Origin of the sequence: Aquitalea pelogenes, from assembly GCF_041914625.1 — a bacterium.
Lineage (GTDB): Bacteria > Pseudomonadota > Gammaproteobacteria > Burkholderiales > Chromobacteriaceae > Aquitalea > Aquitalea pelogenes.
Genome location: NZ_JAYSDA010000011.1, coordinates 1 through 55,758, shown reverse-complemented (window position 1 = coordinate 55,758; position 55,758 = coordinate 1). Strand labels below are relative to the sequence as shown.

Here is a 55,758-nt window from a genome sequence, read left to right as displayed (position 1 = left end):
GAATGCCATTGAATATGCCGCCAGGCTGATTACCCATGTCCGTCGTCTGGCCGACACCGAGGCGTCGTTTGGTCATCACCAGCCATTGTATGATGTGCCGTTTACCACCTTGCAAACTGGCACCATTTCCGGCGGTACGGCCAACAACATCGTGCCCAAGGATTGCGAATTCACCTTTGAGTGCCGCTGGCTGCCAGGGGATGATCCGCAGCGCTTTGTCGATTCGGTGCGTGACTATGCCGACAATCTGTTGCTCGAAATGCGCCAGGTGGCCCCGGAAGCGGAAATCTCCATTGAGCCGCGCGTATATTGCCCGGCATTCGAGGCTACACCGCAAAGTGAAGTGCTGCACTATGTGGAAAAGCTGTGCGCTTGTCAGGGTGGTGACGGTGTGGCGTATACCACGGAAGCTGGTGTTTTCCATGCGGCCGGCATCCCTTGTGTCGTGCTGGGACCAGGTTCGATCGAGCAGGCACATCGCCCGGATGAATTTATTGAGGAGGGTCAACTGGCAGCCTGTTTTGACTGGCTGGCACGGCTGACTGCCGAGTTGTGTCGCGTGCCGGGTGGTGACTGACAAATAATTTTGCATGGTCTGGAAAATCACTTCAGAATCGCCGCTCCGGTGACCCCGGAACCCGTGTAATCCGTTCAGGTTATCGCTTGAGCGGGTTTGAATTTTGTCGTGATGAGAGACCAAATGAAACAGGACAGCAGATCCTCGGCGTCCGCAGGTGCCAGCAAGGCACGTGACGGATTTACCTCCAGTTTTGGCGTACTGGCCGCCACGCTCGGCTCGGCGGTCGGGCTGGGTAATATCTGGAAATTTCCCTATCTGACCGGGACCAATGGCGGTGCCGGTTTTCTGATCGTGTATGTCTGTGCCACCTTGCTGGTGGGCTTGCCGGTGATGATTTCGGAAATCATGCTGGGCCGCCGTGCCAAGTCCGATGCAGTCACTGCATTGAAAAAGCTGGCACCTGCCGGCCAGCCGTGGTGGTTGATCAGCGCTTTTGGCGTATTGTCGGCCTTCCTGATCATGGCGTTTTATTCCGAAGTGGCTGCCTGGGTGTTTGCCTATGTGTTCAAGGCGATTGGCGGTGGCATTCTGTCCAGCGATCCGAAAGTCACCTCGGCGGCTTTTGGCAGCCTGATTGCCGACCCGGTGCAGTCGCTGCTGTGGCAATGGCTGGTGCTGGCCCTGATTGGCGGTATCTTGCTGATGGGGGTGGCCAAGGGGATTGAGGCTGTCACCAAGAAGCTGATGCCCATCCTGTTCTTGCTGCTGCTGGTTATTGGCGTGCGCAGCCTGATGCTGCCTGGTGCCATGCTGGGCATCAGTTTCCTGTTTGCCCCGGATTTCTCCAAGATTACTGCCGCAGTGGTGTTGACTGCGGTTGGCCTGGCATTTTTCAAGTTGTCCATCGGCATGGGTACCATGATGACCTATGGCAGCTATTTTCGTGACGATCAGAACATTCCTGCCACCACCTTGCGCGTGATGTGTGCCGACCTGTTTGTGTCCATGCTGGCTGGTATTGCCATTTTTCCGGCAGTGTTTGCCTTTGGCTTCAAGCCGGAAGCCGGGCCGTCGCTGCTGTTCATCACCATTCCTGCCGTGTTTGCCAGCATGCCGATGGGCCAGCTGTTCATGGTGGCCTTCTTTATATTGGCTGCCATCGCCTCGACGGGTGCCATGTTGTCCATCCTGGAAGTGCCGGTATCAGTGTTGAGCGAGCGTTTTGGCATCAGCCGTCCCAAGGCAACGGTGCTGAACCTGCTGGTGCTGGCACTGTTTGGCGCAAGCTGTGCCTTGTCCAACAGCACCATGGCTGACTTCAAGCTGTTTGGCATGACCATGTTCGACCTGTTCGACTTTGTCACGTCCAATATCCTGATGCCGCTGGGTGGTATCTTCCTTTGCCTGTTTGTCGGCTGGGTATGGGGTTTTGACCGTTTGAAGACGGCCTTGTCCAATGAAGGACAGTTGCACAACGAGGCGCTGGTGCGAGTACTGCTGGTGGTGGTGCGCTTTGTTTCACCGCTGCTGATTCTGGTGGTGATGCTCAAGGGGCTGAAGCTGTTCTGAGTTCCCTGCGGCGCGGTTGCTTGAACAGAAGGGTCATCCGGATTGGATGGCCCTTTTTGTTTTCATGGAAAGCTATCAAATGGTTTTGCGTATTATTAAATCAAATTACGAATGGTGATTTAACTGGATTTTAATAATAAGACATGAAATGATGATGGCTTACTGCACACCCACAGGGGTGAGAGGTGAAGTATGAGTCATCAGCGGAACTTGGTTTTTACGCTGCAGCAGCTTGAGGTTCCGGGCCGCCTGCGTGCACTGTGTCAGGAGTTGTCGGCACTGGTGCCGGACCGTCTGGAGGGGCCGTGGTCGGAAGAAGAAGTGCGTGAGCTGATTCACGGCTGGCGCATGATGGCATTTTGTCAGGAGGATGAGCCGGTCCAGGCCCATCCCTTTCATTCCACCGACGGCATGTTCCGCACCGTGGTGTTCAGTCCGGCTCAGGCCTGAGTCTTGCCGTAGGCCGGGTGGCAGTGGCAAGCCAGCAAGTGGTCATTCACTACCCCGGTTGCCTGCAAGTAAGCATAAATCACGGTACTGCCGACAAAATTCATTCCGGCTTTTTTCAGTGACTTGCTGATCTGGTCGGATAATGCCGTGCTGGCCGGGCAATCTTGCAATGTCGGCCAGTGGTTGAGCACGCTCTGCCCCTGGGTGTGGCTCCACAGCCAGCGGTCGAAACTACCGTGCTCTTGCTGCAATTGCAGGAACACCGCCGCATTGCGAATGGCACTGCGTATCTTCAGACGATTGCGGACAATTCCGCTGTCCTGCATCAGCCTTTCGACATCCTCTTCGGTCATCTGCGCCACCCGCTGCGGGTCGAAACCATGGAAGGCCCGGCGATAGCCTTCGCGCTTGCGCAGGATGGTGATCCAGGACAAGCCTGCCTGGGCACCTTCGAGAATCAGCATTTCAAACAGCCTGGTGTCGTCGTGTTGCGGACGGCCCCATTCCTCATCGTGATAGGCAATATATAAAGGATCATCCCCGCACCAGGGGCAGCGCGGTACTGAAGAGACAGTCATGAAAGGCTCCGGGGCAGCCCGGCTGGTGCCGGGCCGGGTTTAGCCGAGGTTGTGCATCAGGATGTCGCAGGACAGGCCGGTTTTCTGCAGGCCTTTGCGGCTGGACAGGTTGAGGATGAGCGGATTGCGGATGTTTGCCTTCAGTTCGCCCAGTGCCGGGTGGGATTCGGTTTCGGACTGTTCCTGATACAGCAATACCAGAATCACGGCATCTTCCGGCTTGCTCAGTTCCAGGCGGGAAACTTCCTCGTCATTCAGTTCCACCTCGTAGCGAACGCCCAGTTGAGTCGGGTGGGTCACGCTCAGGGTGATGCCGGCATCGTCCAGCGACTGCATCCAGAATACCGACGGATTGGCGCTGTCGGCATTGTGGAACAGCTTGAACTGGGTGCAGTTTTCCAGAGCCGGAATACCCTGGTCAAAATTGATGATGGTGCTTTCATCCACTTCTACGGTGCCGAGTTGGCTGGAATTGAACAGCATGTTGTTCTCCCTGTGGCAGATGACAGCATTATGCATCAAGCCCATGGTGCCGACGATGTTCTTGTAGGGTGGATGGCGCTTGCAGGATGAGACAGACCATGAAATTCCGTGTGTGCGATGGTGCGCCAGGGTGCATCAGCGCACGAATGCAGTGCAAACCGTTAGAATGCAGCACCATGATGAAGCCTGAATCCCTGTATCCACAGATTGAAGCGGCCTTGTGCTGTAACGATGTCGCCGCCAAACTGGCCGCTACCGACCATATCCACGCTGCCTGGCAGGCGGGCCACTTGCAGCGGCTGGACGCGCCCTTGTCACGTCTGCCGCTGGCCGGTCATCCGGCAAGGCCGGAGCTGGTGCATGCCACCAAGGTGCCACGACGCAGGACCGGCTCCCCGCTGGGCCAGCCGGCCATGCTGCATGCCATTGCCCATATCGAATTCAATGCCGTCAATCTGGCGCTGGATGCCGCCTGGCGCTTTCGCGACATGCCGGACGCCTACGTCACCGACTGGCTGCGCATTGCGGCGGAGGAAGCCAAACATTTTCGCCTGCTGCAACAGCGTTTGCAGCAACTGGGCCATGACTATGGTGATTTCCCGGCGCATAACGGCTTGTGGGAAATCTGCCATCGTACCGATCACGATGTGCTGGTCCGCATGGCGCTGGTGCCGCGCGTGCTGGAAGCGCGGGGGCTGGATGCCAGCCCCGAGCTGAAGCGCAAACTGGCCAATATTGGCGACCATGCCAGCGTGGCGATTCTCGACATCATTCTTGAAGATGAAATCGGCCATGTTCAGGTGGGGAATCATTGGTTTCACTGGCTGTGCCGCGCGCGTGGCCTGGAGCCGATGACCGCGTTTTGCGCCTTGCTGGACGAGTATGACCTGACCGCCCATCGTGGCAGCTACAATATGGATGCCCGGCGTTGCGCCGGATTTAGCGAGGCCGAGCTGCAATGGTTGCAGCAGGCCAAACCAGAACAGCCAGGCATCAGCGCCAACTGACGCTGGTGCATGTAGCGGAGGCCTTGCCCCGCTGATGAAAACGATGATGAAGGAGACTGATAATGTGGAATGTCATTCGCCGTATCCGCATGCGGCGCAAACAGGCGGTGCTGTGCCTGCTGGCGGCTACCTTGGCCTTTGTGCTGAGCGCCGCAATGATGAGCAGTCTGAGCTTTGCCCAGGAGCCGGTACTGACTGTGTGCTGGGGCGTACTGATGGTGTGGTCACTGCTGGTGCAGCTTCTGCTGCTGGCGATGCTGGCCAAAAAACCATGAAGCAGAAAATGGCATTGAAAACATGGGCTTAATGGATTTGGTCCATGCTGATGCCAGGCTTGACGATGCCGCGTCCGGCGGCGCATAATCGCGCCGCAACATAGAAAAAAGGCCCCTGATACGGCGGGGCCTTTTTGTTTTTACAGTTTTCGGAGACCCCGGATCATGGACTATCAGGCGTTTTTGCGTCAGTTGGAATCCAGCACGCTGCCTGCATCCGAATTTACCCACCAGGCGCATTTGTATGCTGCCTGGGCTTACCGTCGCCAGTATCCGGCGCCGGAGGCGGCCGTGCGCTGTGCGCGTGCGCTGTCGCGCTATGCCATGGCGCAGGGCGCGGCAGAAAAATACCATCACACCCTCACCATGTCCTTGTTGTCCATCCTGTATCACCGTGCCCAGCAGATGCCGGCCATGGTGCAGGAATGGCCGGTTTTTCTGGCGCAGTGTGATGATGTATTGCACGACGCCAAGGCGGTGTTGTTCCAATATTACTCGGATGACAGGTTGAATCAGGATGTATCGCGGCGCGCGTTTGTGCCGCCGGATCGCATGCCCTTGCCGATTGCCTGCCTGTCCCAACAAGAAAGCGAAGCCCTATGTTAAAAGCCCCGGAATTGCTGCTGCCCGCCGGCACGCTGGACAAGATGCGCGCAGCCTACGACTTTGGCGCGGATGCGGTCTATGCCGGTCAGCCGCGCTATTCGCTGCGTGCGCGCAATAACGACTTCAAGCTTGAAGAACTGAAAACCGGTATTGATGAAGCGCATGCGCGCGGCAAGTTGTTCTTTGTGGCCAGTAACCTGTTGCCGCACAACAGCAAGATCAAGACCTACATGGCCGACATGGAGCCGGTGATCGCCATGAAGCCGGATGCGCTGATCATGGCTGACCCCGGCCTGATCATGATGGTGCGCGAGCGCTGGCCGGAAGTGCCTATCCACCTGTCGGTGCAGGCCAATACCGTCAACTACATGGGGGTGAAGTTCTGGCAAAAGCTGGGTGTGTCGCGCATCATCCTGTCGCGCGAGCTGAGCCTGGACGAGATTGCCGAAATCCGTCAGGAATGCCCGGATATCGAGCTGGAAGTGTTTGTGCACGGTGCCTTGTGCATTGCCTACTCCGGCCGTTGCCTGTTGTCGGGTTATTTCAATCACCGCGACCCGAACCAGGGCACCTGTACCAATGCCTGCCGCTGGGATTACAAGATGCACGACACCCAGGGCGACGACGCGGGTGATGTGCAAACCATCAAGCTGGACTTCAACAAGGCACTGGAAGAAGCCAACCAGAGCTTTGCCGCCTGTGGTGGTGCCGAACGCCATCCGCTGGCCGACAAGACCTATCTGATCGAAGAGGGCAGCCGTCCGGGCGAGCTGATGCCTATCATCGAAGACGAGCATGGCACCTACATCATGAACTCCAAGGACCTGCGTGCGGTGGAGCAGGTGGAGAAGCTGGTGAAGATCGGCGTGGATTCGCTGAAGATTGAAGGGCGTACCAAGAGCCTGTACTACGTGGCCCGCACCGCGCAGGTGTATCGCCGTGCCATCGATGACGCCGTGGCCGGCCGCCCGTTTGACTACAGCCTGCTGGCCGAACTGGAAGGACTGGCCAATCGTGGCTACACTCCGGGCTTCCTGGAACGTCACCAGACCCAGGATTACCAGAATTACCTGGACGGCCATTCCAAGGCCAAGCAAAGCCAGTATGTGGGCGATGTGCTGGAAGTGGATGCCGATGGCTGGGCGCTGGTCGAGGTGAAGAACCGCTTTGCGGTGGGGGATCGCATCGAGGTGATCCATCCGCGTGGTAACCGCATCGTGCAGCTGACCCAGATGACCCGTAACGGTGTGGCGGTCGATCTGGCTGCCGGTAACGGCATGCAGGTGCGCATTCCGGATATGGCTGGCATGGAGAAAGCGCTGCTGGCACGCCTGATCTGATCAAATGCCTGCCACTGTGCAAACAGTGCTAAAACGTAAGCGGCTTGCCCGAAGGGGCAAACCGCTTTTATTTCGTCGGTACGCACAGCAAGGCATGGCCAGATTTGATCTGTGGCAAAACTGCCTCATTCTGAGGTGAAGCAAGAAAAAACTTTTTTTGTCTACCGCTGGCTGAATCGGCGCGTTAATCCGATCAGGGGTACTGTATGCCGTTGCTGGCCCTGCTGCAGGGCGTGGCCCGCGCAGGTGGTGGCTAAACCCTTGAATCACCAAGCGGGGCGTGGTTTTTGATCATATGTTAAGTCAATTTGGCGCTGTGGCGCTGGATATGCCCGATAAATGATCAGATGTGTCGACGTGTGCGTGCTGTGCAGATGTCAAGCCCCTGCCGCCTGCCGTTTTCTTGCGCTGCAAAAAAAAATCATGTTGCGGCTGAATGTCTTTGTGGTTAAAAAGCTGTAACACCTCAACACAATTTGTGGATTTTATTAAACATAACCGAGGTGATATCTACAACGGAGGAGGCTGGTTCGAGCGTTAGCCTGAACCTGTCGAAGTGCAGTCGGCCTGGTGCCGGCAGCGTTTCACGGCTTTCCTGCGATAACAATAATGTGAAAAGACTGGCAGCTTGTTTGCCTTGTCCTTCGTCTCTTGCCTGACAGTTACCTGCCGTTCTGGATTGGAAATAGCCAGAATGGATAGGATGGGGTTATAAATGTCGTGCACGCTTATTGCTTGGTGAATAGGCGTGTCACATTCGCCCCGGGTTTGGCGTGACCGGATGGGAGGGAGAATCCCCGACCGGTCTCATGAGGTGCAGTGCATCAGGTCCCTCGCGTCTCCTGACGAAGGGAATTTATGGTCTTGCAATACATAGGAAGCCTGTAATGAAGAAGAAACTTGTCAAGAAAGTGCTGTGTTCGCTGCTTCTGCTGTTGCCAAGTGCTGGCGTTCTGGCAGAAGACAAGGTACTGAACGTTTATAACTGGTCCGACTACATTGCCAAGGGCACCATTCCCGGCTTTGAAAAACAGACCGGCGTGAAGGTGAAGTATGACGTTTACGACAGCGACGACACCTTGCAAGCCAAGATGCTGACCGGCCGTGCCGGCTACGACATCGTGGTTCCGACCTCTAACTTCATGGCCAAGCAGATCGAGGCGGGCATCTACCAGAAACTGGACAAGTCCAAGATCCCGAACCTGGCGAATCTGGACAAGGCCCTGATGGCCAAGATCCAGGATGCCGACCCGGGCAATGCCCACGGTGTTCCCTGGGCTTACGGTACCGACGGCCTGGGTTACAACTTCACCAAGGTGAAGGCCATTCTGGGCGCTGGCGCTCCGCTGGACAGCTGGGACATCCTGTTTGACCCGAAATATGTTTCCAAACTGAAAGGCTGCGGCGTTTCGGTGCTGGATCAGGCTAACGACGTTTTCGCAGTCGCACTGCACCACCTGGGCAAGGACCCGAACAGCAAGAACCCGGCTGACTACCAGGCCGCCTTCGAACTGCTGAAGAAAATCCGCCCCTACATCACCCAGTTCAATTCTTCCGGCTACATCAATGACCTGGCCAATGGCGATATCTGCCTGGCGCTGGGCTGGTCCGGTGACGTCAACATTGCCAAGCACCGTGCCGCTGAAGCCAAACGTACCTATCAGCTGGGCTATGTGATTCCGAAATCCGGCGCGCCGATCTGGTTTGACGTGATGGTGATCCCGAAAGATGCGCCGCACGTGGAAGCCGCCCTCAAGTGGATCAACTACATCCAGAATCCGGAAGTCAACGCCGCCATTACCGACCAAGTGTTCTATCCCACGGCCAATGCCGCTGCACGCAAGTTCGTGAAGCCGGAAATCGCCAACGATCCGTCTGTTTATCCGCCGGAATCGGTCATGAAGACCCTGTTCCTGCTCAAGCCGCTGCCGGCTGACATCATGCGTCTGCAGAACCGTCTGTGGACCCAGCTGAAGACCGGCCGCTAAACCGAGTCCTGAATCACCGGGGTGTTTGCACCCCGGTGCTGCAAGACAGCACGGTCTGCCAGGGTTTTCTCCGCGCAGGCTGATGCAAGCGTCAGCTGCCGTTCGGCAACGGGCAGGTGGCTGGCTAGAAAAAGTATCTGGAGTGAGGGTTGCAAGCCGGTCCGGCAGGGTCGGGTTGCTGTGAAACGTAAGTCATCACATCAGGGCGAGTCGTGACAGGGCCTTGATATGATGGCTGTAAAGATGGGCTTGGCAAGCCGGGTTCCCCGGCCAAGTGGTGCTAAATCATGAAAAGTCTCAAATTCAGTCGATGGTTACCGTCCGGCAGGACAACCGTCATTGGTGTTCCGTTTTTGTTCCTGTTTGTCTTTTTCCTGTTGCCCTTCCTGTTGGTGGTAGGCATCAGCTTCTCCCAGCAGCAGCTGGGGATTCCGCCTTACACACCGCTCACCAAGATGGAAGACGATGTCTTCACCCTGGTGCTCAACATTGGCCATTACAAGTTCATGCTGGGTGACGATCTGTACTTCGCCACCTACATCAGCTCGGTCAAGATGGCTTTTGTGTCCACGGTTTTGTGTCTGCTGATCGGTTACCCGATGGCTTACTACATTGCCCGTGCGTCTGAATCTGCCCGTGACACCCTGATGATGATGGTGATGCTGCCGTTCTGGACGTCCTACCTGATTCGCGTCTATGCGTGGATCGGCATCCTGAAGAACGACGGTTTCCTCAATCAGTTCCTGATGTGGCTGGGCGTCATCGATACCCCGCTGCGCCTGTACCACACCAACTGGGGTGTTTATATCGGCATGGTGTTTTCCTACCTGCCGTTCATGATCATGCCGTTGTATTCCCACCTGGTGAAAATGGACCTGCGCCTGCTGGAAGCCGCCTACGACCTGGGTGCCCGTCCGTGGAAGGCCTTTGTGCAGGTAACCCTGCCGCTGTCCAAGAACGGCATTATCGCCGGCAGCCTGCTGGTGTTCATTCCGGCGGTGGGTGAGTACGTGATTCCGGAACTGCTGGGTGGTTCCGACACGCTGATGATCGGCCGCGTGATGTGGGATGAATTCTTCAATAATATGGACTGGCCGATGGCGGCTACCGTGACTTGCGCGATGGTGCTGCTGCTGCTGGTGCCCATGGCCATGTTCCAGCATTACCAAGCAAAAGTGATGGAGGAAGTGAAATGAGCACCTTGAAACCCAGCAAGCCGCTGTCTTATGCGGTACTTGGCTTCGGCTACTCCTTCCTGTACCTGCCCATCCTGCTGCTCATCATCTATTCGTTCAACGAATCGAAGCTGGTGACGGTGTGGTCCGGTTTCTCCACCAAGTGGTACTGGGCACTGCTGGAGGATGATGAACTCATCACCGCAGCCCTGCTCAGTATCAAGATTGCGCTGATGACGGCAACGGCATCGGTGGTGGTGGGTACCTGGGCCGGTTTCGTAATGGCGCGGCTCAACCGCTTCCGCCTGTTTCCGCTGTTCGCCGGCATGATCAATGCCCCGCTGGTGATTCCGGAAGTGATTCAGGGTATTTCGCTGCTGCTGCTGTTTGTGGCCATGGAGCAAACCCTGGGCTGGCCGGAAGGCCGCGGTGTGTTCACCATCTGGATTGGTCACGTGATGCTGTGTGTGTCCTACGTAGCCATCATCGTGCAATCCCGTGTGCGTGAACTGAACCGTTCGCTGGAAGAAGCCGCCATGGACCTGGGCGCACGTCCGCTCAAGGTGTTCTGCGTGATTACCCTGCCGCTGATTTCCCAGGCACTGGTATCCGGCTGGTTGCTGTCCTTCACCCTGTCGCTGGACGACCTGGTGCTGACTGCCTTCCTGTCCGGACCGGGTTCCACCACCTTGCCGATGGTGGTGTTCTCGCGGGTTCGTCTGGGTCTGAACCCGGAAATGAACGCACTGGCTACCCTGTTCATCCTGGTGGTGTCGGTGGGTGTGGTAGCGGGCAATCTGTACATGCGTTCCATGCAGCGCAAGCGTGAGCGTGAAATGCAGCTGGCCTTCAAGGCTGCCTGAGTCAGCAGGGGATTAGTGTAACGACAACGGGGTAGCAGTGGGTTGGGCAGTCAGACCAGTCCGGCTGTTACCCCGTTTGTTCTGTCAGCGTAGGAGCAAAGCTGTTCATGCTGTAGTACAAGGGAGAAATGAAATGAAGAAATTGTTGATCAGCGCACTGATCGCAGGTCTTCCCGGTGTGGCCATGGCCGACGCCAAGGGAGACGAAATCGCCAAGCTCAAGGCCCAGCTAGAGGCCCTGCAGGCGCAAATGCAACAGCTGCAACAGGCGGTGAATGCCGCAACTGCCGCCAAGGCACCCGAGGCCGATGACGGCAATGCCGAGCTGAAACAGCGCGTGGCCGGCATGGAGATGAAGGTCGACAAGCTGACTACCGATGCCAGTGAAGGCCCGATTGCCGGTCTGAGCATTACCGGTTACATGGACCCGACCTATGTGGCCAGCCGTCTGGGTCGCAGCGCCGGCTTCCAGTTTGTCAATCACAGCAACCAGTATGCTTACACCAACAGCACCTTTGGTGATGTCTACCTGGACATCAAGAAAACCTTTGGTGTTGGCCCGATGGCGCCCAGTGCCGAAGTCAGCATCCTGCCTAACCGTGGTTCCGGCAACAACCTGCTGACCAGCGGTGGCAACAGCAGCGCGGGCAACAATATCATCAATACCGCCATCATCAACTTCCCGGTGTCTGACACCACCCAGTTGGTGGCCGGCCTGATGAACAGCTTTGGTGGCTATGAAGTCCAGCAATCCAACCAGATGAACACCATCACCCATGGCCTGCTGTATGACTTCAGCGACCCGGGCAGCTATGTTGGTGCCGGCTTCAACTGGTCGCATGGTTCGTGGGCCACCAAGTTCATGATTGCCAACGAGCAGTTCCACACCAATCCGAACAGTGCAAACGACGCGAACCAGCATACCCACAGCAACAGCACGCCGACGGTGACGGGCCGTGTCGACTACACCATGACCAGCAATCTGGACATTGGCGGTTCGATGAATATCGGTCGTCAAAGCCTGTATGCGCACACCGATGCCAATGGTAATGGTGACGGTACCTATGGCTATCAGGGTACTTCCAACAGCGCCTACGGGGCCTACTACTTTGGCGAGCTGGACATGACGCTGACCGGTACCGACAGCGTCTACAATGCCGAAATCGACTATGGTCGGCAGAAGCAGGCAGCCTGGAACGGTGGCGATGCCGTATGGTATGGCTTCTCGCTGCTGGCCCACCAGAAATGGAATTCCGAGTGGTTCGGCCGCATGGGAGGCACCTTGCGTTATGACTACCTGAATGACAGCAAGAACGGTGGCGGTGGCGGTGGTATTGCGCTGGGTCAGTCCAATGGCGTGGACGGCACCAACGGCTTCGGTATTTCCCAGGCTTGTTTCAATAGCAGCAGTGTCAATGGTACGGATTGCTCCGGTGCCACCCGTCAGGCTTTGACCGCAGCCCTGCTGTTCTACCCGACCGACCAGCTGACCCTGAAGATGGAAATCCGTCACGACTGGGCTAATCGCGACGTGTTCCTGCGCAGCGATGGCAACTATCGCAAGAGCAACGATATCTTCGCGGCTCAGGCGGTTTACAGCTTCTGATCCTGGTTTGTCCTGTTGTCACGAATGGCCTCCGCTGGAGGCCATTTTTTATTGCCTTGCCATCAGGGTGGATCCGTGTGGGCAGGTACTCGCCCGTGCAAAGCGATGTGTGTGCAAACATACGGACGGCCGGCGCTCACCCTTTTGGCATGATCTGCCTGCAAGGTGCGTGATTTGCACTGCTTTGGCGCACACGATGCACTTTTGCTGCGATGCAAACATTGCCCGTCAAGGCCTGGGGGCATACAATCGACACTGTTAAATTTTTCGAAAACGAAGGCATTTTTTCGTTTTCACGGCAATTATGGGGCAAGCATGACAATTTTGCAGTTGATCAATCAACGGGTACAGGCAGCGCTGGCTGCTGCCGGTGCGCCGGATGCGCCGGCAGTGATCCAGCCGGCTTCCAAACCGGAATTCGGTGACTATCAGGCTAACGGGGTAATGGGTGCAGCCAAGGCGCTCAAGACCAATCCGCGTGAGCTGGCTCAGAAAGTAGTGGCTGCGCTGGACCTGCAAGGCATTGCCGACAAGGTGGAAATTGCCGGACCGGGCTTCATCAACATTCATCTTGCCCCCGAATACCTGGCCCGTCGCAGCGAAGCTGCCCTGAAGGACGACAAGCTGGGCATCAGCCCGGTGGCAGCCCAGCGGGTGATGGTGGAATACTCCTCGCCCAATCTGGCCAAGGAAATGCACGTTGGTCATCTGCGTTCGTCGATTATTGGCGATGCACTGGCGCGGGTGATGGAATTCCTGGGTCACGATGTCGTGCGTGCCAACCACGTGGGCGACTGGGGTACCCAGTTCGGCATGCTGACCGCCTATCTGGTGGAAATCCGTCAGGCGGGTGACAACGCGCTGGAGCTTTCCGATCTGGAAACCTTCTACCGCAATGCCAAGGTGCGTTTTGACGAAAGCGAAGAGTTTGCCGACCGCGCCCGTGACTACGTGGTACGGCTGCAAGGTGGCGATGAAGAAGTGCTCAAGCTGTGGGAGCAGTTTGTCGACATCTCGCTCAAGCATTGCGAAGCGGTGTATCAAAAGCTGAATGTCGGCCTGAAGCGCGAGCATGTGCGCGGTGAGTCCGCCTATAACGATGACCTGCCGGTGATTGTGGAAGAGCTGCGTGCCGCAGGCTTGCTGAGCGAAAGCGAAGGCGCCGAGGTGGTGTTCCTGGAGGAATTCCGCACCCAGGACGACGAGCCGATGGGCGTGATCATCCGCAAGAAAGACGGTGGCTTCCTGTACACCACCACCGACCTGGGCGCAGTGCGCTACCGTCACAAGGTGCTGAATCTGGACCGCGTCATCTATGTGGTGGATGCGCGCCAGAGCCAGCACTTTGCCCAGATGTTCAGCATCTGCCGCAAGGCTGGTTTTGCCCCGGAAAGCATGAAGCTGGAACATATCGGCTTTGGCGTGATGATGGGCGACGACGGCAAGCCGTTCAAGACCCGCTCCGGCGGCACCGTCAAGCTGATCGAGCTGCTGGACGAGGCGGAAGAGCGTGCCTATGCGCTGGTGTCGGAAAAGAACCCGGAGCTGTCCGAGGCTGAAAAGCGCGAAATCGCTGCGGCGGTGGGCATTGGTGCGGTGAAGTATGCCGACCTGTCCAAAAACCGCATGAGCGATTACATCTTCAACTGGGACACCATGCTGGCCTTTGAAGGTAACACCGCGCCGTATCTGCAATACGCTTACACCCGCGTGCAGAGTGTGTTCCGCAAAGCGGAAAACGTGGACGCCAATGCGCCCATCGTGATTACCGAGCCGGCAGAAAAACATCTGGCCGCGGCACTGGCCCAGTTTGAGGACACGCTGTTGTCGGTGGCGGAAGGTTGCTACCCGCACTACCTGTCCAACTACCTGTACCAGATTGCCACGCTGTTCTCCCGCTTCTACGAGGCCTGCCCGATCCTGAAGAGCGAAGGCGAGGTACGTGCCAGCCGCCTGCAACTGGCTGCGCTGACTGCCAAGACCCTGCGCACCGGTCTGGACCTGCTGGGTATCAAGGTGCTGGAAGCGATGTAAGTCATTCTGTCTGGCCTGGTATGAAAAAACGCCCTGGATTCCAGGGCGTTTTTTCATTGTGGTTTGTCTTGCTCAGATGGCTTGGGTGGCCTGCAGCAGCCAGTCACGGGCAGCGCCTGTCACCAGTGGCAGCAGACGGCGTTGTACCTCGGCGTGGTAGTGATTCAGCCAGTCCACTTCCTGACGGGACAGCAGGCTGTGCTCGATGCAGCGGGTGTCGATCGGGCAGAGCGTCAGTGTTTCAAAGCGCAGGAAGTCGCCAAAGCCGTTTTTCTGTGCTGGCACATTCAATACCAGGTTCTCGATGCGCACCCCCCACTGGCCGGGGCGATAGATGCCCGGTTCCACCGAGGTGATCATGCCTTCCTGCATTGCCATGCTGGCATCCGGCAGGCTGCGCGAGATGGTTTGCGGGCCTTCATGCACATTGAGGAAATAACCCACGCCATGGCCGGTGCCGTGGCCGAAGTCGATATCGTGTTGCCACATCGGAGCGCGGGCCAGTGCATCCAGCATCGGCGACAGGGTGCCACGCGGGAAGTGGGCCATCGACAGATTGAGCGTACCCTTGAGCACCAGGGTGAAGTCGCGCTTTTGTTCCGGGCTGGGCGTACCGACCGCCACCACGCGGGTGATGTCGGTGGTGCCGCCATGATACTGACCGCCGGAGTCGATCAGCAGCAGGCCGTCACCGGCAATGCTGGCATGGGCCTGTTCCGTGGCGCGGTAGTGCGGCAGGGCGCCGTTGGCATTGAAGCCGGCAATGGTGGCAAAGCTGGGCGAGACAAAGCCGGGGCGGCGGGCGCGGGCGGCGGTAATCTGCGCGTCGATGGTCAGTTCGGTGATGGCTTCGCGGTTGACTGCCTGTTCGAACCAGGCGAAGAACTCGCACAGCGCAGCGCCATCCTGCTCCATGGTGTGGCGGATGTGTTCTGCCTCGGCGGCGGTCTTGCAGGCTTTCAGCAAGGTGCTGGGGTTGATGGCCTGCACGTGCGGCATGCTTTGTGGCATGGCCTGATGGAAACCCAGCGTGATGCGGCGCGGGTCCAGCAGCATGGTGCTGCTGTGGGGCAGGGAAGTCAGTACCGACTTGGCACTGTGGTAATCGGCCAGTTGCACGCCGTCGGCTGCCAGTTCGGCTTGCAGCTTGGCATCCACTTTCTTGTCATCAACAAACAGGGTGGTGCTGTCCGGGCCCAGCAGCAAGTGGCTGATGAACACCGGGTTGTAATTGACATCCGCGCCGCGCAGGTTCAGCAGCCAGGCAATATCGTCCAGCGTGGAAATGAAGTGGTAATCCGCGCCGTGCTGCTGCATGGCCTGTCGTACTGCGGTCAGTTTGTCCTGGCGGCTGGTGCTGGCAAACGGTGGCAGGTGCGGGTAGATGGCGGCTTGCGGCAATGAGGGGCGGTCGCTCCAGATCTGGGCGGGTAAATCCAGCTCGGTGCGCAGGGCAATGCCGCGTGCGCTAAGGCTGCTGTGCAGCGCATTGGCTGCGGCCAGGCTCAGTACGTCGCCTGCCACCGCTACGGTTTGTCCGGCTTGCAGGTTTTCTGCCAGCCAGTCCAGATGCTGGCTGCTGGCGGCGGTCTGGATTTTCATCAGGGCGATGCCGCTGCCGTCCAGCTCCTTGGCGGCCTGTTCCCAGTAACGGCTGTCTGCCCACAGTCCGGCCTGATCCTGCGTGACAATCAGCGTGCCCATCGAGCCGTGAAAACCGGACAGCCACTGCCGGGCCTGCCAGTAGGCGGGCAGGTATTCGGACAGATGCGGGTCGGAAGAGGGAATCAGGCAGGCAGCAATATGCTGTTGTTGCATGGCCTGGCGCAAGGCGGCCAGGCGCTGGGGAATGGTGAGCAGGGTAGTCATGCGTTATCCAGTGCTGTGTGTACAGCTATTCTGGTGCGCGCATGGCAGGCTGACAAGCGAGTTTATGCCGGGGTCGCCATGCATTTTGTGCATGCCTGAAACGGCAAGGCGCAAAAAAGGCGATCCGTGGACCGCCTTCTTGTATTACTGAACGACTGGGTGCTTAGTCGGCACGCTGGGTGCTGCGCTGACCCTGACCCTGACCGGCAGAGCGCGGGCCACGACGGTCGTAGCTGCTGCCACCATTGCCACCGGTGCCACGGCCGTAGCCGCCTTCGCGACGTTCGCGGCCATAGCCGTTGCCGCTACCACCACGACGTTGACCCTGGGCACCGTAGCCACCCGGCTTGCCATTGCGACGCGGGCCTTTCGGCGGACGACGGGTCGGTTCCATGCCTTCGATCACGCCTTCGGTGATCTGACGCTTCAGGTATTGCTCGATGCGGCGTACCTTGTGAAATTCTTTCGATTCCGCCAGGGTGATGGCTGTGCCGTCACGACCGGCACGACCGGTACGGCCGATACGGTGTACATAGTCTTCAGCCTGTTTCGGCAGGTCGAAGTTCACCACGTGGGTGATGGTGGGTACGTCGATACCGCGCGCAGCAACGTCGGTGGCCACCAGAATCTTGATGCGACCGCGACGCAGGTCGTTCAGGGTACGGTTACGCCAGCTTTGCGGCATGTCGCCATGCAGGCAGGCAGCGGAGTAGCCCTGGTCGGACAGCTTGTCAGCCAGTTCTTCGCTGTAAGCCTTGGTGGCGGAGAAGATCACGCACTGGTCAAAGCCGGACTCTTTCAGGATGTGATCCAGCAGGCGATGCTTGTGGTTCAGGTCGTCCGCGTACAGCAGGTGTTCTTCGATGGTGCCGCCGGAAGTTTCGGTACGGGCAATTTCGATACGCTGCGGTTCGCGGGTGATTTTTTCAGCCATGCGGCCAACGGTGCCATCCAGCGTAGCGGAGAACAGAACGGTCTGACGGCTTTCCGGAGTGGCCTTGACGATGGTTTCGATGTCTTCGATGAAGCCCATGTCCAGCATGCGGTCGGCTTCGTCCAGCACCAGCATTTCCAGGCGGGAGAAGTCAACACGGCCGGAGCGCATGTGGTCCATCAGACGGCCCGGCGTGGCCACGATCAGGTCGATCGGGCGGGACAGGGCGCGGGTCTGGTAGCCGAAGGAGGCGCCGCCAACCAGGCAGGCGGTACGCATCCAGCGCAGGTCCTTGCCGTATTCCAGGGCGTTCTTTTCCACCTGTTGCGCCAGTTCGCGGGTCGGGCACAGCACCAGAACGCGCGGGCCCTGGCCCTTGCCGGTGGAGCGCTCGGACAGCTTGGTCAGTGCCGGCAGCAGGAAGGCTGCGGTCTTGCCGCTACCGGTTTGAGCGGAAACCAGCAGGTCGCGGCCAGCAATGGCAGCAGGAATGGCTTCGGCTTGTACGCCGGTGGGGGTGTCGTAACCGGCAGCTTCGAGTGCACGCAGGATGGTCGGGGCAACGCCCAGGTCGGAGAAATGCATAATGTCCTTTCAAACCGGAGTAGAGCCGGTGTCGCTTGGCCAGGAGATGTGGCGGTTAGCAGCCTCGTGTGAGGCTGTCGGTCATCGGCACCAACCTGTGCAAGCGGCGAACAGCAGTCCAGTCAAAAGAGACACTACGTGGACGAAGCCTGGAATATCGGTCAGGGACGATGAAGCATCACGCCGGCAGTTGCTGCATTGCTGCTGCTGAATCTGCCGGTGGAATTTGGAAATCAGAAGGGTTCGCACTCTACGGTAAAAAATAGCCGTTTGCAAGCCTTTTCTGCAAAATGGCCTGCTAAGTGATTGATTCCCTGTCAGGAGATGTGGCAAAAAATCAAAAATTGCAGCCGGCTGCAAGTTTCAGTGCCGCAGTGCAGCATCGTCCTGCTGGCCTGGCAGTGAGGCCAGCCACCCCATGTCACCGTTATTGTCACGGTATTCTGCACCACTCCAGAAGGCATAAGGCAGTGCCTTGATTTGACTGAACAAGCTGGCAAAGTCCAGCGCACCGCAGCCCGGCGCGCCACGGCCGGGGTAGTCGGCAAACTGCAAGTGGCCGATGCGTTGCCAGTGTTTTGCCAGCAAGGGGGACAGTGCTTCGCCCATGCTGGCCATGTGATAAAGGTCGATTTGCCAGAAAAGATCGGGGTGAGCGGGCAATTGCTGCAATTCGGCGAGGGTGCTCACCAGAAAACCGGGCATGTCGTGGCGGTTGATGGCCTCCACGGTGCAGCGGATGTGATGCTGGCCAAGCAGATCAGCGGCCATCAGCAGATTGGCATTGAGTGTGGCCAGTGCCTGTGCGCGGTTGCAGCCTTCTGCCAGCCGTCCGGGCAGGATGTTCACCGCCTCCACGCCCAGTTGCGTGGCGTAGTGCAGGCATTGCTGCAGGCCGCTGGCAAATTCCGTCTCCTTGCCGGGCTGGCCGGCCAGCCCGGCGCCGCCTTGCATCAGGTCTCCGGCCGGAGCGTTGATCAGTACCAGCTTCAGCTGATGCTGATTCAGCCAGCCTTGCAGTTGTTCCACCGTATGTTCATAGGGGAACTGGATTTCCACTGCGGCAAAACCGGCGGCGCGGGCGGCGGCAAAGCGCTCCGGCCACGGCAGGTGGCTGAACAGCATGCTGAGGTTGGCGCAGAGCTTCAACATGGTCTGGTTTCCTGATGATGGTCCTGGTACAGATTGATGACGCTGCTGAGGTCGGCTGTGGCATGGCCTTGTGCGGCATGCAGGCGCATCAGCTGGCTGGCCAGCGCAGCCAGCGGGGTGGCGGACTGGCTTTGTTTTGATAGCTGACCGGCGTTGTCCAGATCCTTCAGCAGAGTGGCCACCTTCCACTGTACCGGCTCGGCCTGACGTGCCGCCATGCGCGGGGCTAGAATCTGCAAGGGTAGCGAATCGGCAAAGCCGCCAGCCAGTGCTGGTGCCAGCAGGCTGGCATCAACGCCATTGTTTTCGGCCAGCGCCACCGCTTCGGCAATCAGCATGGCATTGGCGGCCACAACCAGTTGGTTACAGATTTTGGTCACCTGCCCGCTGCCGACATCGCCCATGCGGGTAATGCGCTGCGACAAGGCTTGCAAGGGCTGGCTGGCGCGCTGGATGTCCGCCTCGCTGCCGCCGGCCATGATCACCAGTGTGCCTTGTTCCGCCCCTCTTACCCCGCCGGATACTGGCGCATCCACCCAGCTGGCACCCTGTTGGCCAAGCTGTTCTGCGCAGCGGCGGGTGGTGTCGGGGTCGATGCTGGACAGGTCAATGATGAGCTGACCGGCGCGCAAGAGCGGGAGCAATTGCACCACCACGCTTTGCACCGCAGCGGCATCGGCAATGCACAGCATGATGATGTCACTGGCACCCGCCAGTTCCACCAGCGATGTTGAGGCGGACATGCCCTCGGCGCGGGCCTGTTCCAGCTTGTCCGGCGAGCGGTTCCAGACGGTGAGCGGGAAGCCGGCAGCCTGCAGCCTGCGGCACATGGGCAGGCCCATCAGGCCCAGTCCGATAAAACCGATTCTTTCCATGGTGTCAGCCTTGCGTGGCGGAGGAGTGGGCAAAATTCTAGCGGCATGGGAGCCGTGGCGTCGAGCATTGGGATGTCGGCATGAAAAAACGGCCCGTCTGCATGTGCAGAAGCGGGCCGCTGTGGCATTGCCCGACAAAGCGGGCATCAGGCCGGAATCAGGCCTGCCATTCAATCAGCGCATAGTTCTTCTTGCCGCGCTTGAGCAGGCTGAAGCGACCGAACAGTCGGTCATCGGCAGTGAAACGATGCTCGATGCTGTCTGCCTTGTTGCCGTTGATGCTGACCGCGCCGCTCTGGATGAAGGTACGTGCCTCGCTCTTGGACTTGGCCAGGCCGCCATTGGCCACCGCGTCGATCAGGCTGTCCTCAGCCGCATTCAGCACGAAGTGCGGCAGGCCGTCCTGTGCCAGTTGGGCGAAGTCGTCTTCGGTCAGGCTGGACAAGTCGTTGCTGAACAGGCTGTGGGTAATGCGCTGGGCGGCGGCCAGGGCTGCCTTGCCGTGTACCAGTTCGGTCACTTGTTCGGCCAGGATGCGCTGGGCTTCCGGCTTGCCATCACGGGCCTTGTCGGCTTCTTCGATGGCGGCGATTTCTGCTACCGACAGGAAGCTGAAGTAGCGCAGGAACTTGTACACGTCGGCATCAGCGGTGCCCAGCCAGAACTGGTAGAAGGCGTAGGGTGAAGTCTTGCGCGCATCCAGCCAGATGGTGCCGGATTCGGTCTTGCCGAACTTGGTGCCATCGGACTTGGTGACCAGCGGCATGGTCAGGCCGAACACCTGCTGCTGGTTCAGGCGACGGGTGAGGTCGGTACCGGCAGTGATATTGCCCCACTGGTCGGAACCGCCGATTTGCAGCTTGCAGCCCAGACGACGGTTCAGCTCGGAAAAGTCATAACCCTGCAGCAGGCTGTAGGAGAACTCGGTGTAGGAAATGCCCTGGTCGTCGCGGTTGATACGCTGTTGCACCGCTTCTTTCTTGATCATGGCGTTGACCGAGAAGTGCTTGCCGATGTCGCGCAGGAATTCCAGTGCGCCCATGCCGCCAAACCAGTCGTAGTTATTGGCCATGACAGCGGCGTTGTCGCCTTCGAAGGACAGGAAGGGTGAAACCTGGGCGCGGATTTTGTCCACCCAGCCTTCAATCACATCCGGGGTGTTCAGCTTGCGTTCGGTGGCCTTGAAGCTGGGGTCGCCGATCATGCCGGTGGCACCGCCCACCAGGGCGATCGGGCGATGGCCCGCCAGCTGGAAGCGTTTGAGCATCAGAATGGGAACCAGGCTGCCGATGTGCAGGCTGTCAGCAGTCGGGTCGAATCCGCAATACAGGGTTACCTGTTCCTTGGCCAGTAGTTCGGACAAGGCGGCGGCGTCTGTGGTTTGCGCGATCAGGCCGCGGGCCTCCAGATCCTCGATCAGTGAAGCTTGGGTCATTACTTTCTCCAACTCAATGCGTGAAAACACAGCCGCAGCGGGCTGTCAGTACGTTGGCCGTCTGTGGTCAGCCGTGCTTGGGCAAGCTGCGCTATCACGGACGGCGAAAGGGGTAATACTACCCGAAAACGGCCTGATCAGAATCCAATTCCGGCATTTTTCCGGCATTGTCCATACGGCGGGCCTTGGCAACAGTTCTTCAACACTTGGCAGTAGGCAGTAAGTGGGCAGCTGGTTAAACTGCCTTCTTTGCACTGTTTGCTGCACGAGGTTGCGCATGGAAAAGAGCATCAAGGTATGGGATTGGCCAACCCGCCTGTTTCACTGGAGCCTGGTTGTGCTGTTTGGCGGCATGTGGTTCACCGGTGAGCAGGGTGGCGACTGGTTGCAGTATCACATCTGGAGTGGCGAGGCGATTGCCGTGCTGCTGCTGTTCCGGCTGATCTGGGGCGTGATCGGTAGCGAAACCGCCCGTTTCAGCCAGTTTGTCAAAGGCCCGGCGGCCATTCGCGCCTATCTGCAAGGCAAGTGGACAGCGCGTCCCGGACATAATCCGCTGGGTGCGCTGATGGTGCTGGCCTTGCTGGCGGTGCTGCTGGTACAGGTGGGGAGCGGCCTGTTTGCCACCGACGTGGACAGCTACACTTTTGATGGCCCGCTGGCCCGGCTGATTTCGGGCGAGCTGTCCGAATCCGTCACCCGCTTTCACAAGCTGTTGTTCAACCTCATCCTGCTGCTGGTAGGCCTGCACATTGCTGCCATTGTGGCTTACCGTGTGATCAAGAAGCAGAACCTGGTGCGCGCCATGCTGACTGGCTATCAGGCGGCCGATGGCCAGACACCGGCACCGTATTTCCGTGCCTGGCAGCTGGCCTTGCTGAGCCTGCTGTTGTCGGGTGGCGGGGTGTATCTGCTACTGACCCGCTTGTGAGCATGATCTTGTATTAACGAAAAAGCCCTGAGTTGTCAGGGCCTTTTGTTTTGCTGTCGTGTGGCTGGCTACAGATTCATTTTTCCGGGCCACGGAAACTGTCGTGACAGGCTTTGCAGCTTTGTGCCACCACGCCGTAGCTCTTCTTGATGCTGGCGAGGTCGCCATTGTGGGCGGTGCTGTCCAGGTCGTTGACGGCTTTAAGGAAGGTGTCGCGCGCAGCCTGGAACTTGGCCGGCTGGCTCCAGATTTCCGGCTTGGCGCGGCTCTTGCCATCAATGCTGTTAGCCGGGAAATAATTGAACGGTTCGGCAGAAATCTGCTTCAGGCTGTCGGCCATGGCAATGAATTTTGCCTTGTTGTAAGGGTCGCGGTCGCGTACCACCATGCCCATCGGCTCGAAGGCGCGCAGGATTTTCTTGAAGCTCTGGGTGCGGATTTCCGCCGGGGAGTCGGCCATGGCGGCAGGAATGGCCAGGGCAGCCAGCAGCAGGGCAGTAACTGTGTGTTTCATGGGTTCTGTGTCGGGGTGGTTGGCTGGATATGCCGTTGCGGCGGCCTGTCCGGCAAGGCCAGACCACCGCAACGGCGGGTGAAAATTCTATCAGTCTTTACGGAAGGCGTCGTGACAGGCTTTGCAGGTCTTCTGCACCGCGGCGAACTGGTTCTTGATGCTGGCAGTGTCTCCCGCTGCCGCAACCTGCTTCAGCTTAGCGGTCTCTGCCTTGAAGGCATCTGTCGCCTTGGTCCATTCGGCGGGCTTGCTCCAGATTTCGGCCTTGGCTTCGGTCTTTTTGGCGGTTTGACCACTGGCGGTACCAGCCGGGAAGTGCTGCCACGGTTGCTGGGCCACTTCATCCAGATGGGCAGCCAGCTTGCTGAATTCGTCCTTGTTGATGGCATCGCTCTTCACCATCTTGCCCATGGCACCGGCGTCTTTCTTGAACTGCTTGAAAATGTCCTGACGGGCGGATACCGGATCGGTGGCGGCGAAGGCAGAGCTGGCCAGAACGGCGCAAAGGCTGAGCATGAGGGTTTTTTTCATGTGAACTCCTTTGAAGGTTGCAAGCTGCTACAGGGGATAACGCAGGCTAACACGGACGGATGACAGACAATACCCACTGAGTGTTAATGGTTGTATTGTCGTGATGTTATACAGTAACATTCGCCATTGTTAACAGGAGCCGTCAATGAACCGCACGGATTACATCCAAGCCGCCGAAGCGCATTGCGAGCGCCGTGGCTGCAAGCTGACCGCGTTGCGCCGTCAGGTGCTGGAGCTGGTGCTGCGCCATCAGGGCGTGGTGAAGGCTTATCAGGTGCTGGCCGATTTGCAAAAGGAACGCGGCATTGCCGCCCCGCCTACCGTATACCGCGCGCTGGACTTTCTGGTGGAGCAGGGTCTGTTGCACCGGGTGGATGCCCTGAACGGCTTTGTTGTCTGTGACCATTTCGAGTGTCAGCACGAAAGCATGATTCTGGTATGTGAAACCTGCGGCAAGGTGCAGGAAGTCGACGTGATGGCGGCACTGGCCGGCTTGCACGATGTGGCAGACGCCGCCGACTTTACCCTGAGCCGCCAGAACCTGACGCTGACCGGACTTTGCAAGGCATGCCGCATATGAAAAAAACCATTGTCAATCTGTTTACCGGCTTTCTGGGTGTGGGCAAGACCACGGCCCTGCGTCATCTGATTGCTACCCGACCGGCCAATGAAAAGTGGGCGGTCATCGTCAATGAATTCGGTGAAGTGGGCATCGACGGTGCCGCGCTGATGAACGACGACCTGCCGGTGGCGGAAATCGCCGGTGGCTGCCTGTGCTGCGTGGCCGGTCCGCAAATGACCACCACCGTGGCTACCTTGCTGCGACGCGAGCGGCCGGACCGCCTGCTGATCGAGGCCAGCGGCCTTGCCCATGCTGCCGGGGTGATCGACGAGTTACGCGCCAAGCCCTTGGGCGATGCGCTGGAAGTGGGTGCGGTGCTGACGCTGGTTGACCCGCGCCAGTTTGTCAGCCCGGACTACCTGCGTCAGCCCCTGTACCGCGACCAGGTGGCCATTGCCGACGTGCTGGTGGCCAACAAGATCGATATGGCCGACGTGGAAACCCTACAAGCCTTCCATGCACAGGCGGGCAAGCTGTTTCCACCCAAATCGGTGATTGCAGAAGTGCGGGATGGCCTGGTGGATGTGCAATGGCTGGATGCCGCCGTCACCGTCAAGCCGCGCTACCGGCCTGCCATTCCGGCTGATAGTGGCAATGGCTGGGATTCCGCCGGCTGGACCTTCCCGCCGGAGCAGTCCTTCAGCGGCGAACAACTGACCGACTTTTTTGACCGGCTGCCCAAGCTGGTGCCCGGACTGGTGCGCGCCAAGGGCGTGTTCAAGGTGCTGGACAGCTGGGTGTGGCTGAACTGGGCGGAAGGGCAGTGGGGAGCCAGCCAGGTGTCCTGGCGGCGTGACAGCCGCTTCGAGCTGATTGCGCCAGCCCTGGATAACGCCGCGGTCGAGGCCGTGCTGCAAGCCTGCTTCGAGTAAATCAAACAATGAAACATCAACATTCTTCACCCGATGACCATGTGCATGAGCATGAGCATGAACATGCCCATGGCCATCAGCATGGTGCCGCCCCGCATCAACACCTGACAGCCGCCAACCTGCGTCCCCCCATCAGCCTGCTGGCCATGTCGGCCTGGCAACGGCTGGCCCTGGTGGCGCTGGTGCTGGCCGTGTTGTGGGCGGTGGTGCTGTGGGCATTGCAGGAGGTGGCATGAAGGTCGCACTGGATAATCTGACGGTGTCTTACCAGCGCCATCCGGCCGTGCATCATGTCTCGGGCAGCTTTGTCACGGGCGATGCCACGGCCATCTTCGGCCCCAATGGCGCGGGTAAAAGCACCTTGCTCAAAGCCATGATCGGTGCGCTCAAGCCCGATTCCGGCCATGCCCGGCTGGATGGCTTTGTCCGTCAGGACATTGCCTACCTGCCGCAGCAGTCGGAAATCGACCGCTCCTTGCCGGTCAGCGTGCTCGACCTGGTGGCCACCGGCCTGTGGCACCGTACCGGGCCGTTTGGCCGGGTAGGGCGTGCCGGCCTTGGTCAGGCCATGGATGCACTGGAACAAGTGGGCCTGGCCGACTTTGCCACCCGCTCCATTTCGGCGCTGTCCAGCGGACAATTCCAGCGCGTACTGTTCGCCCGCATCCTGCTGCAGGATGCGCGGCTGATCCTGCTGGATGAGCCGTTCACCGCCATGGATGCCAAAACCACCTTCGACCTGCTGGAACTGGTACGGCGCTGGAAGGAAGAAGGCCGCACCATCATTGCGGTTCTGCACGACTACGAGCAGGTACGTGCCTATTTCCCGCACACGCTGCTCTTGGCGCGTGAAGTGGTGGCCTGGGGTCGTACCGAGCAGGTACTGACCGATGCCAATCTGAAACGGGCGGTGGATACGGCCGCCCACTGGCAAGACCGTGCTGCGGTGTGTCAGGTCGATGGAGTCAATGCCTGATGCAACACCTTTACGATGTACTGCTTGCACCTTTTGTCGACTTTGCCTTCATGCGCCGGGCGCTGGCCGGCTGCCTGGCCCTGTCGCTGGGCAGCGGCCCCATCGGCCTGTTCCTGGTGATGCGCCGCATGAGCCTGATGGGGGATGCCATGAGCCATGCCGTGCTGCCCGGCGCTGCCGTCGGCTTCATGCTGGCCGGCCTCAGTCTGCCGGCCATGAGTCTGGGTGGCTTTGTTGCCGGTGTACTGGTGGCGGTGCTGGCGGGTCTTGCCACGCGCTTTGCCGGTATCAAGGAAGATGCCAGCTTTGCGGCGTTCTACCTGTTGTCACTGGCCATCGGCGTGCTGCTGGTGTCCAAGAGCGGCAGCAATGTGGACCTGATGCACATCCTGTTCGGTTCGGTGCTGGCGGTGGACGACGCTGCCTTGTATCTGGTGGGTGGTGTTGCTTCGGTCACCCTGATCACCCTGGCCTTTATCTATCGCCCGATGTTGCTGGAAAGCCTGGATCCGGTGTTCCTGCGCTCGGTAGGCGCGCGCGGTGGCCTGTGGCACATGGCCTTCCTGATGCTGGTGGTGCTGAACCTGGTATCCGGCTTTCAGGCACTGGGTACGCTGATGGCGGTGGGCCTGATGATGCTGCCCGCCATTACCGCCCGGCTGTGGTCGGAAACGGTGGAAGGCATGCTGGTGATGGCGGTGAGCGTGGCCTTTGGCAGTGGTCTGGCCGGTCTGTTGCTGTCCTATCACTTCGAGCTGCCTTCCGGCCCCGCCATCATTCTGGTGGCCGGCTTGTTCTATCTCTTTTCCTTGCTGTTCGCTCCGGCGGGCGGTGCCTTGCCGCGCTATATCCGCGCGCGGCATTTTGAATCCTGAGGAGTTCGGTGTGAAAAAAAGTCTGTTGAGCCTGTTGCTGCTGGGTTTGCCCATGGCGGCCATGGCGGCAAAGCTGCCGGTTGTCGCCAGTTTCAGCATTGTGGCGGACATGACCCGTGAAATCGGTGGCCAGCGGGTGGATGTGGTGTCGCTGGTAGGGCCGGATCAGGACGCCCACGTGTTTCAACCTTCCCCGGCCGATGTGAAGGCGCTGTCGGCGTCCCGCGTGTTTGTCACCAACGGACTGGGGCTGGAAGGCTGGATGGGTCGGCTCACCAAGGCATCCGCCTACAAGGGGGTGATGGTGGAAGCCGGCAAGGGAATCAAGACCCGCATGGCACCGGAGGAAGAGGGCGAAGCGCATGGCCACGATGTGGTGGATCCGCATGCCTGGCACGACCCGCAACGGGTGCAGGTATACATCCGCAATATCACTGCCGCGCTGATCAAGGCCGATCCGCAAGGCAAGGATGAATACAATCGTCGTGCGGCTGACTTTTCGGCCCGGGTGAAGCAGGAAGACGACTGGGCGGCCAGGCAGTTTGCCGCCGTGCCGCAGGCCAAGCGCAAGATGCTGACGTCGCACGATGCCTTTGGCTACTTTGGCGAGCGTTATGGCATCAAGATGCTGGCCATCCAGGGCGTGAGCACCGAAGCAGAAGCATCGGCCAAGGGCGTGGCGCAGTTGGTGAAACAGGTCCGTCAGGAAAAGGTGAATGCGGTGTTCATGGAAAACATGACCGACAAGCGCCTGCTGGAACAACTGACCCGCGAAGCCAAGGTCAAGATTGGCGGCGAATTGTATGCCGATGCCTTGTCCAAGCCCAATGGCCCGGCCAGCAGTTATCTCAAGCTGTTCCACCACAATGTGGAAACCATCATGCAGTCCTTCCGCTAAACTGCGCGAGGCATCCTAAAGCCGCCCCGATCACACCGGGCGGCTTTTTTCATGCTTGCATTGCCAGTAGCAGCAAACGGGTCAGCCCCATGCCCGCCACCAGCAAGCCCGCCAGCAAACGCACCGGCTTGCGCTGGATGAACTGGCGCAGCGTGTCGGCAAACACCCCCATCAGCAACAAATTGGGCAGCGTGCCCAGGCCGAATGCCAGCATCAGCAGGCCGCCTTGCAGCGCCTTGCCGCTGGCCAGTGCTGACAGCGAGGCGCTATATACCAGGCCGCATGGCAACCAGCCCCACAGCATGCCGGCCAGCAAGGCGGCTTTGGCACTGCGGATGGGCAGTAGGCGGGCGAGCAAGGGTTGCAGTTTGCTCCAAACCGGACGGCCGATTTTTTCCAGGGTGGTAATGGCGCTGGAGAGCCCGGCCAGATACAGGCCCATGGCAATCAGCATCAGGTTGGCCAGTACCAGCAAGGCCATTTGTGCCGGTCGGGTGGCAATCAGGCTCAAGCCGGCTTCAGCCAGGCCACCCAGCAACACGCCTGCGCTGACATAACTGAGCAAGCGCCCGCTGTTGTACGACAGCATGATTTTCCAGCGTTGCTGCCCGGCAGGCAGATTCAGGGTCAGCGCCGTCACAATGCCGCCGCACATCCCCATGCAATGTCCGCCGCCCAGCAGGCCGGCCAGGAAAATCACCCAGAAACCCGTTTCTAACATGCGACAACCTGTTGCTTAAATCCCTATTCTACCAGAGGGCTTGTTAGCTCGGCTTGCCTGATTTTTAAGCAAATTGTGACAATGTAATAATAAAAAAAAGCCAAATTCTGTTTGGCATTGAGGAGGAATGCCAGCTAGAAAAAAAGTACGGGGAAACGGTTATTCGCGCTGGAAAAAGGCGGGCCAAGCCCTGAGAATGCTCATTCTTTCCTGCCGTAATCGGGGAGGCCACAAATAAAAAGGCCAAACGGACAGGTGCTGCAATGTGTAACGACCCACAAAGAAACTGAGGAAACTACATGGCCAAGTATTTGACGCTCGAACATCTGGGCCAGTCTGCAATCATCACGATCAACAATCCTCCCGCCAATGTGTGGACCATCGCCAGCCTGCATGAACTGGCTACCGTGATGGCCAAGCTGCAAGCGGACAGCTCGGTGCGCGCAGTGGTGATCACCGGGGCTGGAGACGCTTTCTTCTGTGCTGGCGCTGATCTGAATCTCTTCAGCAAGGGCAGCAAGCAGAATGTAGCCGAAATGCTGGACGCCTTTACCGCCGCATTTGCAGCGCTGCGCAACTATTCCGGCGTGACGGTTGCCGCCATCAACGGTTATGCCCTGGGCGGCGGGCTGGAATGCGCGCTGATGTGTGACTACATGGTGGTGGAACGCGGCGCCAGGCTGGGTTTGCCGGAAGCCCGGGTTGGCCTGTTGCCGGCCGGTGGTGGCAGCAAGACGCTGGCCGACAAGGTAGGTGTGTCCTGGGCCAAGCGCATTCTGCTGGGTGGCGAAATCCTGAGTGCGGAAAAGGCTTATGAAATCGGCCTGGTGGAAGAAATTGTCGATCCGGGTTTTGCCAAGATCATGGCAGTAAGCCTGGCGGGCAAGGTGGCGAATCAGGCGCCGCAGGCGGTGGCGCGTGCGCGCCAGCTGATTGAAGCCAGTGCTGGTGCCACGCTGGAAGAGCACCTGCAACGGGAACGCGAGGCCTTGCTGTCCCTGGTCGGGGAAGAGGAACAGCTGGAAGGGGTGTCGGCGTTTCTGGGCAAGCGCTCGCCAAGCTGGGCGGACGAGGATTGATACTGATTTGTCGATGGAAGTAGACCATGAAACAGCCGGGCGAGTCCCGGCTGTTTTATTGTCCGAAGCGGCTGTTGAACGGCAGTGATGTGTCGGGGCTGAGGTGTTTGCCAAGCAGGTTGTGATTCACAATTTCCTGATTTGCAGAGAAGAAAACTGGAACTTTGGTCAGTACCGTCTGATTTTCATGTTGCTGATAATTATTATCAATCAAAAAGTAAATATTGATTGTTTTTTTAATTGGTCAACAAAGCCAGAGTCCCATGAAAACCAAAAAACCAGTTCTTTCCCGCAGTTATCTGTATAAAACCATTGTCCTGAGCACCAGTCAGCTTGTTCTGGCTGGCTGCAGCAACACCATGTCGGCCAAGCAGGCTGAACCGCCAGCAAGCCGGCCTGCCTACGAAAAAATAGCCGAGCATTACTTGCTGAATACCAGCTTTACCGCTCAGGGCCAGGACGAGCGCATCCGTTTTGTCATCCTGCATTACACGGCACTGAATCAGGCCGACTCCCTCGCCATGCTGACCGGTCCGCAGGTCAGCACACATTATCTGGTGCCGGAAAACCCGCAATGGCGTGGTGGAGAGCCAGTCATCATGCAGCTAGTGCCGGAAAGCAAGCGTGCCTGGCATGCCGGCGTCAGTAGCTGGGGCGGCTGGCGAGCGCTGAATGCGTCTTCGGTGGGCGTGGAAATGGTCAACCGTGGCTACACCGAATTACCTTCTGGCTGGCGTCAGTGGTATCCGTATACGCCTCAACAGATCAAGGCCGTGTCTATCCTGCTCAAGGATGTGATTGCCCGGAACCAGATCCAGCCTTACAACGTGCTGGGTCACAGCGACGTGGCACCCTTGCGCAAGTCCGACCCGGGCCCCTTGTTTCCCTGGAAGCAATTGGCCGGCATGGGAATCGGCGCCTGGCCGGACCCGCAAACGGTGGAAAAACATCTTGCAGGGCGCGCGCCCAAACAGGCGGCCGTGGTGCTGGAAGTGCAACAAAGCCTTAAGCGTTATGGATACGACCAGATTCCGCAAAGCGGTGAGCTGGATGAAGACACCCGCAAAACCATCAGTGCATTCCAGATGCACTTTCGCCCGGCAGACTACAGCGGTAATGCCGATGCACAAACCGAGGCCATTGCCAAAGCCTTGCTGGAAAAATACCGCCAGTAACAATTGCCTGACTTCCGCCCAGGCCTGTCAAGCAGACTTGCTTCACCAAACAAAAAAAGCCACGACATGTCGTGGCTTTTTGTCTAGCAGAACCGGCGGATATCAGCCGCCGATTTTTTCCTTGCCGCCCATGTACGGACGCAGTACGGCCGGAATGGTCACGCTGCCATCGGCGTTCTGGTAGTTTTCCAGTACCGCCACCAGGGTACGGCCTACAGCCAGACCGGAACCGTTCAGGGTATGCACCAGCTGGTTCTTGCCGTTTTCGTCCTTGAAGCGGGCCAGCATGCGGCGCGACTGGAAGGCTTCACAGTTGGAGCAGCTGGAGATTTCGCGGTAGGTGTTCTGCGCCGGCAGCCATACTTCCAGGTCGTAGGTTTTGGCAGCGCCAAAGCCCATGTCGCCAGTGCACAGGGTAATCACGCGGTAGGGCAGTTCCAGTGCCTTCAGAATGTTTTCGGCGTGGCCAACCATTTCTTCCAGCGCAGCATAGGAGTGGTCCGGATGCTCGATGCGCACCATTTCCACCTTGTCGAACTGGTGCTGGCGGATCATGCCACGGGTATCACGGCCATAGCTGCCGGCTTCGGAGCGGAAGCAGGGCGAGTGGGCGGTCAGCTTGAGCGGCAGCTCTTCCATTTTCAGGATGCTGTTGCTCACGGTATTGGTCAGGGTGATTTCCGAGGTGGAAATCAGGTACTGGTCTACCGTGCCTTCTTCACCGCCCTTGGTCACCTTGAACATGTCTTCGGCAAATTTCGGCAGTTGGCCGGTGCCCAGCAGGGCGCTGTCGTTGACGATGTAGGGGGTGTAGTGCTCGGTATAGCCATGCTCACCGGTATGGGTGTTGAGCATGAACTGCGCCAGCGCGCGGTGCAGACGGGCAATGTCGCCCTTCAGTACGGTGAAGCGGGCACCGGACAGCTTGGCACCGGTGTCGAAATCCAGGCCCAGCGGAGTACCGATGTCGACATGGTCTTTTACTTCAAAGTCGAACTGGCGCGGCACGCCAACACGGCGCACTTCCACATTGTCGTTCTCGTCCTTGCCTACCGGAACGGATTCGTTCGGCAGGTTGGGAATGCTCATCAGCAGGGCATCCAGCTTGGCTTGGACCGCTTCGAAGGCAGCTTCGGCTGCTTTCAGTTCATCACCCAGGTTCGCCACTTCGGCCATGATGGCAGACACATCCTCACCCTTGCGCTTGGCTTCGCCAATTTGCTTGGAAGTGGCATTGCGGCGCGATTGCAGTTCCTGCATGCGGGTTTGCAGGGATTTGCGGTCGGCTTCCATTGCGGTGAAAGCGGCGGTGTCCAGGGTGTAGCCACGGCTGGCCAGGCGGGCAGCAACAGCGTCCAGATCGTTACGGAGCAATTGAATGTCTAGCATGGAAAATCCTGATGGTATTGAAGTGTCTTGCTGGTAGCGGGCTGTGCAACAGCATCAGCCCCTTACTGAATCCTGCATGCGGAGGGAAAGCAACCGCTGTGTGGTGCTGCACTGTCTGCCTGTGGCTGGCAGCACCAACTCATTCTGTAAAACGCAAGTGTAACGGTAACAGGCGGGCTTTGTCCTGCCTGTTGCTGGCAAAAACAGCATTATAAGCAATGCTGGCGGGCTTGTAGATGCTGGCAGGCGACGTCCTGTTGGCTAGCCCTTGGTCGCTGCGGCCTTACTTCTTGCCGGCTTCCTCATCCCACTTTTTCAGCAGGGCCAGTTTTTCCCCGATCTTGATTTCCAGCCCGCGCGGCACCGGCTGATACCAGCCCGGTTCCGGCATGTCGTCCGGCAGATAGCTTTCGCCGGCGGCATAGGCATTCGGTTCGTCATGGGCATAGCGGTATTCATGGCCATAGCCCAGCTCTTTCATCAGCTTGGTGGGCGCATTGCGCAGGTGTACCGGCACCGGGCGGCTCTTGTCCTGCTTGATGAAGGCGCGCGCCTGGTTGTAGGCCACGTAGCCGGCATTGCTCTTTGCCGCCACCGCCAGGTAGATGGCGGCTTGCGCCAGAGCCAGTTCGCCTTCCGGGCTGCCCAGCCGCTCGTAGGTGGTGGCGGCATCGTTGGCAATCTGCATGGCGCGCGGGTCGGCGAGACCAATGTCTTCCCAGGCCATGCGCACCAGGCGGCGCGCCAGGTAGCGCGGGTCCGCGCCGCCATCCAGCATGCGGGTGAGCCAGTACAGGGCGGCATCCGGGTTGGAGCCGCGCACCGATTTGTGCAGGGCGGAAATCTGGTCGTAGAAGGCATCGCCGCCCTTGTCGAAGCGGCGGGCGTTGACGCTGAGCACTTCGGCCAGAAAGTCCTGCGTGATCTGGCCGGTTTTGCGTGCCAGCGCGGCGGTGCGGGTTTGCTCCAGCAGGTTAAGAAAGCGCCGTGCATCGCCATCGGCATAGCCGGTGAGGGCTGCGATGGCCTGCTCGTCGAATTCCAGTCCGTCCAGCGCGCCCTTGTCGCGCGCACGCTGGAACAACAGCACCAGTTCGTCCTCCCCCAGGCTGTTCAGCAAATACACCTGCGCTCGTGACAGCAGGGCGGAGTTCACCTCGAACGACGGGTTTTCCGTGGTGGCACCAATAAAGGTGAGCAGGCCGGATTCGACAAAAGGCAAAAACGCATCCTGCTGGCTTTTGTTGAAGCCCCGTACAGTACGTTGCACTCGTTGTTTATCAACGGCTTGGCGTGTTCCAAGGCGACGACTTTGCACAAAACACCGCTTTTGATGCACAATTTTTTGCACCACGGTTTTTGATTGTGCAAGCAGAACGCCTCCTTGGCTTGTGCAGGCCCCCAAGGACCTCAAAGAACAGGAAGGAGTCACAGTGTCGGTCTACCCAATCAAGTACAAGGTTTTGAACAAGGAGACTGGCCGCAAGGTCACTGTCACCCGTTGGCGAGTTCAGATCCGAAAGAACGGAGAGAGTATCAGCAAGCTCTTTGATGAAGAGTCTGTTGCAAGGTCATGGGAAGACCAAGAACTTCACCGTATCAATACTGGTGTCCCACAGAATCTCATTTTTGATCAGAAGTATCAACTTGAAATGCCCGACATGAGAAGGCTGCTCAAGGATTACTTCCAACAATACATGAGCAAGCAGGCAGAGTCTTCTTTTAAGACAAACCAGAATCGTTGCCTGAGTGCCATTCCTTCAATTCCAATCTACTTGAAGGACTTGGGACCCAAGATTGACAACTACCGCTACAGGAATACGGTGGTTGATGCCATGATGGGCAGAACCTATGCCAAAGACTACATTGAGTTTGGCAACTTCAAGATTGATACCGTGGACTTTTGGCTCTTGATTGCCTACATGGATTCCAGAAGGAAGTCAGGCATCAAGGACAACACAATCCTTCGTGAAATATCAACTATCAGTTCGGCCTTTGAAAAAGTCTACAAGCTCTATCCCGAACAATTCCCAAACAGCATCATGAACCCAGTCAAGATGCTTCCAAAGGGCGAGAAGCCGAAGCCTTATCTTGGAAGGAAAAGGGTTCTGTCTGATGATGAAGCCGTCCAGATTGCAGAATGGATGAAGCTCAAAGCCAATCAAGAACCCTACTATCTTTTCATCACTTGCCTTGAATCAGGGGCACGGAAAAGTGAAGTCTTGAACGCTCAATGGGAGAATGTGAATCTTCAGCTTTGGTCCATCCATATCCCAAAAACTAAAAACGGCAAGCCAAGGGACATCATGATCCCTGAAGATGAAGAATTTAGGGAATGGCTCAAAGCAAACCGACTTGCCAAGGGACCAATCTTCAAGCTGACCGCATGGAATTTCCGTCAATACTGGGTTGACGCTTTGAAAGCACTTGGCCTTTATGATGATCCAGAGACAAGGCTGCACTTCCATGACACTCGCAGGACGGCACTGACAAAGCTCATTCGCCAGAAAAGATCCAACAACTTCCAGATCGCTAAAGAGATGGGAGTGTCACCGCAGACTGTTGAACAGACAATCCAGAACATGCCTGACCGTCTTGCTGAAGTCTTCGCCAAGCTCAGATCAGGAGAAGCCTTGAATGAAGAAGAAATTATGCTGCTTGCAGGCCATAGTTCTTCAGCCATGACTAATGCCTACTATGGCGACAGGAATTAAGTTAAGATGACCGAATCAACTTCCACCAAGAGGAACAAGCCGATGGCAACTGCAACACCCAGCTATGATGAACTTCAGGCTCAGATCAAGAAACTTCAAGAACAAGCAGAAGCAGTGAAGGCTTCTGAAATTGAAACCGTCTTGGCTGACATGAAAGCCAAGATTTCAAAATATGGATTGACCGCTGCACAACTGGGTTTTGCATCTACTTCAAAGCCCGGAAAGAAAACCGCAGCCAAAGAAGCAGTTGTCATGTATCGGAAGGGCGATCTCACCTGGTCCGGTGCCAAACAAGGCAGGAAGCCCAAGTGGATCATTGAAGCTCAAGCGGCTGGTGAAGACCTTGAACAGTATCGTGTGAAGTAAGACCTTCACCTACCAATGAAAAAAGCACCCTACGGGGTGCTTTTTTGTGTCTTTCTTTAGGACTTTTCGACCCCGCACAGCAAGCGTACAATGCCAGGTTTGTCAACAACAACCTGGTAAAAAACGTGTCGATTGATCCGAAATTACTTGCAGCGGCTAGGAAGGTGACAGCTCACCGTGCCAAGGTGGTTATTGACCACATCATTGAGCACGGCTACATCACCACTGAAGATCTCAAAGAAACGTACGGCTACAACCATCCTCCAAGAGCCGCAGGCGATGTTCGTGATCAAGGTATCCCTCTGGAGACTTTCAAAGTCAAAGGCAGTGATGGGCGTTCTATCGGTGCCTATCGATTTGGCGACCCTTCACAAATTGAAGATGGGAAGCTTGGTGGGAGAAAAGTTCTTCCCAAGCAGTTGAAAAAAGAACTGATTGAGCAGTTTGGTGCTCGGTGTGCAATTAGCACCGAGCAATACGATGAATCACATCTACAAATTGACCACAGGATTCCATACCGTATTTCTGGAGATGAAGGAACGGACCGCAATCCCGCAGACTTCATGCTTCTGTCTGGTGCCGCCCAGCGACAGAAATCATGGGCATGTGAACACTGCCAGAATTTTCTAATCAAAAAAGACTTGGCAACTTGTCAAACTTGCTATTGGGCATATCCTGAAAGTTTTACCCATGTTGCGATGAAGCAAGAGCGAAGAGTAGATTTGACTTTCAGCGGTAAGGATGTTGATACATTCCAAACATTAGAAAAAAGAGCCAAGGAGAATGGCTCTTCTATCCAAGATGAAATCAAAAAACTGATCAAGTAAGAGCAGCCCCCAGCAAGTCAAGCTGGGGGTTTTCTTTTTCATGGGTCACAGTTTTGGTTTTAGCAAGAAGTGCGGGCGACAGGTAAAGGGATTCAATCGTGACATCATCACGCCCCAACAAAGTTGCTTGACTAGAGCGACCAGCATGAAGCCCAACCTTCTTCAACTGAAGGTAGTCAGGAAGTTCCGTCCCATAAGTCCTATCCCCACAAGTTCCATCAAAACTTAGCATATAAGGAACATTGCGTTTATTGAGGCTGTCTAGTTCCTCAATAAGTTCATCCAGATTCAAAAGATGGGCGTATCTTGAATCTCGCTTTCCACTAGTCCCCTGCCAAGGTGGATCCATATAGACAAGGTCATTGGCGGTTGCATCAGAAATTGCGTCTCTAAAATCACCACCTACAATCTTAATCCGATCTTTCAGCAACTTGGACATAAGTGCCGCTTCTCTTTTCAACTTGTCGGGCTTCAAACCAAGGCGACGATTATCTGGACCTTGATTGAATTCACCACTACCATTGAAACGTACAGCATTTTTCACGCACCTAGCTACAAGATAGAGCAGGTCAGATGGCGACTTTGTTTCATTGTAGTCGTCTCGAACCTTCTTGTAGTAAGCCGCAGGATCAGCCAGTTGCTCATTCCATAGCTTTGAATATTCTTCAGTCAATCGCTCAGGGTCGCTAACAATTAACTTCCAAAGCTCTGCCAATGGCTCAAGTTTGTCGGCAACGACGAATTTTTTAGCCTTATGATTTGCGGCAGCAGCAAGAGTAATTGCACCTGACCCAACGAATGGTTCATAGAGAGTGTCAATCTCAAAATCCATGTAAGTCAGAATATCTTCAGCAAGTTTTCTCTTGCTCCCTTGATATGGAATTACATGCGGTGCTTTTTTCATGAGGCATTTTTGAACTTGGGATTCAGCAAATAGACAGAATAATTTCTGTCCTTCTCAATCAAGAAGAGTGGTTCGCCACCGTTTTCAACACGGCGACGCTCTCTTCTGTATATTATTGAATACAACGAGTTGGTTGGAGTCTGACCTCTAAAGGCACAGGGCTCCATCTTTTCAATTTCAGTGACCACCTCCCCGAGACTGAGTGCCTTCTTCTTCTTTTTTAGCACCTCAACCATCAAGGCCTCCAAGTCACTCTTCTGGCGATTCCATGTCATATCCGACCCTTTACAAGCATGCATCCGCATGCTAACGCAGAACAACATTCCCCGCAACACCCATCGCACGAACGCAGAAAATTTAAGTCAACCCCAAAAACAAAAAGCCAGTCAATTGACTGGCTTTTTTTTATCGTGCTCTTGACAATCCAAAGATTTTCAATATATGTACGATAACCGTTTCTCAGGCGGACAGTTTAATAATACGAAATTTTGAGAACTTGTCAAGACCAAATATAAATTAAATTGTCCTAATGGGTAACTGTTAGGGCAAGTTTTTTTGCCCGAATGAAAGACAGGTTGAAGTGTTAAATGCCACTGGGCAGCAAGAGTAATCAAGCGACTAAAAAGCCCCAGGAAACAGTATCGGTCAATCTGTGAAGAAGACAGAAATTTGAGAGTGCTTGTTCTTGGTTGCACAGCGACGAATGAAACAACATAACTTGAGTGATAGGGCATCAATTAGCAACCAGGAAGAACCCTGTGGCCCACACAACAAGCAATCTAAAACTTCTGGAAGTATTCAGTCAGTCATTTGTGTGACGAAAAGAGCATGGCTCATTGATTGAAGTAGTTTGGCAAATTTACAGCGATGCGGCATAAGATAAGTCCGAAAGGTAACAGGTAAGAGGTTGCCACCATAGCCAAATGAACGAGCCCAATAGCACAGATGCCACTATTAATATAGTGGAGCTTCTTTCAGGCTGCTGATGGTAGGTGACTCAAACCCACCTGCCTAAGCCAGATGTTGGGAGGTGCGAGCAAGTATAGGTTTAGGCTTAGTTCTGTAAAAGGAACGTCCTGGATACCCTGCACCCTGCTGTTAGATTGGTAGAAAGAAACCAGGATTCGGAAAGGTTGCTAACAACCTCATGGGCCGCAGTTCAAATGAATGAATTCGGCAGATAGCACATGTTGCACTAGAACTCAAATTTGTTGAGATTTTTCTAGCCGGCAAGGGATAAGGCTTTGCCGCAGTTTTCGGAGAAAACAAGGCAAAGCAGGTACTTATATATAGAATGAATTATTCATCATCCAAGCAAAGATGATGATGACTCAGGCCAAGAAGGATAGTCTCGTAGAGGATTGACGATAGTCAATCAAAATTGGCAACTGCGAGATTTGACGTTTTCTTCAAAATTTCATATATAAAGATTCGAGTCAACAAGGAATCTATATGAATTATGCCGAAAAGAAAAAATTAGAAGCTGCCGCGAACAAAATACTACGCGAGGCAGGCAAGAAAAAGCCAAAGGTCAAGAATTCTCCAGGCAGCAAGCTTCCTTTCAAGGTCTTTGCCCAAACAAGTGGACACTTCCTACCAGGTCAAATGCCTTTAGTTTGCCAAATTAAAACCTTGAGTGATCTTGCAGCCAGAAATCGTCAGCTTGGGAGGCTTGAATTTTTACCCAACAAAACCTATTTCAAAGCCAATCTTAAACAAGAAGGCATCTACTTCTATACGAACTTAGAACTCGTTATGAAGAAGGACTTTTACTACAAGGCAGGAAGCAGCGGTTTTTTCACTCTAACATCTGACGGAAAGATTAACCCCATAACAGAAGAAGAAGCTCAAAAGTCTATTGATAACTAATCCACACACAGCATAAAGCTGTGCATGGTCCTTTCAGGATTCATTAGTTACCAACAGACAAACAGACCTGACGCATTCCACATGGACAACTTTTCAAGTTGCCCACGTTCCACTTGCCCCATTAAATATTATATATGTACTAATGGCAGACAACCGGCCTCGTAGACTTGATTCTTTTTAAAGATTTCCTATCTTGGTAGAAAAGGAATTCATATGAGCAATTTTTATACAGTTAAAAGAAAGAATGGTCTTACGCACTCCGAGAGCGGCCCAGCCGTGGTCACAAGTGATGGAACCAAGATGTGGTATCTAGCAGGAGTGAAGCACCGTCTTGACGGACCTGCGGTTGAGTGGTCTGATGGCACAAAGGAGTGGTGGGTTGCAGGTCAAAGGCACAGAAGGAAGGGACTAGCCATTGAGAACCGAGATGGCTCAGGAGAAGCGTTCTACTCCACATTGGCCGCAAGCTTTGAAAAGGTTTCAAATCTCATTGATCTAGAAACCTGGCTGAGAAATAACAAATTAAATAGGCAATAGCGATCAAGGTATTTACTTATCACCAAGTTTTGCTATATTAATTTAGACCATAGGAGAAAATAATGTGGGAAGAAGATTACATTAAAAAGATTAATGATGCGAGATTGGCTCATTCAGAGTTCAAACTAAATCATTCTCGCCAGCAGATTGCGGAAATGGATCAGCGAGAAAAGGATAATAAAACCGCCGCTGAAATAATAGAACTAAAAAACAAAGTCAAAGAGTATGAAGATCTTCTTTCACGTCCTATGAAAGACATTGCGCAAAAACATTCTGGCTTCAAGAAGACCTACGATATGCAACAGCAAATGTTGGCTGAATGGATTATGGGTCAAAAGGCATATCGTGAAACAGCTATGCAGCTTGGGATGGCTTTGAATATGACCCCTGAGCAAGTACAAAAACTTGCTGCTCCAAACTACACCGCAGTTTTGGAGAACCGCACTCAACATGGCAATGACGCATCCTCCAGTCCTACTCTAGCCACTCATGCTGAAGCGATTCTTGCCATACGCAGAAAGCAGGGCAAAGCCTAAACTCTACGTAAGCCCCATAAAGCACCTTCGGGTGCTTTTTTTAGTTGACTCTGCTTTTTCAATTCGTATGTTGCATTTAAGGAGAGCAACATATGAACTTGATGAAGCAGATTTGGCTTCAATTTAGATATTTGGCGGGAAGGCTCGTGGGAAAAATCAATTTACACGGTCATGATGGCTCATCAGTAGAAGTGTCCATTGATGAAATTATCTTCATTGACTACGACACCGAATCTGATTCAATAGTAATCGTTGAGAAGGGAAAAATTCCAATATACGTACCAATCACAGATTGGAATGTCCATGTGGCAGCGAGCCATGCTGCCCACCTCATCGAGAGAATGAAGAAGGCCAGTGCGAGAATAAAGAGGAAGATTGACCCATCAAACCCTTACTTGCCAGAAGAGCCGTCACCCACCAAATAAAAAAGCACCCGAAGGTGCTTTTTTATTCATCCTGTACGTCTGGTGGTGATTCTGGTGGCTTATCCGCAATTTTCATTTCAATAAAGCTTTGAATATCTTTTGAATTATCAAACTTCTCAACAGCCTCATTCAATACATCATTGAAGGATTCCCCGAGATTATCTTTTGACGCCTTCAAAAACTCCATTGCTTGATTGGCTTTTGTTACGCTAGGAACCATTTCTCCATTTGAATTCTCTCTCATAGAAGACTGCTGCAAGAATGCGACACCATCAGCACCGAATTCTTTCTCTGCCTTTTGAGTTGCAGCACTCATTGCAATGTCACGACTGATTGCTTTAGCTGCATTTTGAGCATTGCCATGCTCGCCAAATCCATTACGAGAGGCTTCAAGCATTTGATCTTGGAAGGCTTCTGCACCGGCTTCACCACCGAATGATTTGGCAAGATTTAGGCCGTCATCGTAAGCAGCACTTGCAGCCTGGTTCTTGGCGAAGTCCATATAGTTGCTAACTCCCAGTGCGGAAACCTTCTTATCAGCAGTGCCATCGCCAAATGTCTTATCCAATTCATCCTTGTGTCTTTGGAATCTATCGGACTCAGTAATTTTCTGTAGTTCAGAGTTCTTGTTTTCTTTTTCTCGCATTGCAGCACCTGCCAAATAGCCACCAGCAGATCTTACACCAGTGTATGTTGCTGCATAAGTTCCAGCATTGTTGCTACCGATTTCATTAGCATGAGATCCAAGTGAGGCACCTTGACCACCAAACCATTTTAACAACTCATCAGAAATGCTTGTAATTGCCTTCATGACTTTGGTAATGATTGTCCACATCATGCCGCAATAGATCAAAGGAAATGCAACCAGACCAAGAATCATTATAAATATATTTGAATCACTCTGAGATAACAAGAATGCTGATGAGAAAATTTTATTAATTAGTGTTCCGACGATATATATTATGTTGATTGATGCTATGAATCCAAGCACTGCAAAAACCGGCCTGAACATCAAACTCAATAGTAGAGAATAGCCATTTGATCCTTTCCCGGTCAGATCATCACCATTGGGATGAAGATGGTATACACCCCACATGGTAGATATTATTATTGCCTCTACAGCCATAATCATCCAACCAATAAACATACCCATCCACATCATAAATGGCATCATTGGAAGGATATATGACAATGTGAATCCTACACCAATCATTAAAGGCAAGATTACATTGAACATGGGTTGGAATGATTGAGCTAAAGCGATAGGACCTGCAACACCAGGTGCGGCAGTAGCTAAAGCATATGAGCCACTTGAGTAACCTGCTTGCATCAATGCAGCAACACCCAACATCCAGTTTCCAAGCCTTTTCATTTCAAGCACTGGGTTAGATCCATCATCTAAAACAAATGTACCTACACCCTGAATAAAGTGTTTCATTAGTCTAGTCAAGTCAAATCCTGAACCTATCCAACTCATCCAACTCCATTCCTCGCCACCAGTATTACTTTCTTTGTTAATTGAGAAGTCTCCGATTTCTTTATCAGCCATTTTCAGATTTTTCAAACCATCACCGTATCTAGTCATAAATGCACTAGCAAATTGACCACCGTCGGGTTGCATACCGGAAGCAGTGGGAATGCTGGCTGTAGTTCTACTTGAAAGATCTACCAAGTAGGAAATTTTCATGTAATAGGCCCCTGCAAACGCCCATCCATCGCGTTTGGCTGAATCTGATAGCTCATTCAAGTTCATGAATGAAGCCGTTATCTGAGCGGCATTTGTTTTGATTGTGTTCTCGTAGGTTGCTACCGCCTTATCAATTGAGGCACTAGGATCTATGTTTGGATTTGCAACCCATGCCTTTGCAACTGTATCCAAGCTATCGACCAGCAAACCAGCAGCAACATTGTTTTCCTGGGCGACCTTGTAAGCTGATTGAAGATATAGGTTTGGATCGCCCAACAATCCAAGAACGCTTGCTGAGTCTGTCTTGGCGACAGTAGGTGTTTCGGCATTCTTAACGGTCATGGTGCCACAAGAAGTTGGAGTGAAGCCAAGACCACCAGAAGGCATTCCAAATAGATAGACAGTTGACCCGCCATTCCATGTCACGGTCTTACTGATTCCAACAGCAGGGGGAGTTCCACTTGGTAAAACAACACTATCAATCATCCCTGAATTATTACCATGCTGCATTAGCTTCTCATAGCCTCTCATGCAAACCAGAGAGCCAAACACCTTATAGCCCAATGCTGTTGCTTGTGGGGGAGTAATACCAACAGTCATTTGATTTTGAAGATTCGAAGCAGTCATATACTTCGTCCAAACATTATCAGCAAGCCCAATTCCTTGAACCAAGCACCAGCTAACGAGCCAGTTGAAGATCGCATACTGACCATTTATAACAGGTATAACCATAGCCGTTGATAATGAATAGCGAATTGGAATCCAGACAGAAGAGAATTTTTTACCGAGCATTTCACCGTCATGAGCAGTGCCAATTGTTCCTGCCAAGATAGTGTAAGTCGCAAATATTCCACCTATTATTAATATTGCCCCATTCAAAACCTGCATGACAGGACCAAAAGCGTCAGATGCAGAAGCACCAAAAGTGCCAATGTTTCCGAATAGAGCAGCAAGCACCTTCATACTTACGTCTGAATCTGGTGGGGTGAATGGTCCAGCAGTTCCCGCATAGGCCAATCCCGGCACTAATAGTGCCAAGACTGAATATAGAATTTTTTTCATAAAATCTCCTGTTTTTATTCTTATTCTTTAAGATTAACAAAGGAAAAGCAAAAGGCAAGTCAATTTGACTTGCCTTTTTTGCACTGCTCTATTAATAAGTATAAGAATAAATGGAGTATGCAATATAAATCTACGATCTTTCAGTCGTTTGTCAATGCCTGATGTTGACTTTCACTGGTGATTTTGTAGATTGGGCTTAAACAGGAGAGTCAATTGAACGCCCAAACAATAATAGTTGCAACTACCGGAATATTCTGCGGCTGGCTTGCCAACATACTTAACATCAAGATTTTTAGATTTCTATTCAAGGAACTTTATAGCAACACCTTGGAAAAGTACGGCCTGAACGGATTAAAGATGCGATTGGCTATGATCCTTTTACTTATGGATCTACCAGGCCTCATTCGAGGAATAAGCAATCCGCAACCCATTATTAGTGTAATCTGCTGTGCTTCAAGTGCATTCTTTGCATTGGTCATGCTAGTGCGAAATCTTCCAAAGAACAGTAGAAAATAACTGCAAAGCCAAAAGCACCTTCGGGTGCTTTTTTATTGCTGTTTGACAAATTGCTCTGATTTTAATATAAATATTATGCTAAAAACAAAGGAATTTCATGGAATCAACAATTAAAGGAAGTGTAATTTTAACCACCAACAATGATGGCTTGATCGAGGTAAATTATAAGAGAAGTAGTTTAATCCTTGGTATCTTTGCAATCATAAGTTGCGTCATTGTTTTTCCATTGTGTTTTATATTAATAGGAATTGTCTTGCTACCAATTCCACTTGTTTTAGTGGTTGCATTTTACTTATTTCAGGTAAAGGAAAAACTTCTTATGCAACCAGGTGAAGGATTGATTTTAAAAAAGCACAAAATCTCATTCAAAGATATTTCAAACATTCAAATAGATGTGAATCGTGGTATTGGGGCAATCTTGGCGACAGTAAAAGGTAAAGATGTAGTGTTAGCTAATCTTTTAAGGGAGTCTGTAGCAAAAGAACTTTATTCGATAATCTTAAGTCATTCAAAATAAAAAGCACCTTCGGGTGCTTTTTTCTTATCTAACGTTGCACGTTAGGTCCTTACCTTGTGCCTCATGTACCTTTTGCCTCAAGAGGATCAAAATACGTTTCATTGATCGGCACCAAAGCTGTTCAATAAATCACCCATCAAACACCTACCAAGTGAAATGGTTCATCTGGAAAGGAAGGGTTAAAACATGACTTAAATTGAAAGGAAAATATCATGAATCAACTTAATCTTATCGCAGTACCTAACGGAGTTTTTAGCCTTGAAGAAGCCATTGACGACACTTTGATTCAAAATGTCATTCAACAACTTCAAAAGGAAGATGCTCCAACAACAACCAAGATCAAAGCATTCCTTACGGTCTACCAAATGATTGATACCTTGGCTCAGATGCACATGCAGGGTCTTGATATTGAACAGGTGAATCAATTCGGTCTTGCAATGTCAATGAAGGACACCATCGATCTTGGCTATGATTCCATCATGAAGACCTTTACCAATCACGAACGCAAGAGGATTCACGATCTCGTTCAGAAGGCTCCTGCACACTAAAAGCAAAGGCTCCACTAGGAGCCTTTTTTCTTGATCTGACGTCGCCAGTCAGTTAAATTCATATGAGATCAACTGAAACTACATCCATATGGCGAAGTCTCCCAAGGATCTGCAACGGCTTAAAGTCATCGGCAAGAGCTTGCAGAAGCAAAGAAACAAGACTGGCTACTCACAAGAGGAAGTGGCTGACCGTCTACAAATTACCCCAAAGTCATATGGGGCCTACGAGCAAGGCACGGCTACACCTGACATCCTCAGATTGATCCAGATTGCCGAAGTCTTTGAATGCGATATTGATGAACTTCTGATTGGAATCAGTTCAAAATCTGATGACCAAGCAAAGCACATTGCCACCCTTCTAAAAGGTGTCAAGCGAGCAGACAGACTCCACATAGTTCGAATAATCGAACAGATTTGCCTCATCTCAAAAGGCAAGGCAAAGATTGACTCTTGAGGGAGTCAATTTTTCAAATTTGGGCGGCTTGGCTGCTATTTTTGTGCCCAGATCACTTGATTACTTGCAGTTAGTTGATCGCTGTAAAGTGCAGCCAGTCATATATTATATTCTAGCAAGTCAAATCATCTAATCAAGAGTCGGACTAAAAACTTCACAGATGAAAGTCTAATTCCACTTGTACACCCGTAATCACGCAAGTGAAAAGGACCAACTCGTTTGGGTCCTTCCGGGAAACATCGCAGGTGGATCACTCAACACTTAAAGAGCCGCGAGGCAGTCTGTTCTTTCTCACGATTGATTCAAGAATTATTTGAACCTCGTGAAGCCTCTGGTCCTCTTTCGGAATGTTGAAGGCTTGAATCACATCCCTCAAGTCTGCCACTGACACGAGCAAATCGTCCTGAGTGGTCAGAGTATTTTTGTCGTAAATAAATTCAGTCCCCATCTTTTGGCTTCCAAGTGAACTGTTCAGCAGCAGATGCTAATTCTGTTTTATGTGCATCCACTTTTTGATCATGAATCTTCATTTTTTCTTCAAGCCCCCTGGCCGCAGTTGAGAAAATTTTTCTTGTGTAGCCAGCCAAAGTGAAGTCACTTGTTTGGTGTTTATCGTTCAATCTATTCACGACTTCCTTCAAAATTTCTAGGTCATGTCGTTCGATGTAGAGATTGAATTGAACTAGATCATTGTGCTTTTTTGGTCTTCCAATCTTTGCCATATACCCTCCTTTGCTTTATCTCTTTTATATGTAGACAAATAGCAAATTGAAGATCGATGTCAAGACGTTGCTCGAAAATTTTCGATCAAACTTTCATGCAGATAAACCCGCAAGAATTTGTCTACATAAAAATTGGCTATCGAGTTTGCGGCGAAACGTGGACAAATCAATTTGGCTTGCTAAAATTAATAGTACAAAACAGCAAGACAAATAAACCATACCAGGAGAACCCTGACGGTTCTCACTTTTATGGGTTTATCTCTTGCTGGGGGTTCCCCCAGGCCCCTAGTAAAATAAAAGAAAACAAGAAGGAGAAAATCCCAATGAATGACACAAACAGCGCTGCAAATGAATTAAAACTTCACCCCGGACAAGCAGGGGCAGATGACGATTCTAGATTCAAAAGAACTAAAGTCCTCGAAGTAAATATGTCTCCATTCGAGTATGATCATCTGAAAGAAAAGTGGAGAACAACAAACTTTAATTCGATGGCAAAATTTGCCAGATACAAGTTATTTGGTGGCAAGGAGCATCAGATCGACCTCTACTTTGAGCAAAAAAGAGATGACAGAATTCTGGCTGCAAGGCTCCTTGCAGAACTAAACAAACAAGGGAAAAACTTAAATCAGATCGCCAAGCAGTTAAATTCCAAACCAGATTTCACAAAGCAAGAGACAAAATTGCTTGTCGATGATCTGAAAAAAACATTGCTTGCCATCCAAGAGATCAAGGACAAATTTTCTCCACAGAAGAAAATTTAAGGTGCGGTTCTGTGATCAATGTTGTTCAAGGCCATCGCACGAATTCAGTTCAAGAAGCGATCAATTATCTGAAAGGCGACCACGACCATAAGGGAGTGGAGAGAAAGCCAAAGCCAAGATTTCTCACTGGAAGTGAGACTGATTGCCTCATTGCTTGCGAAACAATAAGCAGAAAACACAAATATGTTTCTGGCACTTTGGCCTTTGAACCAAATGAACATCCAACCGATCAACAACTGATGGCCGTTGTCAACTCATTCCGTGCCACCTTCATGGCGGGCCTTGAGCATGGGGTAAATTTCACAGACTTCTGGAATATTCACGAAGACAAAGGTCGAATCGAACTCAATTACATCATTCCGTTGACAGAGTTAACTACCGGCAGGCAATTGAACCCGTTTCCAGTCGGGAAGGTCAAAGAAGACTTCAAGGACGCATTTGATGCGGTCATCAATCACAATCTCGGTTATGACCAGGTCGTGAGAGATCCACTTAAAGCATCGTCTTCAAAATTTGAAGTCAAAGTTCTTCCGCATTCAGATTCAAAACTTGCAAAGCAGATTAAGGCCACCAAGCCAGATAAGGACAACATTAGTGCAAATGTTGGCTATCAGATCCTTCAAGGGAATATTGGCAACAGACAGCAGCTTTGCGACTATTTAGAAAATTTTGGGACGATCACAAGAGTCAACGACAAGTTCATCTCATTGAAAATTCATGGATCACAGAAGGCTTTTCGTCTAAAAGGTCCTGTCTATGAATATGGTGCAGACTTCAGAAAGTTGAAGAACGAATCTCTTACCAAAGGTGCCGACTACAGAAAGCAACTTAATGATGCTGACTTCAAGAAGATCAGTGACACCCTCAAGCGATTGACTGATTCAAGAAGGCAGTTCAACAAGAAGTTGATCGGTGAACCAATGATCGGCAGAACCAACAAGAACCGAATCTACGGGCCAAAGACTGCCGAGAAGGTTACTGCCAAGGAATCACTTCAGCAGGTAGCACCACCCAAAGAGATTCACCAGCCGCAGAAAGTCAAAGAAACATCTGCCCTGGCCCAACCTACTGCACAGTCTCAGCAGCCTTCCATGCCTCGTGTAGATTCCACAGCCACACCAGTGAAGACGCTATCGACAAATCCAGAGGGAAAAGCTGACTCTCCATCAGTTTCTAGCTCCACAAACGGCGTTTCCACCTCTGATAGTTCTGTTGGCGGGCTTCGTTCTCAACTTGCTGATCTTATTAGCCAGATTGCCAATGCAAAGAATCCGGCCAAAGCTGCCGCATTGAAGATTAGAGCCACACAACTTGAAAATCAGATTGGTGCAGCAGTAGCAGCGGAACGAATTAGGAAGCTCAAAGAGGCTGAACGATTCAATGGTATGAGTGGGACGAAACCGAAAATCTAATCCCAGCATAGGAATAGAGCGTGAAGATACCTATATTTTATTCTTTTTTTCTTTTGCTCTTTCATTTAAATCGGCATGCAGCTTCTCATTAAGCTTTTTCTTTTCAAGCCAACGGTCATACTCTTCACCAGTCATCTCAATTCCATACACGAACCAACGTTTAGATTGCAGGAATTTAAATTCAATCGCAGGACCGTCTTCACGGTGGCGATCCCCATTTATAAACCACTCTTTGCTATAGCTTGATTCGATAGCTGGACCGTCTTCTCTATGTGGAAGACCATCTTTGTACCAAATAGTTCTATCGCTTGACTTATATTTACCATTTCTTTTTGGATTCATTTTTCCCCTCCAATCCAAAAAGCATACTAAACCTTATATTCAAGTCAACAAAAAAGCACCCGAAGGTGCTTTCACAGAAATTCACTTGATTCTTACTCTCTCTTGCCTGCTTCTTCATCCAGCTTCCGCAAGACAGCGAGTTTTTCAGCAATCTTTATTTCTAGACCTCTTGGCACCGGCTGATACCAACCAGGCTCTTCAATGCCTTCTGGCAAGTACGTCTCGCCAGCAGCATAAGCATTGGGTTCGTCATGAGCATATCTGTATTCATGCCCATAGCCCAATTCTTTCATCAGCTTCGTTGGAGCATTGCGAAGATGAACAGGAACCTCCCGGCTCTTGTCTTGCTTCACGAAGGCTCGTGCCTGGTTGTAGGCCATGTAGCCAGCATTGCTCTTGGCAGCAACAGCTAGATAGATGACCGCCTGACCAAGTGCCAATTCACCTTCTGGACTTCCTAACCGTTCAAAGGTCAGTGCCGCATCATTGGCTATCTGCATGGCTCTTGGATCGGCAAGCCCGATGTCTTCCCAAGCCATCCTGATGATTCTTCTGGATAGATACCTTGGATCAGCACCGCCATCCAACATCCTTGTCAGCCAGTACAAAGCAGCATCAGGATTGGACCCACGAACAGACTTGTGCAAAGCAGAAATCTGGTCATAGAAGTTATCGCCACCTTTATCAAAACGCCTGCTATTGAGTGTCAGAGCATTTTGAATGAAGTCAGCATCAATGTTCTGGACACCAGCAGCACCAGCAGCCGTTTTGCACTGCTCAAGCAGATTCAAGAACCTTCTGGCATCTCCGTCTGCATAGCCAATGATCGTTTCAATAGCCTTGTCTTCAATCTGCAATTCACCAAGGGCACCTTCTTCTTGAACCCGCTTCAAGAGCAGCTTCAATTCTTCTTCTGTCAGTGACTTCAGGACATAGACCTGAGCACGAGACAGCAGAGCCGAGTTCACTTCAAAAGAAGGGTTCTCCGTGGTGGCACCTATGAAAGTGACTAGGCCACTTTCTGCATAAGGAAGAAGGGCATCTTGTTGGGACTTATTGAACCTATGAATTTCGTCTACGAACAAGATGGTGTGCTTGCCCATAGACAGGTTCTGTTGTGCTTGCTCCATAGCAGCACGAATGTCCTTCACACCGGAGAACACCGCAGACAAGGCGATGAACTCACACTTGAAGGCCGTGGCTGTGAGGCGTGCCAAGGTGGTCTTGCCTACACCTGGTGGCCCCCAGAAGATCATGGAGTGCGGCTTGCCCGATTGGAAGGCCAGTCGCAACGGCTTGCCTTCACCCAGCAAGTGAGACTGCCCAATCACCTCGTCCAAGGTCTTCGGCCGCAGTGCTTCAGCCAGTGGGGCAACAGGCTCTTGTGCGAACAAATCAGCCATGCTTCACCACCGCTGAACAATGGGGAAGCCCAAAAATCTGCACAACGACACTCGCAAGTCGTTGTTTTATATAACACTTGACAGCCTTGTTGAAGCGGTGGACTTCGTCGACAAACAGAATGGTGTGACGGCCAGAGCGTTGCAGCGCGGCATGCGCCTGTTCCACCGCGTCGCGAATGTCCTTTACCCCGGAGAATACGGCAGAGAGCGGAATGAACTCGGCATCGAAACTGCCGGCCAGAATGCGCGCCAGCGTGGTTTTACCCACGCCGGGCGGGCCCCACAGAATCATCGAGTGCAAGGTGCCGGATTCCACTGCCAGCCGCAGCGGCTTGCCGGGGCCGATCAGGTGCTGCTGGCCAATCACCTCATCCAGTGCGGCGGGGCGCAGTGCCTCGGCCAACGGTTTTTTGGCTTCCTGGGCAAACAGATCATTCATGGCGGCTAACACGGCAAAAGAAACAGGCTGCTAGTATATCAGCTGTGTTCTGCCTGCCGCAGGCGCTATGAATCGGGAGGGGAGTGGAATGAAGCCGGGTGTACTCTGTTTATGGCTGGTGCTGGCATTGCCAGTGCAGGCTGGCCCCCTGCAGAATTGGCTGCAGCAGCGGGCGGCCAGTCACGATGCTCTGGCGGAGGAGGATGTTGCCAGCAGTGGCCGTTTGCCTGCTGGTGCACGCAAGCTGGCGGACTTGGCGTATGGCCCTGATATGCGCCAGCGACTGGATGTCTATCTGCCGGCAGACGAAGGGCAGGGCCGGCCATTATTGGTGATGGTGCATGGCGGGGCTTGGCGTGTGGGTAGCAAGCAGGCGGCCAATGTGGTGGATAACAAGCTGGCGCACTGGCTGCCTGCCGGGGTGGTGCTGGTGTCGCTGGATTATCGCCTGCTGCCGCAGGCCCCGGTGGAGGATCAGGCGGATGATGTGGCCCGCGCGGTGGCCTGGGTGCAGGCGCATGCTGCCGAATGGGGTGCAGACAGGCGGCAGCTGGTATTGATGGGACACTCGGCTGGGGCGCACCTTGTCGGCTTGCTGAGTACCGATACCGCGCTGCGCCAGCGCCATGGCGTGCAGCCCTGGGTGTCCAGCGTGCTGCTGGACAGTGCAGCGCTGGAGGTAGCGGACATCATGCGCGGCCCGCATTTCCCCTTGTATGACAAGGCTTTTGGTAGCGATGCCGCGCGTTGGGACCGCTTGTCGCCCACCCGTTTGCTGGGCGCTGGCACGCCGCCGCTACTGGCCGTGTGCTCCTTGCAGCGGGCGGAATCCTGCAAGCAGGCGCGAGGCCTGGCTGACAAAGGCAGGCAAGCCGGGGTGGTGGTGCAGGTAATGCCGCAGGACCTGAGCCACGCTCAGATCAACCAGCAGCTGGGCGTGGCTGGCGACTATACCCGGCAGGTTGACCGTTTCTTGCAGCAGTCCGGCTGGAAGCCGTCCCCCTGAGCCGGCCGCTACACGTCAGTTGGCCGCTGTTCAGTCGCCGCTGACCACATCCGCGCCCTTGGGCGGGGTGAAGCTGAAATGGCTGGCTGCCAGGGCAGGGTTTTTCTGCTGATTGGCAAAACGGATGCGGGTGTTGTTGCCAAAACTGTCGGTCAGCTCCATTTCCACCAGCATCTTGTTGCTAAAGCCCATGCGGATGGCGTTGAAGGTGTTGTCCTGTTTTTTCGGGCTGGCGCTCAGCCACTCCACGTCGCCTTGCTTGCCCGCTTCTTTCAGGATGTAGTCCCGTTCGATGGCATTATTGCCGGCCAGCAGCGCGGCCGGGCTGCTGCCCAGTGCGCCGTCCAGGTTCTTGCGGGTGACCTGGGCCAGGTCCTTGTCGTAAATCCACAGTGTCTTGCCATCACCGACAATCAGCTGTTCGTACGGCTTGTTGTAACTCCAGCGGAATTTGCCGGGACGGGAGATTTCCAGCTGACCGGAGACTTCTTCTTTCTTGTTCTTGGCGCTGACCACCTGGGTAAAGCTGGCGGACAGGGTTTTGGTGTCATTGACAAAGGCCTTGAGCTGGGCGATGGCGGCAGCCTGTACCGGCAAGGTCAGCACGGTGGCCAGCATGGCCAGGGCGAATTTTTTCATCTGGGGTCCTTGAGGCAATTGCAAGTGACTGTCATGGCAGTGCCGGCAACCGCCGTATGGCAAACGCCGCCCCTGTCATGCTCACCTTGCTGGGCAGCAAAGTGTGACAGCAAGTGGGGGCGGCGGTTCGGATCATGCTGTTAAGGAGTGTTGGCCATGCTTACTTGGCCAGGTCCTGCAGCCATTGCGGCTTGGACAGTTTGTCGTAGTCGATGATGTCTGACGCTGCAGGCTGGTAGGCAAACACCGGCTTGCCGTGATTGCTGTAGCGCATGTGGAGATAGGCCAGGCCGCGCAGCTGCGGGGTGTCCAGCGTGATTTCCTGGTTTATCCCTAGCAACTGGCCCTGACGGTTGGCATACAGGTGCGACACCGTGCGCGTGGCTTGCAAGTCGGCAGCCGAACGCTGTGTCAGAGCGCGAACCAATTGCGCGGCGGCGGCAGCTTGCTTGCCATCTTCCGGACGGCCCTGGCGCTCGGCTTCTTGCTGGATCACCTTGACCAGGCCATCCACGATATGCACCACCACCTGGCTTTCCTGCAGCGGATTCATGGCAATGCGCAACTGGTAGCTGGCACCCAGCTGGCGGGCGGTGTCATCCAGCGGCTCCAGTGCAAATACCTGTTTGTCCACCGTGCCGTAACCTTCATCCACCAGGCCGGGCAGGGCTTTTATCATGGCATCCAGCGGAATTCTGGCGGCGATGTCGCTGGGCAGCTTGAAGCGGACAAAACGTGTTTGCTCGCTATACAGCTCGGGCACGAACAAGTCGAAAGCGGATGGGTCCACCAACAGCGAGAAATCCTGCAGGTTCAGCTCCAGCGGCAGGCTGAGGCTGGCTTGCAGATTGCGCCGTTCAAAGCGGAAGGACGGAATCAGTTCCATCCGCTTGCTGTTCTGGTCCAGTGCGCCATTGATGGCCACCTTGGTGGAACGCGCTATCTGGTTGATGGTGTAGGACAGCTGCGGCTTGGCATCATCGGCGCTGCTGCCGTGCAGCGAGGTAAAGCCCAGCTCGCCGCTGAAGTTGTAACTGGCGTGTTGCAGGTTGTCACGCAGTACCTGGCGGGTGGCGAGGTCTGCCGGTTTGCCGGCCAGCGGGCTGGCGCAGCCGGTAAGCAACAAGGCGGCAAGGGGAAGAGCGACGAGTGCAGGGCGAAGGTTCATGGTGATCCCGGAGTCATTTGTTATGTTATGGAGGTGCATGCGGGCTGCATGGCTGTGCATCCCGCCAGACTTCAGCTGAACTTGTTGGTGATGGGGTAGCGCCAGTCCTTGCCAAAACCACGCTGGGTGACGCGCGGGCCCACCGGTGCCTGGCGGCGTTTGTACTCGTTGATTTTCAGCAGACGCACCACCTTGCGTACATCGGCTTCGGCAAAGCCATCGGCAATGATCTGTTCGGCTGACAGGTTTTCTTCCACATAGCGCGCCATGATGGCATCCAGCACTTCATAGGGTGGCAGGCTGTCCTGGTCTTTCTGATCCGGACGCAGCTCGGCAGAAGGCGGGCGGGTGATGATGCGCTCCGGAATGATTTCACCCTGGGTATTGCGCCAGCGGCACAGGGCAAATACCAGGGTCTTGGCCACATCCTTCAGCACGGCAAAGCCGCCGGCCATGTCGCCGTACAGCGTGCAGTAGCCGGTGGTCATTTCCGACTTGTTGCCGGTGGTCAGCACCAGCTTGCCGGTTTTGTTGGACAGCGCCATCAGCAAGGTGCCGCGAATGCGCGCCTGCAGGTTTTCTTCGGTGGTGTCTTCCGCCAGGCCGTTGAAATTGGCAGCCAGCGCATTCATGAAGCTTTCGTACATCGGCCAGATTTCAATTTCGTCATACTTCACGCCCACCCGACCTATCATGTCGCGCGAATCAATGACGGAAATATCGGCGGTATAGCGCGAGGGCATCATGACCGCATGCACCTTGTCTGCGCCCAGTGCATCCACGGCAATGGCCAGTGTCAGGGCGGAGTCGATACCGCCGGACAGACCCAGCAATACGCCGGGGAAGCCGTTCTTGTTGATGTAGTCGCGCACACCCACCACCAGTGCGCGGTACACGCTTTCCAGCGGGTCGGGCAGGGCAGCCTTTGCGGGAGCGGCTTGCAGATCGCCCGCAGCAAAATCCACCAGCAGCAATTCGTCGTCATAGGCGGCGGCCTGGGCAACCACTTCGCCTGCCTTGTTGACGGCAAAGGATGCGCCATCAAATACCAGCTCGTCCTGCCCACCCACCAGATTGACATAGGCAAAGGGCAGGCCGGTTTCCTCGCTGCGGTAGCGCAGCACCTCGTGCCGGGTTTCAATCTTGTTACGATGGAAAGGCGAGGCATTGAGCACCACCACCACATCCGCGCCGGCGTCGGCGGCCTCGGCAGCAGGGTCTACCGACCATACATCCTCGCAAATCAGCACGCCCACCTTGTGTTCGCCCTGCTGGAACACCAGTGGCGTGGCACCCGGAGTAAAGTAGCGGCACTCGTCAAACACTTCGTTATTGGGCAGCAGCATCTTGTGATACTGGCCAAGGCGGTTGCCGTCGCGCAGCACGGTGGCCGCATTGAAACGTTCATGACCCAGCTTGACCGGATGGCCAATCACCAGCGTAATGCCATCCAGCTCCAGCAACTGGTCCATGGCGGCCGAACAGGCCTGATAGAAGCTGTCACGCAGCAGCAGGTCTTCCGGGCTGTAGCCGGTGAGCGCCAGCTCCGGCGTCACCAGCACATCCGCCCCCTGGGCGATGGCAGCCTGGGCCAGATCGAGAATTTTTCGGGTATTGCCGGCGATATCGCCAACAACGGGGTTGAACTGAGCGAGCGCAATACGCATGTTGAACACAACCATGGGTTTGGATAGTGTCGATTTTACCCCAAGAATGCGCACTTGCCCGAAAGGAAACCACGTGAATCTGCAACTGGCCGATCAACTCAATGCCCTGGATGCGGCAGAATGGGACCGCCTTGCCGCAAATGCCGGCCTGTTCATGCAGCGGCAATGGTTGACCGCCCTGCATGACAGCGGCTGTGCCACCGCGGCCACCGGCTGGCAGCCCTTGCCCATCTGGAGCGAGCAGCACGGCCAGCTGCAAGGCCTGGCACCCGCTTGGCTCAAAAGTCATTCGCGTGGCGAATACGTGTTTGACTGGGCCTGGGCCGAGGCCTGGCAACGCGCCGGGCTGGACTACTATCCCAAGCTGCTGCTGGCTTCACCCTTCACCCCGGTTACCGGCCAGCGCCTGCTGGGGCAGGGCGAAGCCAGAGCCGCGCTCATCGGCGGCCTGCAGCAAGTGGTGGCGGATTATCAACTCTCCTCCGCCCATGTGCTGTTTCCTGCGGCTGAAGAACTGGAGTTGTTGCAGCGGGCCGGCTGGCTGGTTCGCCACGGTGTGCAGTTCCACTGGCAAAACCAGGGCTATGCCGATTTCGATGCTTTTCTGGCAGCACTGTCGCAAAGCAAGCGCAAGAAAATCCGCCAGGAGCGGCGCAAGGTGCGCGATGCCGGCATCAGCATACAAGTACTGCGCGGTGCAGAAATTACTGATCTGCACTGGCAGTTTTTTGAACGCTGCTACCGCCAGACCTATCTGGAACACCGCTCGCCGCCGTATCTCAACCTGGACTTCTTCCGCATGGCCGGTCGTTTACTGCCCAGTCACTGCCTTCTGTTCATCGCCAGCAGGGGCGATCTGCCGATTGCCGCCAGCTGGTGCCTGCAAGACGGCAGCACGCTCTATGGCCGTTACTGGGGTGCGCTGGAAAGCGTGGACTGCCTGCATTTCGAGCTGTGCTATTACAGCGGAATCGAATACGCCATCCAGCAAGGGCTGCAATGTTTCGAAGGCGGCGCGCAAGGCGAACACAAACTGGCCCGCGGTTTTACCCCGGTCATCATCCACTCGGCCCACTGGATTGCCCACCCGCAATTTCGCCGTGCCATTGCCGACTGGCTGGCACGCGAGCGCGCCGCCATCGCCGATTATCACACCACGCTTTTTTTGCATGACGCTTACAAAAAGCCTTGCACAGCCGCTTAAGGGCTTATATACTGCGCAGCCTCTGAGGTCGAAACGCAGTGAACACAGCCTCAGCAGCCATCTGGAGAGGTGGATGAGTGGTTTAAGTCGCACGCCTGGAAAGCGT

56 protein-coding genes and 1 pseudogene (1 of these 57 only partly in view) are annotated in these 55,758 nt (G+C 54.5%); 35 read left to right on the top strand and 22 right to left on the bottom strand.

The genetic code is table 11. The annotated features are described in order from the left end of the window. The 3 genes from argE to ACE3SE_RS10875 form a co-directional block, all read left to right on the top strand. Positions 1–577: the 3' end of an acetylornithine deacetylase gene (gene argE, locus ACE3SE_RS10885; RefSeq protein WP_374555225.1), read on the top strand. It extends 605 nt beyond the left edge of the window; the window shows 577 of its 1,182 coding nt (coding positions 606–1,182); its start codon lies off the left edge, out of view; its stop codon occupies positions 575–577. A 123-nt stretch (positions 578–700) separates the two neighbouring features. Further along, positions 701–2,089: a sodium-dependent transporter gene (locus ACE3SE_RS10880; protein WP_374555223.1), complete on the top strand. Its 1,389-nt coding sequence runs from the start codon at positions 701–703 to the stop codon at positions 2,087–2,089. Between the two features lie 210 nt (positions 2,090–2,299). Then, a complete protein-coding gene (locus ACE3SE_RS10875) occupies positions 2,300–2,539 on the top strand; it encodes a hypothetical protein (protein WP_199101423.1) in 240 nt (79 codons plus the stop codon). Here the strand turns inward: ACE3SE_RS10875 and ACE3SE_RS10870 are convergent. Together ACE3SE_RS10870 and fliW are read right to left on the bottom strand one after the other, a co-directional pair. Beyond that, the gene (locus tag ACE3SE_RS10870) at positions 2,530–3,117 is read right to left on the bottom strand and encodes a DNA-3-methyladenine glycosylase I (RefSeq protein ID WP_045848651.1); all 588 of its coding nucleotides are present in this window, start codon (positions 3,115–3,117) and stop codon (positions 2,530–2,532) included. The genes ACE3SE_RS10875 and ACE3SE_RS10870 overlap by 10 nt on opposite strands. A gap of 39 nt (positions 3,118–3,156) precedes the next feature. Beyond that, the gene (gene fliW / locus ACE3SE_RS10865; protein WP_131360681.1) at positions 3,157–3,600 is read right to left on the bottom strand and encodes a flagellar assembly protein FliW; all 444 of its coding nucleotides are present in this window, start codon (positions 3,598–3,600) and stop codon (positions 3,157–3,159) included. Positions 3,601–3,779: 179 nt separating this feature from the next. Here fliW and ACE3SE_RS10860 point away from each other — a divergent pair, with 179 nt between their 5' ends. The 9 genes from ACE3SE_RS10860 to argS all read left to right on the top strand — a co-directional run bounded on the left by ACE3SE_RS10860 (position 3,780) and on the right by argS (position 14,494). After that, on the top strand, positions 3,780–4,607 hold the full coding sequence (locus ACE3SE_RS10860) for a ferritin-like domain-containing protein (RefSeq protein ID WP_197077289.1): 828 nt from the start codon (positions 3,780–3,782) through the stop codon (positions 4,605–4,607). A 62-nt stretch (positions 4,608–4,669) separates the two neighbouring features. Continuing rightward, a complete protein-coding gene (locus ACE3SE_RS10855) occupies positions 4,670–4,882 on the top strand; it encodes a hypothetical protein (RefSeq protein ID WP_045848653.1) in 213 nt (70 codons plus the stop codon). Between the two features lie 165 nt (positions 4,883–5,047). Continuing rightward, a complete protein-coding gene (locus ACE3SE_RS10850; protein ID WP_045848654.1) occupies positions 5,048–5,488 on the top strand; it encodes a hypothetical protein in 441 nt (146 codons plus the stop codon). Then, a complete protein-coding gene (gene trhP / locus ACE3SE_RS10845; protein ID WP_045848655.1) occupies positions 5,482–6,828 on the top strand; it encodes a prephenate-dependent tRNA uridine(34) hydroxylase TrhP in 1,347 nt (448 codons plus the stop codon). The genes ACE3SE_RS10850 and trhP overlap by 7 nt, the downstream gene beginning before the upstream one ends. An 887-nt stretch (positions 6,829–7,715) precedes the next feature. Beyond that, positions 7,716–8,816, top strand: coding sequence for a polyamine ABC transporter substrate-binding protein (locus ACE3SE_RS10840; protein WP_374555220.1), 1,101 nt, complete (start codon positions 7,716–7,718; stop codon positions 8,814–8,816). Positions 8,817–9,103: 287 nt separating this feature from the next. Then, positions 9,104–10,012, top strand: a complete 909-nt coding sequence (locus tag ACE3SE_RS10835) for an ABC transporter permease subunit (RefSeq protein WP_045848657.1) — start codon at positions 9,104–9,106, stop codon at positions 10,010–10,012. Then, positions 10,009–10,854: an ABC transporter permease subunit gene (locus ACE3SE_RS10830; RefSeq protein ID WP_062790576.1), complete on the top strand. Its 846-nt coding sequence runs from the start codon at positions 10,009–10,011 to the stop codon at positions 10,852–10,854. The genes ACE3SE_RS10835 and ACE3SE_RS10830 overlap by 4 nt, the downstream gene beginning before the upstream one ends. 133 nt (positions 10,855–10,987) lie before the next feature. Next, a complete protein-coding gene (locus ACE3SE_RS10825; RefSeq protein ID WP_374555217.1) occupies positions 10,988–12,460 on the top strand; it encodes a DUF3138 family protein in 1,473 nt (490 codons plus the stop codon). Positions 12,461–12,775: 315 nt separating this feature from the next. Next, the gene (gene argS / locus ACE3SE_RS10820; RefSeq protein ID WP_374555215.1) at positions 12,776–14,494 is read left to right on the top strand and encodes an arginine--tRNA ligase; all 1,719 of its coding nucleotides are present in this window, start codon (positions 12,776–12,778) and stop codon (positions 14,492–14,494) included. A 72-nt stretch (positions 14,495–14,566) separates the two neighbouring features. Here argS and ACE3SE_RS10815 read toward each other — a convergent pair whose 3' ends face one another. From ACE3SE_RS10815 to tyrS, 5 genes are all read right to left on the bottom strand, one after another. Then, complete coding sequence (locus ACE3SE_RS10815; RefSeq protein WP_374555291.1) at positions 14,567–16,354, bottom strand: aminopeptidase P family protein; 1,788 nt, start codon at positions 16,352–16,354, stop codon at positions 14,567–14,569. 172 nt (positions 16,355–16,526) lie between these two features. Continuing rightward, complete coding sequence (locus ACE3SE_RS10810) at positions 16,527–17,882, bottom strand: DEAD/DEAH box helicase (RefSeq protein ID WP_374555213.1); 1,356 nt, start codon at positions 17,880–17,882, stop codon at positions 16,527–16,529. A gap of 363 nt (positions 17,883–18,245) precedes the next feature. Next, positions 18,246–19,034, bottom strand: a complete 789-nt coding sequence (locus tag ACE3SE_RS10805; protein ID WP_374555211.1) for a hydroxypyruvate isomerase family protein — start codon at positions 19,032–19,034, stop codon at positions 18,246–18,248. Next, positions 19,028–19,909: an NAD(P)-dependent oxidoreductase gene (locus ACE3SE_RS10800; RefSeq protein ID WP_374555209.1), complete on the bottom strand. Its 882-nt coding sequence runs from the start codon at positions 19,907–19,909 to the stop codon at positions 19,028–19,030. Before ACE3SE_RS10800 ends, ACE3SE_RS10805 begins: the two co-directional genes overlap by 7 nt. 157 nt (positions 19,910–20,066) lie before the next feature. Next, the gene (gene tyrS / locus ACE3SE_RS10795; protein WP_131360667.1) at positions 20,067–21,344 is read right to left on the bottom strand and encodes a tyrosine--tRNA ligase; all 1,278 of its coding nucleotides are present in this window, start codon (positions 21,342–21,344) and stop codon (positions 20,067–20,069) included. Positions 21,345–21,621: 277 nt separating this feature from the next. Here tyrS and ACE3SE_RS10790 point away from each other — a divergent pair, with 277 nt between their 5' ends. Further along, positions 21,622–22,275: a cytochrome b/b6 domain-containing protein gene (locus tag ACE3SE_RS10790; protein WP_374555207.1), complete on the top strand. Its 654-nt coding sequence runs from the start codon at positions 21,622–21,624 to the stop codon at positions 22,273–22,275. A 76-nt stretch (positions 22,276–22,351) separates the two neighbouring features. Here the strand turns inward: ACE3SE_RS10790 and ACE3SE_RS10785 are convergent, their stop codons facing one another. Further along, on the bottom strand, positions 22,352–22,789 hold the full coding sequence (locus ACE3SE_RS10785) for a c-type cytochrome (protein WP_374555206.1): 438 nt from the start codon (positions 22,787–22,789) through the stop codon (positions 22,352–22,354). A gap of 90 nt (positions 22,790–22,879) precedes the next feature. Next, a complete protein-coding gene (locus ACE3SE_RS10780; RefSeq protein ID WP_374555204.1) occupies positions 22,880–23,320 on the bottom strand; it encodes a c-type cytochrome in 441 nt (146 codons plus the stop codon). 145 nt (positions 23,321–23,465) lie between these two features. On the opposite strand from ACE3SE_RS10780, the gene ACE3SE_RS10775 reads away from it, so the two are divergent. From ACE3SE_RS10775 to ACE3SE_RS10750, 6 genes are read left to right on the top strand one after another with little or no spacing between them, the layout of a single operon-like run. Continuing rightward, the gene (locus ACE3SE_RS10775) at positions 23,466–23,900 is read left to right on the top strand and encodes a Fur family transcriptional regulator (RefSeq protein WP_045848669.1); all 435 of its coding nucleotides are present in this window, start codon (positions 23,466–23,468) and stop codon (positions 23,898–23,900) included. After that, positions 23,888–24,814, top strand: a complete 927-nt coding sequence (locus ACE3SE_RS10770) for a CobW family GTP-binding protein (RefSeq protein WP_374555202.1) — start codon at positions 23,888–23,890, stop codon at positions 24,812–24,814. The genes ACE3SE_RS10775 and ACE3SE_RS10770 overlap by 13 nt, the downstream gene beginning before the upstream one ends. Positions 24,815–24,822: 8 nt before the next feature. Beyond that, on the top strand, positions 24,823–25,050 hold the full coding sequence (locus ACE3SE_RS10765; protein ID WP_374555200.1) for a hypothetical protein: 228 nt from the start codon (positions 24,823–24,825) through the stop codon (positions 25,048–25,050). Beyond that, a complete protein-coding gene (locus ACE3SE_RS10760) occupies positions 25,047–25,790 on the top strand; it encodes a metal ABC transporter ATP-binding protein (protein ID WP_045848672.1) in 744 nt (247 codons plus the stop codon). The genes ACE3SE_RS10765 and ACE3SE_RS10760 overlap by 4 nt, the downstream gene beginning before the upstream one ends. Further along, entirely contained in the window at positions 25,790–26,665 is an 876-nt protein-coding gene (locus ACE3SE_RS10755; RefSeq protein WP_374555198.1) for a metal ABC transporter permease, read from the top strand. Before ACE3SE_RS10760 ends, ACE3SE_RS10755 begins: the two co-directional genes overlap by 1 nt. A 10-nt stretch (positions 26,666–26,675) precedes the next feature. After that, positions 26,676–27,563, top strand: coding sequence for a metal ABC transporter substrate-binding protein (locus ACE3SE_RS10750; RefSeq protein ID WP_374555196.1), 888 nt, complete (start codon positions 26,676–26,678; stop codon positions 27,561–27,563). A gap of 49 nt (positions 27,564–27,612) precedes the next feature. Here ACE3SE_RS10750 and ACE3SE_RS10745 read toward each other — a convergent pair whose 3' ends face one another. Further along, on the bottom strand, positions 27,613–28,284 hold the full coding sequence (locus tag ACE3SE_RS10745; protein ID WP_131360657.1) for a sulfite exporter TauE/SafE family protein: 672 nt from the start codon (positions 28,282–28,284) through the stop codon (positions 27,613–27,615). Between the two features lie 299 nt (positions 28,285–28,583). Here ACE3SE_RS10745 and ACE3SE_RS10740 point away from each other — a divergent pair, with 299 nt between their 5' ends. Beyond that, a complete protein-coding gene (locus ACE3SE_RS10740) occupies positions 28,584–29,363 on the top strand; it encodes an enoyl-CoA hydratase (protein ID WP_374555194.1) in 780 nt (259 codons plus the stop codon). Positions 29,364–29,626: 263 nt separating this feature from the next. Further along, positions 29,627–30,538, top strand: a complete 912-nt coding sequence (locus tag ACE3SE_RS10735; protein ID WP_374555192.1) for an N-acetylmuramoyl-L-alanine amidase — start codon at positions 29,627–29,629, stop codon at positions 30,536–30,538. A 102-nt stretch (positions 30,539–30,640) separates the two neighbouring features. Here the strand turns inward: ACE3SE_RS10735 and serS are convergent, their stop codons facing one another. Together serS and ACE3SE_RS10725 are read right to left on the bottom strand one after the other, a co-directional pair. Further along, positions 30,641–31,927 carry a serine--tRNA ligase gene (serS, locus tag ACE3SE_RS10730; RefSeq protein ID WP_374555190.1) on the bottom strand — a complete coding sequence of 429 codons (1,287 nt, stop codon included), beginning with the start codon at positions 31,925–31,927 and terminating at the stop codon, positions 30,641–30,643. A 283-nt stretch (positions 31,928–32,210) separates the two neighbouring features. Continuing rightward, positions 32,211–33,185: pseudogene (locus ACE3SE_RS10725) on the bottom strand (replication-associated recombination protein A); the annotation flags it as partial. Between the two features lie 175 nt (positions 33,186–33,360). On the opposite strand from ACE3SE_RS10725, the gene ACE3SE_RS10720 reads away from it, so the two are divergent. The 3 genes from ACE3SE_RS10720 (at position 33,361) to ACE3SE_RS10710 (ending at position 35,834) form a co-directional block, all read left to right on the top strand. Continuing rightward, positions 33,361–34,641 carry a tyrosine-type recombinase/integrase gene (locus ACE3SE_RS10720; protein ID WP_374555188.1) on the top strand — a complete coding sequence of 427 codons (1,281 nt, stop codon included), beginning with the start codon at positions 33,361–33,363 and terminating at the stop codon, positions 34,639–34,641. 6 nt (positions 34,642–34,647) lie between these two features. Further along, a complete protein-coding gene (locus tag ACE3SE_RS10715; RefSeq protein WP_374555186.1) occupies positions 34,648–35,007 on the top strand; it encodes an H-NS histone family protein in 360 nt (119 codons plus the stop codon). Positions 35,008–35,132: 125 nt separating this feature from the next. Next, the gene (locus ACE3SE_RS10710; RefSeq protein ID WP_374555184.1) at positions 35,133–35,834 is read left to right on the top strand and encodes a hypothetical protein; all 702 of its coding nucleotides are present in this window, start codon (positions 35,133–35,135) and stop codon (positions 35,832–35,834) included. Here ACE3SE_RS10710 and ACE3SE_RS10705 read toward each other — a convergent pair. Together ACE3SE_RS10705 and ACE3SE_RS10700 are read right to left on the bottom strand one after the other, a co-directional pair. Further along, positions 35,827–36,738 (bottom strand): DNA adenine methylase, encoded by a 912-nt coding sequence (locus ACE3SE_RS10705; protein ID WP_374555182.1) that lies wholly within the window; start codon positions 36,736–36,738, stop codon positions 35,827–35,829. The two genes, ACE3SE_RS10710 and ACE3SE_RS10705, sit on opposite strands and share 8 nt — an antisense overlap. After that, a complete protein-coding gene (locus ACE3SE_RS10700; protein WP_374555180.1) occupies positions 36,735–36,974 on the bottom strand; it encodes an HTH domain-containing protein in 240 nt (79 codons plus the stop codon). The genes ACE3SE_RS10705 and ACE3SE_RS10700 overlap by 4 nt, the downstream gene beginning before the upstream one ends. Before the next feature lie 1,216 nt (positions 36,975–38,190). Here ACE3SE_RS10700 and ACE3SE_RS10695 point away from each other — a divergent pair. The 4 genes from ACE3SE_RS10695 (at position 38,191) to ACE3SE_RS10680 (ending at position 40,105) form a co-directional block, all read left to right on the top strand. Further along, complete coding sequence (locus tag ACE3SE_RS10695) at positions 38,191–38,607, top strand: hypothetical protein (protein WP_374555178.1); 417 nt, start codon at positions 38,191–38,193, stop codon at positions 38,605–38,607. A 213-nt stretch (positions 38,608–38,820) separates the two neighbouring features. Beyond that, complete coding sequence (locus tag ACE3SE_RS10690; protein WP_374555176.1) at positions 38,821–39,144, top strand: hypothetical protein; 324 nt, start codon at positions 38,821–38,823, stop codon at positions 39,142–39,144. 62 nt (positions 39,145–39,206) lie between these two features. Next, a complete protein-coding gene (locus ACE3SE_RS10685) occupies positions 39,207–39,680 on the top strand; it encodes a hypothetical protein (RefSeq protein ID WP_374555174.1) in 474 nt (157 codons plus the stop codon). A 92-nt stretch (positions 39,681–39,772) separates the two neighbouring features. Then, entirely contained in the window at positions 39,773–40,105 is a 333-nt protein-coding gene (locus tag ACE3SE_RS10680; RefSeq protein WP_374555172.1) for a hypothetical protein, read from the top strand. 22 nt (positions 40,106–40,127) lie between these two features. Here the strand turns inward: ACE3SE_RS10680 and ACE3SE_RS10675 are convergent, their stop codons facing one another. Then, positions 40,128–42,854 (bottom strand): DotA/TraY family protein, encoded by a 2,727-nt coding sequence (locus ACE3SE_RS10675; protein WP_374555170.1) that lies wholly within the window; start codon positions 42,852–42,854, stop codon positions 40,128–40,130. A gap of 613 nt (positions 42,855–43,467) precedes the next feature. Here ACE3SE_RS10675 and ACE3SE_RS10670 point away from each other — a divergent pair. The 3 genes from ACE3SE_RS10670 to ACE3SE_RS10660 all read left to right on the top strand — a co-directional run bounded on the left by ACE3SE_RS10670 (position 43,468) and on the right by ACE3SE_RS10660 (position 44,889). Further along, on the top strand, positions 43,468–43,887 hold the full coding sequence (locus ACE3SE_RS10670; protein ID WP_374555168.1) for a hypothetical protein: 420 nt from the start codon (positions 43,468–43,470) through the stop codon (positions 43,885–43,887). Between the two features lie 212 nt (positions 43,888–44,099). Continuing rightward, on the top strand, positions 44,100–44,435 hold the full coding sequence (locus tag ACE3SE_RS10665) for a hypothetical protein (RefSeq protein WP_374555166.1): 336 nt from the start codon (positions 44,100–44,102) through the stop codon (positions 44,433–44,435). Positions 44,436–44,523: 88 nt separating this feature from the next. After that, positions 44,524–44,889: a helix-turn-helix domain-containing protein gene (locus ACE3SE_RS10660; RefSeq protein ID WP_374555164.1), complete on the top strand. Its 366-nt coding sequence runs from the start codon at positions 44,524–44,526 to the stop codon at positions 44,887–44,889. A gap of 437 nt (positions 44,890–45,326) precedes the next feature. On the opposite strand, the gene ACE3SE_RS10655 is transcribed toward ACE3SE_RS10660, so the two are convergent. Continuing rightward, a complete protein-coding gene (locus ACE3SE_RS10655) occupies positions 45,327–45,611 on the bottom strand; it encodes a hypothetical protein (RefSeq protein ID WP_374555162.1) in 285 nt (94 codons plus the stop codon). 95 nt (positions 45,612–45,706) lie between these two features. On the opposite strand from ACE3SE_RS10655, the gene ACE3SE_RS10650 reads away from it, so the two are divergent. Both ACE3SE_RS10650 and ACE3SE_RS10645 read left to right on the top strand, forming a co-directional pair. Further along, entirely contained in the window at positions 45,707–46,372 is a 666-nt protein-coding gene (locus ACE3SE_RS10650) for a plasmid mobilization protein (RefSeq protein ID WP_374555161.1), read from the top strand. Positions 46,373–46,383: 11 nt separating this feature from the next. After that, on the top strand, positions 46,384–47,784 hold the full coding sequence (locus tag ACE3SE_RS10645; protein ID WP_374555159.1) for a hypothetical protein: 1,401 nt from the start codon (positions 46,384–46,386) through the stop codon (positions 47,782–47,784). A 30-nt stretch (positions 47,785–47,814) separates the two neighbouring features. Here the strand turns inward: ACE3SE_RS10645 and ACE3SE_RS10640 are convergent, their stop codons facing one another. The 3 genes from ACE3SE_RS10640 to ACE3SE_RS10630 form a co-directional block, all read right to left on the bottom strand. Further along, a complete protein-coding gene (locus ACE3SE_RS10640; RefSeq protein WP_374555157.1) occupies positions 47,815–48,126 on the bottom strand; it encodes a hypothetical protein in 312 nt (103 codons plus the stop codon). Positions 48,127–48,218: 92 nt separating this feature from the next. Next, on the bottom strand, positions 48,219–49,529 hold the full coding sequence (locus ACE3SE_RS10635; protein ID WP_374555155.1) for a replication-associated recombination protein A: 1,311 nt from the start codon (positions 49,527–49,529) through the stop codon (positions 48,219–48,221). Then, the gene (locus ACE3SE_RS10630; protein WP_374555153.1) at positions 49,522–49,968 is read right to left on the bottom strand and encodes an AAA family ATPase; all 447 of its coding nucleotides are present in this window, start codon (positions 49,966–49,968) and stop codon (positions 49,522–49,524) included. The genes ACE3SE_RS10635 and ACE3SE_RS10630 overlap by 8 nt, the downstream gene beginning before the upstream one ends. 88 nt (positions 49,969–50,056) lie before the next feature. On the opposite strand from ACE3SE_RS10630, the gene ACE3SE_RS10625 reads away from it, so the two are divergent. Further along, positions 50,057–50,974 (top strand): alpha/beta hydrolase, encoded by a 918-nt coding sequence (locus ACE3SE_RS10625; protein ID WP_374555151.1) that lies wholly within the window; start codon positions 50,057–50,059, stop codon positions 50,972–50,974. Positions 50,975–51,004: 30 nt separating this feature from the next. On the opposite strand, the gene lolA is transcribed toward ACE3SE_RS10625, so the two are convergent. From lolA to ACE3SE_RS10610, 3 genes are all read right to left on the bottom strand, one after another. After that, positions 51,005–51,613: an outer membrane lipoprotein chaperone LolA gene (gene lolA / locus ACE3SE_RS10620; protein ID WP_045848680.1), complete on the bottom strand. Its 609-nt coding sequence runs from the start codon at positions 51,611–51,613 to the stop codon at positions 51,005–51,007. A 160-nt stretch (positions 51,614–51,773) separates the two neighbouring features. After that, positions 51,774–52,781 carry a hypothetical protein gene (locus ACE3SE_RS10615; RefSeq protein WP_374555149.1) on the bottom strand — a complete coding sequence of 336 codons (1,008 nt, stop codon included), beginning with the start codon at positions 52,779–52,781 and terminating at the stop codon, positions 51,774–51,776. Between the two features lie 71 nt (positions 52,782–52,852). Beyond that, the gene (locus ACE3SE_RS10610; RefSeq protein ID WP_374555147.1) at positions 52,853–54,448 is read right to left on the bottom strand and encodes an NAD+ synthase; all 1,596 of its coding nucleotides are present in this window, start codon (positions 54,446–54,448) and stop codon (positions 52,853–52,855) included. A gap of 73 nt (positions 54,449–54,521) precedes the next feature. Between ACE3SE_RS10610 and ACE3SE_RS10605 the strand changes: the two genes are divergently transcribed. Next, positions 54,522–55,652 (top strand): GNAT family N-acetyltransferase, encoded by a 1,131-nt coding sequence (locus ACE3SE_RS10605; protein WP_374555145.1) that lies wholly within the window; start codon positions 54,522–54,524, stop codon positions 55,650–55,652. Positions 55,653–55,758: the final 106 nt, after the last annotated feature.

Coding starts and splice junctions, on each gene's coding strand:
- ACE3SE_RS10745 (WP_131360657.1), bottom strand. CDS start 28,284: ATGTTAGAAACGGGTTTCTGGGTGATTTTCCTGGCCGGCCTGCTGGGC.
- ACE3SE_RS10830 (WP_062790576.1), top strand. CDS start 10,009: ATGAGCACCTTGAAACCCAGCAAGCCGCTGTCTTATGCGGTACTTGGC.
- ACE3SE_RS10810 (WP_374555213.1), bottom strand. CDS start 17,882: ATGCATTTCTCCGACCTGGGCGTTGCCCCGACCATCCTGCGTGCACTC.
- ACE3SE_RS10765 (WP_374555200.1), top strand. CDS start 24,823: ATGAAACATCAACATTCTTCACCCGATGACCATGTGCATGAGCATGAG.
- ACE3SE_RS10670 (WP_374555168.1), top strand. CDS start 43,468: ATGGAATCAACAATTAAAGGAAGTGTAATTTTAACCACCAACAATGAT.
- ACE3SE_RS10640 (WP_374555157.1), bottom strand. CDS start 48,126: ATGAATCCAAAAAGAAATGGTAAATATAAGTCAAGCGATAGAACTATT.
- ACE3SE_RS10870 (WP_045848651.1), bottom strand. CDS start 3,117: ATGACTGTCTCTTCAGTACCGCGCTGCCCCTGGTGCGGGGATGATCCT.
- ACE3SE_RS10655 (WP_374555162.1), bottom strand. CDS start 45,611: ATGGCAAAGATTGGAAGACCAAAAAAGCACAATGATCTAGTTCAATTC.
- ACE3SE_RS10630 (WP_374555153.1), bottom strand. CDS start 49,968: ATGAATGATCTGTTTGCCCAGGAAGCCAAAAAACCGTTGGCCGAGGCA.
- ACE3SE_RS10805 (WP_374555211.1), bottom strand. CDS start 19,034: ATGTTGAAGCTCTGCGCCAACCTCAGCATGCTGTTCAGCCACCTGCCG.
- ACE3SE_RS10800 (WP_374555209.1), bottom strand. CDS start 19,909: ATGGAAAGAATCGGTTTTATCGGACTGGGCCTGATGGGCCTGCCCATG.
- ACE3SE_RS10665 (WP_374555166.1), top strand. CDS start 44,100: ATGAATCAACTTAATCTTATCGCAGTACCTAACGGAGTTTTTAGCCTT.
- ACE3SE_RS10855 (WP_045848653.1), top strand. CDS start 4,670: ATGTGGAATGTCATTCGCCGTATCCGCATGCGGCGCAAACAGGCGGTG.
- ACE3SE_RS10860 (WP_197077289.1), top strand. CDS start 3,780: ATGAAGCCTGAATCCCTGTATCCACAGATTGAAGCGGCCTTGTGCTGT.
- ACE3SE_RS10650 (WP_374555161.1), top strand. CDS start 45,707: ATGCAGATAAACCCGCAAGAATTTGTCTACATAAAAATTGGCTATCGA.
- argS (WP_374555215.1), top strand. CDS start 12,776: ATGACAATTTTGCAGTTGATCAATCAACGGGTACAGGCAGCGCTGGCT.
- ACE3SE_RS10675 (WP_374555170.1), bottom strand. CDS start 42,854: ATGAAAAAAATTCTATATTCAGTCTTGGCACTATTAGTGCCGGGATTG.
- ACE3SE_RS10735 (WP_374555192.1), top strand. CDS start 29,627: ATGAAAACCAAAAAACCAGTTCTTTCCCGCAGTTATCTGTATAAAACC.
- ACE3SE_RS10840 (WP_374555220.1), top strand. CDS start 7,716: ATGAAGAAGAAACTTGTCAAGAAAGTGCTGTGTTCGCTGCTTCTGCTG.
- tyrS (WP_131360667.1), bottom strand. CDS start 21,344: ATGACCCAAGCTTCACTGATCGAGGATCTGGAGGCCCGCGGCCTGATC.
- ACE3SE_RS10850 (WP_045848654.1), top strand. CDS start 5,048: ATGGACTATCAGGCGTTTTTGCGTCAGTTGGAATCCAGCACGCTGCCT.
- ACE3SE_RS10660 (WP_374555164.1), top strand. CDS start 44,524: ATGGCGAAGTCTCCCAAGGATCTGCAACGGCTTAAAGTCATCGGCAAG.
- ACE3SE_RS10790 (WP_374555207.1), top strand. CDS start 21,622: ATGGAAAAGAGCATCAAGGTATGGGATTGGCCAACCCGCCTGTTTCAC.
- ACE3SE_RS10770 (WP_374555202.1), top strand. CDS start 23,888: ATGCCGCATATGAAAAAAACCATTGTCAATCTGTTTACCGGCTTTCTG.
- lolA (WP_045848680.1), bottom strand. CDS start 51,613: ATGAAAAAATTCGCCCTGGCCATGCTGGCCACCGTGCTGACCTTGCCG.
- ACE3SE_RS10715 (WP_374555186.1), top strand. CDS start 34,648: ATGACCGAATCAACTTCCACCAAGAGGAACAAGCCGATGGCAACTGCA.
- ACE3SE_RS10785 (WP_374555206.1), bottom strand. CDS start 22,789: ATGAAACACACAGTTACTGCCCTGCTGCTGGCTGCCCTGGCCATTCCT.
- ACE3SE_RS10695 (WP_374555178.1), top strand. CDS start 38,191: ATGAATTATGCCGAAAAGAAAAAATTAGAAGCTGCCGCGAACAAAATA.
- trhP (WP_045848655.1), top strand. CDS start 5,482: ATGTTAAAAGCCCCGGAATTGCTGCTGCCCGCCGGCACGCTGGACAAG.
- ACE3SE_RS10625 (WP_374555151.1), top strand. CDS start 50,057: ATGAAGCCGGGTGTACTCTGTTTATGGCTGGTGCTGGCATTGCCAGTG.
- ACE3SE_RS10705 (WP_374555182.1), bottom strand. CDS start 36,738: ATGAAAAAAGCACCGCATGTAATTCCATATCAAGGGAGCAAGAGAAAA.
- ACE3SE_RS10690 (WP_374555176.1), top strand. CDS start 38,821: ATGAGCAATTTTTATACAGTTAAAAGAAAGAATGGTCTTACGCACTCC.
- ACE3SE_RS10615 (WP_374555149.1), bottom strand. CDS start 52,781: ATGAACCTTCGCCCTGCACTCGTCGCTCTTCCCCTTGCCGCCTTGTTG.
- ACE3SE_RS10740 (WP_374555194.1), top strand. CDS start 28,584: ATGGCCAAGTATTTGACGCTCGAACATCTGGGCCAGTCTGCAATCATC.
- ACE3SE_RS10780 (WP_374555204.1), bottom strand. CDS start 23,320: ATGAAAAAAACCCTCATGCTCAGCCTTTGCGCCGTTCTGGCCAGCTCT.
- fliW (WP_131360681.1), bottom strand. CDS start 3,600: ATGCTGTTCAATTCCAGCCAACTCGGCACCGTAGAAGTGGATGAAAGC.
- ACE3SE_RS10835 (WP_045848657.1), top strand. CDS start 9,104: ATGAAAAGTCTCAAATTCAGTCGATGGTTACCGTCCGGCAGGACAACC.
- ACE3SE_RS10685 (WP_374555174.1), top strand. CDS start 39,207: ATGTGGGAAGAAGATTACATTAAAAAGATTAATGATGCGAGATTGGCT.
- ACE3SE_RS10610 (WP_374555147.1), bottom strand. CDS start 54,448: ATGCGTATTGCGCTCGCTCAGTTCAACCCCGTTGTTGGCGATATCGCC.
- ACE3SE_RS10755 (WP_374555198.1), top strand. CDS start 25,790: ATGCAACACCTTTACGATGTACTGCTTGCACCTTTTGTCGACTTTGCC.
- ACE3SE_RS10680 (WP_374555172.1), top strand. CDS start 39,773: ATGAACTTGATGAAGCAGATTTGGCTTCAATTTAGATATTTGGCGGGA.
- ACE3SE_RS10775 (WP_045848669.1), top strand. CDS start 23,466: ATGAACCGCACGGATTACATCCAAGCCGCCGAAGCGCATTGCGAGCGC.
- ACE3SE_RS10760 (WP_045848672.1), top strand. CDS start 25,047: ATGAAGGTCGCACTGGATAATCTGACGGTGTCTTACCAGCGCCATCCG.
- ACE3SE_RS10880 (WP_374555223.1), top strand. CDS start 701: ATGAAACAGGACAGCAGATCCTCGGCGTCCGCAGGTGCCAGCAAGGCA.
- serS (WP_374555190.1), bottom strand. CDS start 31,927: ATGCTAGACATTCAATTGCTCCGTAACGATCTGGACGCTGTTGCTGCC.
- ACE3SE_RS10700 (WP_374555180.1), bottom strand. CDS start 36,974: ATGGTTGAGGTGCTAAAAAAGAAGAAGAAGGCACTCAGTCTCGGGGAG.
- ACE3SE_RS10825 (WP_374555217.1), top strand. CDS start 10,988: ATGAAGAAATTGTTGATCAGCGCACTGATCGCAGGTCTTCCCGGTGTG.
- ACE3SE_RS10635 (WP_374555155.1), bottom strand. CDS start 49,529: ATGGCTGATTTGTTCGCACAAGAGCCTGTTGCCCCACTGGCTGAAGCA.